At 67.0% G+C, this 55,242-nt stretch carries 55 protein-coding genes (1 of these 55 only partly in view); 24 read left to right on the top strand and 31 right to left on the bottom strand.

Translation table 11 applies throughout. The features are described 5' to 3' along the window. The 5 genes from AC3WLC_RS30765 to flaF form a co-directional block, all read left to right on the top strand. Positions 1-427, top strand: partial view of a flagellin N-terminal helical domain-containing protein gene (locus tag AC3WLC_RS30765; protein ID WP_493687704.1) — the 3' end only. It extends 899 nt beyond the left edge of the window; 427 of the gene's 1,326 nt are visible here — the last part of the coding sequence; its start codon lies beyond the left edge, outside the window; the stop codon is at positions 425-427. A gap of 274 nt (positions 428-701) precedes the next feature. After that, positions 702-2,036 (top strand): flagellin N-terminal helical domain-containing protein, encoded by a 1,335-nt coding sequence (locus AC3WLC_RS30760; RefSeq protein WP_493687703.1) that lies wholly within the window; start codon positions 702-704, stop codon positions 2,034-2,036. Between the two features lie 188 nt (positions 2,037-2,224). Continuing rightward, on the top strand, positions 2,225-3,574 hold the full coding sequence (locus tag AC3WLC_RS30755) for a flagellin N-terminal helical domain-containing protein (protein ID WP_493687702.1): 1,350 nt from the start codon (positions 2,225-2,227) through the stop codon (positions 3,572-3,574). A gap of 137 nt (positions 3,575-3,711) precedes the next feature. Next, positions 3,712-4,104, top strand: coding sequence for a flagellar biosynthesis repressor FlbT (gene flbT / locus AC3WLC_RS30750; RefSeq protein WP_152012853.1), 393 nt, complete (start codon positions 3,712-3,714; stop codon positions 4,102-4,104). Further along, complete coding sequence (flaF, locus tag AC3WLC_RS30745; protein ID WP_346361701.1) at positions 4,088-4,459, top strand: flagellar biosynthesis regulator FlaF; 372 nt, start codon at positions 4,088-4,090, stop codon at positions 4,457-4,459. Before flbT ends, flaF begins: the two co-directional genes overlap by 17 nt. Before the next feature lie 86 nt (positions 4,460-4,545). On the opposite strand, the gene AC3WLC_RS30740 is transcribed toward flaF, so the two are convergent. From AC3WLC_RS30740 to AC3WLC_RS30710, 7 genes are all read right to left on the bottom strand, one after another. Further along, positions 4,546-6,060, bottom strand: coding sequence for a flagellar biosynthesis protein FlgL (locus tag AC3WLC_RS30740; RefSeq protein ID WP_493687701.1), 1,515 nt, complete (start codon positions 6,058-6,060; stop codon positions 4,546-4,548). 11 nt (positions 6,061-6,071) lie between these two features. Beyond that, complete coding sequence (gene flgK, locus AC3WLC_RS30735) at positions 6,072-7,931, bottom strand: flagellar hook-associated protein FlgK (protein WP_493687700.1); 1,860 nt, start codon at positions 7,929-7,931, stop codon at positions 6,072-6,074. 78 nt (positions 7,932-8,009) lie between these two features. Beyond that, on the bottom strand, positions 8,010-9,422 hold the full coding sequence (locus tag AC3WLC_RS30730) for a flagellar hook protein FlgE (RefSeq protein WP_493687699.1): 1,413 nt from the start codon (positions 9,420-9,422) through the stop codon (positions 8,010-8,012). 347 nt (positions 9,423-9,769) lie between these two features. After that, on the bottom strand, positions 9,770-10,771 hold the full coding sequence (locus AC3WLC_RS30725) for a YcjF family protein (protein WP_493687698.1): 1,002 nt from the start codon (positions 10,769-10,771) through the stop codon (positions 9,770-9,772). A 13-nt stretch (positions 10,772-10,784) separates the two neighbouring features. Further along, positions 10,785-12,233, bottom strand: coding sequence for a YcjX family GTP-binding protein (locus AC3WLC_RS30720; RefSeq protein ID WP_493687697.1), 1,449 nt, complete (start codon positions 12,231-12,233; stop codon positions 10,785-10,787). A 13-nt stretch (positions 12,234-12,246) separates the two neighbouring features. Further along, positions 12,247-12,774, bottom strand: a complete 528-nt coding sequence (locus tag AC3WLC_RS30715; RefSeq protein ID WP_493687696.1) for a SixA phosphatase family protein — start codon at positions 12,772-12,774, stop codon at positions 12,247-12,249. A gap of 9 nt (positions 12,775-12,783) precedes the next feature. Next, positions 12,784-13,488: a TetR/AcrR family transcriptional regulator gene (locus AC3WLC_RS30710; protein WP_493687695.1), complete on the bottom strand. Its 705-nt coding sequence runs from the start codon at positions 13,486-13,488 to the stop codon at positions 12,784-12,786. 98 nt (positions 13,489-13,586) lie between these two features. Here AC3WLC_RS30710 and AC3WLC_RS30705 point away from each other — a divergent pair, with 98 nt between their 5' ends. Further along, a complete protein-coding gene (locus AC3WLC_RS30705; RefSeq protein ID WP_493687694.1) occupies positions 13,587-14,849 on the top strand; it encodes an ABA4-like family protein in 1,263 nt (420 codons plus the stop codon). Positions 14,850-14,855: 6 nt separating this feature from the next. On the opposite strand, the gene AC3WLC_RS30700 is transcribed toward AC3WLC_RS30705, so the two are convergent. The 3 genes from AC3WLC_RS30700 to AC3WLC_RS30690 are packed head-to-tail and all read right to left on the bottom strand — an operon-like array spanning position 14,856 to position 16,428. Further along, the gene (locus tag AC3WLC_RS30700) at positions 14,856-15,101 is read right to left on the bottom strand and encodes a helix-turn-helix domain-containing protein (RefSeq protein WP_493687693.1); all 246 of its coding nucleotides are present in this window, start codon (positions 15,099-15,101) and stop codon (positions 14,856-14,858) included. A 9-nt stretch (positions 15,102-15,110) separates the two neighbouring features. Further along, positions 15,111-15,767 carry a DUF2975 domain-containing protein gene (locus AC3WLC_RS30695; RefSeq protein ID WP_493687692.1) on the bottom strand — a complete coding sequence of 219 codons (657 nt, stop codon included), beginning with the start codon at positions 15,765-15,767 and terminating at the stop codon, positions 15,111-15,113. Between the two features lie 25 nt (positions 15,768-15,792). Next, positions 15,793-16,428 (bottom strand): DUF2975 domain-containing protein, encoded by a 636-nt coding sequence (locus tag AC3WLC_RS30690; protein ID WP_493687691.1) that lies wholly within the window; start codon positions 16,426-16,428, stop codon positions 15,793-15,795. A gap of 16 nt (positions 16,429-16,444) precedes the next feature. On the opposite strand from AC3WLC_RS30690, the gene AC3WLC_RS30685 reads away from it, so the two are divergent. Further along, positions 16,445-17,077, top strand: coding sequence for a hypothetical protein (locus AC3WLC_RS30685; RefSeq protein WP_493687690.1), 633 nt, complete (start codon positions 16,445-16,447; stop codon positions 17,075-17,077). On the opposite strand, the gene AC3WLC_RS30680 is transcribed toward AC3WLC_RS30685, so the two are convergent. Beyond that, positions 17,052-17,897: an AAA family ATPase gene (locus AC3WLC_RS30680; RefSeq protein WP_493687689.1), complete on the bottom strand. Its 846-nt coding sequence runs from the start codon at positions 17,895-17,897 to the stop codon at positions 17,052-17,054. The genes AC3WLC_RS30685 and AC3WLC_RS30680 overlap by 26 nt on opposite strands. Before the next feature lie 180 nt (positions 17,898-18,077). On the opposite strand from AC3WLC_RS30680, the gene AC3WLC_RS30675 reads away from it, so the two are divergent. Next, positions 18,078-19,865, top strand: coding sequence for a cation:proton antiporter domain-containing protein (locus tag AC3WLC_RS30675; RefSeq protein ID WP_493687688.1), 1,788 nt, complete (start codon positions 18,078-18,080; stop codon positions 19,863-19,865). Positions 19,866-20,041: 176 nt separating this feature from the next. On the opposite strand, the gene AC3WLC_RS30670 is transcribed toward AC3WLC_RS30675, so the two are convergent. After that, positions 20,042-21,142 carry a glycosyltransferase family 4 protein gene (locus tag AC3WLC_RS30670; protein ID WP_493687687.1) on the bottom strand — a complete coding sequence of 367 codons (1,101 nt, stop codon included), beginning with the start codon at positions 21,140-21,142 and terminating at the stop codon, positions 20,042-20,044. Further along, positions 21,142-21,966, bottom strand: a complete 825-nt coding sequence (locus AC3WLC_RS30665) for a UDP-2,3-diacylglucosamine diphosphatase (protein ID WP_493687686.1) — start codon at positions 21,964-21,966, stop codon at positions 21,142-21,144. Before AC3WLC_RS30665 ends, AC3WLC_RS30670 begins: the two co-directional genes overlap by 1 nt. Positions 21,967-22,092: 126 nt before the next feature. Here AC3WLC_RS30665 and AC3WLC_RS30660 point away from each other — a divergent pair, with 126 nt between their 5' ends. The 6 genes from AC3WLC_RS30660 to AC3WLC_RS30635 all read left to right on the top strand — a co-directional run bounded on the left by AC3WLC_RS30660 (position 22,093) and on the right by AC3WLC_RS30635 (position 26,166). Further along, complete coding sequence (locus AC3WLC_RS30660; protein WP_493687685.1) at positions 22,093-22,872, top strand: SDR family oxidoreductase; 780 nt, start codon at positions 22,093-22,095, stop codon at positions 22,870-22,872. 44 nt (positions 22,873-22,916) lie between these two features. Further along, positions 22,917-23,390: a GNAT family N-acetyltransferase gene (locus tag AC3WLC_RS30655; RefSeq protein WP_493687684.1), complete on the top strand. Its 474-nt coding sequence runs from the start codon at positions 22,917-22,919 to the stop codon at positions 23,388-23,390. Positions 23,391-23,523: 133 nt separating this feature from the next. After that, complete coding sequence (locus AC3WLC_RS30650) at positions 23,524-24,453, top strand: DMT family transporter (protein ID WP_493687683.1); 930 nt, start codon at positions 23,524-23,526, stop codon at positions 24,451-24,453. A 103-nt stretch (positions 24,454-24,556) separates the two neighbouring features. Further along, the gene (locus tag AC3WLC_RS30645; protein WP_291673180.1) at positions 24,557-25,177 is read left to right on the top strand and encodes a helix-turn-helix domain-containing protein; all 621 of its coding nucleotides are present in this window, start codon (positions 24,557-24,559) and stop codon (positions 25,175-25,177) included. An 81-nt stretch (positions 25,178-25,258) separates the two neighbouring features. After that, positions 25,259-25,687, top strand: coding sequence for an antitoxin Xre-like helix-turn-helix domain-containing protein (locus AC3WLC_RS30640; protein ID WP_493687682.1), 429 nt, complete (start codon positions 25,259-25,261; stop codon positions 25,685-25,687). Then, on the top strand, positions 25,684-26,166 hold the full coding sequence (locus AC3WLC_RS30635; protein WP_493687681.1) for an RES family NAD+ phosphorylase: 483 nt from the start codon (positions 25,684-25,686) through the stop codon (positions 26,164-26,166). The genes AC3WLC_RS30640 and AC3WLC_RS30635 overlap by 4 nt, the downstream gene beginning before the upstream one ends. Before the next feature lie 4 nt (positions 26,167-26,170). Here the strand turns inward: AC3WLC_RS30635 and AC3WLC_RS30630 are convergent, their stop codons facing one another. The 9 genes from AC3WLC_RS30630 to lysM all read right to left on the bottom strand — a co-directional run bounded on the left by AC3WLC_RS30630 (position 26,171) and on the right by lysM (position 35,183). Next, positions 26,171-27,106: a c-type cytochrome gene (locus tag AC3WLC_RS30630; RefSeq protein ID WP_493687680.1), complete on the bottom strand. Its 936-nt coding sequence runs from the start codon at positions 27,104-27,106 to the stop codon at positions 26,171-26,173. Positions 27,107-27,264: 158 nt separating this feature from the next. Further along, complete coding sequence (locus tag AC3WLC_RS30625) at positions 27,265-27,696, bottom strand: c-type cytochrome (protein ID WP_493687679.1); 432 nt, start codon at positions 27,694-27,696, stop codon at positions 27,265-27,267. A 133-nt stretch (positions 27,697-27,829) separates the two neighbouring features. Next, a complete protein-coding gene (locus AC3WLC_RS30620) occupies positions 27,830-30,139 on the bottom strand; it encodes a xanthine dehydrogenase family protein molybdopterin-binding subunit (RefSeq protein WP_493687678.1) in 2,310 nt (769 codons plus the stop codon). 119 nt (positions 30,140-30,258) lie between these two features. Next, positions 30,259-31,212 (bottom strand): YiiG family protein, encoded by a 954-nt coding sequence (locus tag AC3WLC_RS30615; RefSeq protein WP_493687677.1) that lies wholly within the window; start codon positions 31,210-31,212, stop codon positions 30,259-30,261. A gap of 89 nt (positions 31,213-31,301) precedes the next feature. Beyond that, the gene (locus AC3WLC_RS30610) at positions 31,302-31,616 is read right to left on the bottom strand and encodes a rhodanese-like domain-containing protein (RefSeq protein ID WP_493687676.1); all 315 of its coding nucleotides are present in this window, start codon (positions 31,614-31,616) and stop codon (positions 31,302-31,304) included. A 16-nt stretch (positions 31,617-31,632) separates the two neighbouring features. Next, on the bottom strand, positions 31,633-32,952 hold the full coding sequence (locus AC3WLC_RS30605) for a TRAP transporter large permease (protein WP_493687675.1): 1,320 nt from the start codon (positions 32,950-32,952) through the stop codon (positions 31,633-31,635). Beyond that, complete coding sequence (locus AC3WLC_RS30600; RefSeq protein WP_493687674.1) at positions 32,949-33,455, bottom strand: TRAP transporter small permease; 507 nt, start codon at positions 33,453-33,455, stop codon at positions 32,949-32,951. The genes AC3WLC_RS30605 and AC3WLC_RS30600 overlap by 4 nt, the downstream gene beginning before the upstream one ends. A gap of 4 nt (positions 33,456-33,459) precedes the next feature. Further along, positions 33,460-34,512: a TRAP transporter substrate-binding protein gene (locus AC3WLC_RS30595; protein WP_493687673.1), complete on the bottom strand. Its 1,053-nt coding sequence runs from the start codon at positions 34,510-34,512 to the stop codon at positions 33,460-33,462. A 227-nt stretch (positions 34,513-34,739) separates the two neighbouring features. Continuing rightward, positions 34,740-35,183 carry a peptidoglycan-binding protein LysM gene (gene lysM, locus AC3WLC_RS30590; protein ID WP_346358379.1) on the bottom strand — a complete coding sequence of 148 codons (444 nt, stop codon included), beginning with the start codon at positions 35,181-35,183 and terminating at the stop codon, positions 34,740-34,742. A 290-nt stretch (positions 35,184-35,473) separates the two neighbouring features. Here lysM and AC3WLC_RS30585 point away from each other — a divergent pair, with 290 nt between their 5' ends. Continuing rightward, positions 35,474-35,908: a GlcG/HbpS family heme-binding protein gene (locus AC3WLC_RS30585; protein ID WP_493687672.1), complete on the top strand. Its 435-nt coding sequence runs from the start codon at positions 35,474-35,476 to the stop codon at positions 35,906-35,908. Between the two features lie 127 nt (positions 35,909-36,035). Beyond that, positions 36,036-37,106 (top strand): NAD(P)/FAD-dependent oxidoreductase, encoded by a 1,071-nt coding sequence (locus AC3WLC_RS30580; protein WP_493687671.1) that lies wholly within the window; start codon positions 36,036-36,038, stop codon positions 37,104-37,106. A gap of 124 nt (positions 37,107-37,230) precedes the next feature. Here AC3WLC_RS30580 and AC3WLC_RS30575 read toward each other — a convergent pair whose 3' ends face one another. From AC3WLC_RS30575 to AC3WLC_RS30565, 3 genes are all read right to left on the bottom strand, one after another. Continuing rightward, the gene (locus AC3WLC_RS30575) at positions 37,231-39,705 is read right to left on the bottom strand and encodes a YfhO family protein (RefSeq protein WP_493687670.1); all 2,475 of its coding nucleotides are present in this window, start codon (positions 39,703-39,705) and stop codon (positions 37,231-37,233) included. Positions 39,706-39,886: 181 nt separating this feature from the next. Next, positions 39,887-41,137, bottom strand: coding sequence for a urate hydroxylase PuuD (locus AC3WLC_RS30570; protein ID WP_493687669.1), 1,251 nt, complete (start codon positions 41,135-41,137; stop codon positions 39,887-39,889). Positions 41,138-41,171: 34 nt separating this feature from the next. Next, positions 41,172-42,557, bottom strand: a complete 1,386-nt coding sequence (locus tag AC3WLC_RS30565; RefSeq protein WP_493687668.1) for a nucleobase:cation symporter-2 family protein — start codon at positions 42,555-42,557, stop codon at positions 41,172-41,174. Between the two features lie 218 nt (positions 42,558-42,775). Here AC3WLC_RS30565 and uraH point away from each other — a divergent pair, with 218 nt between their 5' ends. Then, positions 42,776-43,129 carry a hydroxyisourate hydrolase gene (uraH, locus tag AC3WLC_RS30560; protein WP_493687667.1) on the top strand — a complete coding sequence of 118 codons (354 nt, stop codon included), beginning with the start codon at positions 42,776-42,778 and terminating at the stop codon, positions 43,127-43,129. A gap of 153 nt (positions 43,130-43,282) precedes the next feature. Beyond that, positions 43,283-44,704 (top strand): allantoinase PuuE, encoded by a 1,422-nt coding sequence (gene puuE / locus AC3WLC_RS30555; RefSeq protein WP_493687666.1) that lies wholly within the window; start codon positions 43,283-43,285, stop codon positions 44,702-44,704. On the opposite strand, the gene AC3WLC_RS30550 is transcribed toward puuE, so the two are convergent. Together AC3WLC_RS30550 and AC3WLC_RS30545 are read right to left on the bottom strand one after the other, a co-directional pair. Further along, positions 44,701-45,099, bottom strand: coding sequence for a VOC family protein (locus AC3WLC_RS30550; protein WP_493687665.1), 399 nt, complete (start codon positions 45,097-45,099; stop codon positions 44,701-44,703). The genes puuE and AC3WLC_RS30550 overlap by 4 nt on opposite strands. Positions 45,100-45,115: 16 nt before the next feature. Beyond that, complete coding sequence (locus AC3WLC_RS30545; RefSeq protein ID WP_493687664.1) at positions 45,116-45,877, bottom strand: SDR family NAD(P)-dependent oxidoreductase; 762 nt, start codon at positions 45,875-45,877, stop codon at positions 45,116-45,118. Between the two features lie 123 nt (positions 45,878-46,000). Between AC3WLC_RS30545 and AC3WLC_RS30540 the strand changes: the two genes are divergently transcribed. After that, positions 46,001-46,183: a hypothetical protein gene (locus AC3WLC_RS30540; RefSeq protein WP_493687663.1), complete on the top strand. Its 183-nt coding sequence runs from the start codon at positions 46,001-46,003 to the stop codon at positions 46,181-46,183. Between the two features lie 113 nt (positions 46,184-46,296). Here AC3WLC_RS30540 and AC3WLC_RS30535 read toward each other — a convergent pair whose 3' ends face one another. Both AC3WLC_RS30535 and AC3WLC_RS30530 read right to left on the bottom strand, forming a co-directional pair. Further along, positions 46,297-47,742 (bottom strand): SNF2-related protein, encoded by a 1,446-nt coding sequence (locus AC3WLC_RS30535; RefSeq protein ID WP_493687662.1) that lies wholly within the window; start codon positions 47,740-47,742, stop codon positions 46,297-46,299. Then, positions 47,739-48,689, bottom strand: a complete 951-nt coding sequence (locus tag AC3WLC_RS30530) for a LysR family transcriptional regulator (RefSeq protein ID WP_493687661.1) — start codon at positions 48,687-48,689, stop codon at positions 47,739-47,741. Before AC3WLC_RS30530 ends, AC3WLC_RS30535 begins: the two co-directional genes overlap by 4 nt. 158 nt (positions 48,690-48,847) lie before the next feature. Here AC3WLC_RS30530 and AC3WLC_RS30525 point away from each other — a divergent pair, with 158 nt between their 5' ends. The 4 genes from AC3WLC_RS30525 to AC3WLC_RS30510 all read left to right on the top strand — a co-directional run bounded on the left by AC3WLC_RS30525 (position 48,848) and on the right by AC3WLC_RS30510 (position 53,841). Further along, positions 48,848-50,374 carry an ABC transporter substrate-binding protein gene (locus tag AC3WLC_RS30525; protein WP_493687659.1) on the top strand — a complete coding sequence of 509 codons (1,527 nt, stop codon included), beginning with the start codon at positions 48,848-48,850 and terminating at the stop codon, positions 50,372-50,374. Between the two features lie 238 nt (positions 50,375-50,612). Continuing rightward, positions 50,613-51,530, top strand: a complete 918-nt coding sequence (locus tag AC3WLC_RS30520) for an ABC transporter permease (protein ID WP_493687658.1) — start codon at positions 50,613-50,615, stop codon at positions 51,528-51,530. 1 nt (position 51,531) lies between these two features. Further along, positions 51,532-52,428 (top strand): ABC transporter permease, encoded by an 897-nt coding sequence (locus tag AC3WLC_RS30515; protein WP_493687657.1) that lies wholly within the window; start codon positions 51,532-51,534, stop codon positions 52,426-52,428. A 21-nt stretch (positions 52,429-52,449) separates the two neighbouring features. Continuing rightward, positions 52,450-53,841, top strand: coding sequence for a M20 family metallopeptidase (locus AC3WLC_RS30510; RefSeq protein WP_493687656.1), 1,392 nt, complete (start codon positions 52,450-52,452; stop codon positions 53,839-53,841). Here AC3WLC_RS30510 and AC3WLC_RS30505 read toward each other — a convergent pair. Beyond that, positions 53,802-54,131: a hypothetical protein gene (locus tag AC3WLC_RS30505; RefSeq protein ID WP_493687655.1), complete on the bottom strand. Its 330-nt coding sequence runs from the start codon at positions 54,129-54,131 to the stop codon at positions 53,802-53,804. The genes AC3WLC_RS30510 and AC3WLC_RS30505 overlap by 40 nt on opposite strands. An 11-nt stretch (positions 54,132-54,142) precedes the next feature. Beyond that, the gene (locus AC3WLC_RS30500) at positions 54,143-54,406 is read right to left on the bottom strand and encodes a hypothetical protein (RefSeq protein WP_493687654.1); all 264 of its coding nucleotides are present in this window, start codon (positions 54,404-54,406) and stop codon (positions 54,143-54,145) included. 120 nt (positions 54,407-54,526) lie between these two features. On the opposite strand from AC3WLC_RS30500, the gene AC3WLC_RS30495 reads away from it, so the two are divergent. Then, positions 54,527-55,156 (top strand): hypothetical protein, encoded by a 630-nt coding sequence (locus AC3WLC_RS30495; protein ID WP_493687653.1) that lies wholly within the window; start codon positions 54,527-54,529, stop codon positions 55,154-55,156. Positions 55,157-55,242 lie beyond the last annotated feature (86 nt).

The following is a 55,242-nucleotide window of genomic DNA, read 5'->3' as shown; positions in this document are numbered from 1 at the left end:
CCGTCTGTCGGTCGTCTTCAACGAGAAGACCGGCAAGAACCAGACCAAGCTCGACGTCCAGGGCACCCAGCTGAACTCCGACAACCTCGGCATCGTCCAGGCTGGCAACACCCAGGTGGCGGGCAGCACCAACTTCCAGAACGACTCCGATCTGGAAGCCGCCACCAAGTCGCTGACCGGCGCCTTGACCTCGCTGAAGTCGCTCTCCTCGACCTTCGGCGCGAGCCTCTCGGTCGTCCAGACCCGCCAGGACTTCACCAAGGATATGGCGAACGTCCTGACCTCTGGCGCCGACAACCTCGTCAACGCCGACCTCAACCAGGAAGCCGCCTCCCTGCTCGCGCTGCAGACCCGTCAGCAGCTCTCGCAGCAGGCGCTCTCCCTCGCCAACCAGGCCGACCAGGGCGTCCTGCGTCTCCTCGGCTGATCTTCGGTCCGCAGAAGCGGATCACCCCGCAGAACGCGGGACGAAGCAAAAGAGCGGCGGAGCCAATGGCTCCGCCGCTTTTCGTTTGCGGAGAGTCCGGCTCAGGACCGCGCGCCGTTCTGCATCCATTAACCATGGCGGGACGTCGCCTGATTTTCCGAGCAATTCGCCGCCTCGGATTTACCGCTCGTTACGAGATCGGACGCATGGTCTCTCGGTCGCGGCCAGAATGGTCGTGATGCCAGAAGGCACCATACCAGGAAGGTATCAAATCATGGCCGTTTCGCTCTCTGCCGGCGTCCGCAACAATCTCTCGACGCTGCAGTCGACCGCCGCCCAGTCCGCGCAGATCCAGAACCGTCTTGCCACCGGCAAGAAGGTCAACAGCGCGATCGACAGCCCGGTCAACTTCTTCACCGCCGCTTCGCTGAATGATCGCTCGGGCCAGCTCACCGGCCTGCTCGACGGCATCTCGAACGGCATCCAGACCATCCAGGCTGCCTCCAAGGGCATCGACGGCATCACCAAGCTCGTCAGCTCGCTGCAGTCGACGGTGAAGCAGGCCCAGGCCGACGCGGCTCAGAACCGCCCGACCAAGGCCGGCACGGCGCGCGCCACCCAGACCGAAGTCGCCGCCACCAGCAAGAGCCTGAAGGACATCGCTCTCGACAAGAAGCTGGTCGGTGCGGACGCGGTTGCGGACGCTGCGACCGCGACAAGCTCGGGCGACCTCGGCATCATCGACACAAACACCTTCATCGGCATTTCGCTGACGGCGGGCTCCACCACTTATGAGGCGTCGTTCTCCTCGGCGAACGCCACGGTCCGTGATCTCGTCAACGAGATCAACAAGTCGGGCATCGCCACCGCCTTCGTCGACGAGAAGGGCCAGCTCAACGTCAAGGGCACCGGCTCCGAGGATCTCGAATTCGGTGTCGGCGTCGGCACGACCGGTGCTGCCACCGGCGTGGGCAGCGCCATCGTCGACGCTCAGGGCGGTAATGCCAACGCCGCTGTCGGCTTCGTTGCCGGCGACGCCGTCGCAGCGACCGCGATCAAGGGCCCGACCGTCACCTCGGCGGTGCGCTCGAACCTGATCGACCAGTACAACGATCTGCGCAACAAGATCGACGATCTCGCCAAGGATGCCGGCTTCAACGGCATCAACCTGCTCGGCGGTGACCGTCTGTCGGTCGTCTTCAACGAGAAGACCGGCAAGAACCAGACCAAGCTCGACGTTCAGGGCACCCAGCTGACCTCCGACAACCTCGGTCTCGTCAAGGCTGGTAACACCCAGCTCGCCGGCTCCGTCAACTTCCAGAACGACTCGGATCTGGAAGCCGCCACCAAGTCTCTGACCGGCGCGCTGACCTCGCTGAAGTCGCTCTCGTCGACCTTCGGCGCCAACCTCTCGGTCGTCCAGACCCGCCAGGACTTCACCAAGGATATGGCGAACGTCCTGACCACCGGCGCCGACAGCCTCGTCAACGCCGACCTCAACCAGGAAGCCGCCTCCCTGCTCGCGCTGCAGACCCGTCAGCAGCTCTCGCAGCAGGCGCTCTCCCTCGCCAACCAGGCCGACCAGGGCGTCCTGCGTCTCCTCGGCTGATCTTCGGTCCGCAGAAGCGGATCACCCCGCAGAACGCGGGACGAAGCAAAAGAGCGGCGGAGCCAATGGCTCCGCCGCTTTTCGTTTGCGCCTGTTAACGCCATTAACCGAATATTAGCCTTAACAAAGGATTGTCGGTCCCGAGCAAGCTGGCTGAGCGCCGAAGTGCGCTGTCTGAGGGACCTGAAATGGCCAACACCATCCTGTCGAACGGCGTCCGCAACAACCTGCTGACCCTTCAGCAGACCACGGCTCAGCAGGGCGTGATCCAGAACCGCCTGGCGACCGGCCGCAAGGTCAACTCCGCGATCGACAACCCGGTCAACTACTTCACATCCGTTTCGCTGAACGATCGTTCGAGCCAGCTCACCGGCCTGCTCGACGGCATCTCGAACGGCATCCAGACCATTCAGGCCGCCTCCAAGGGCATCGACGGCATCACCAAGCTGGTTCAGTCGCTGCAGTCCACGGTGAAACAGGCTCAGGCCGACGCGGCCCAGAACCGCCCGACCAAGGCCGGCGGCGCCCTCGCCACCCAGGCGGAAGCGGCCGTCACCAGCAAGAGCCTGAAGGACATCGCTCTCGACAAGAAGCTGACCGATGGCACCACCGGTACGGCCGGCGCGGCCGACCCCGCGACGGCAACGAGCTCCGGCGACCTCGGCATCGTCAGCACGAATACCTATATCGGCATCTCGATCACCGCCGGCTCGAACACCTACACGGCAGCGTTCTCCTCGGCGAATGCGACGATGCGCGACCTCGTCAACGAGATCAACAAGTCGGGCATCGCCACCGCCTTCGTCGACGAGAAGGGCCAGCTCAACGTCAAGGGCAGCGGCTCGGATGACCTGCAATTCGGCATCGGCTCTGGCACCACCAACGCTCCCGCCGGCGCGGGCAGCGCCATCGCCGACGCGGCTGCCGGTGGTGCAAACGCGGCTGTCGGCTTCGTTGCCGGCGACGCCGTCGCGGCGACCGCCATCAAGGGACAGAGCATCACCTCGGCGGTGCGTTCGAACCTGATCGATCAGTTCAACGACCTGCGAAACAAGATCGACGATCTCGCCAAGGACTCGAGCTACAACGGCATCAACCTGCTCTCGGGTGACCGTCTCTCGATCGTCTTCAACGAGAAGACCGGCCGCAACCAGACCAAGCTCGACATCCAGGGCTCGAACATCACGGCCGACAATCTCGGCATCCCGCGCGCCATCAACACGCAGCTCGCCGGCTTCATCAACTTCCAGAACGACGCCGACCTGGACAAGGCGACCGCCGCACTGACCAGCTCGCTGACCTCGCTGAAGTCGCTGGCCTCGACCCTCGGCTCGAACCTCTCGGTCGCCCAGGCCCGGCAGGACTTCACCAAGGAGCTCGCCAACGTGCTGACCACCGGCGCGGGCAATCTCGTCCTGGCCGATCCGAACGAGGAAGGCGCCAGCCTGCTCGCGCTCAACACGCGCCAGCAGCTCTCGCAGACCGCCCTCTCGCTCGCCAACCAGGCCGACCAGGGCGTGCTGCGCCTGTTCGGCTGAGCCACCTCCCCTCGTAGATCGTCGCGCGTCCGAACGGACGCGGTTACGATGATCGACCACATTGTTGCTGCATCGGATTCTTCCGGAAAGTGGAATCCACATTTCGGTCCGATGCCTAGCCAGAAGGCGGGACAGACATGGCCCTCAAGGTCGAGCTCAAGCCGAACGAGCGCATCATCATCGGCTCGGTCGTCATCCGCAACGACGAGCAGCGCACGCGCTTCTTCATCGAGGGCGAGGCGCCGATCCTGCGCGAGAAGGACATCCTCACCGCGGCCAGCGCCGACACGCCGGCCAAGAAGATCTACCTCGCCATCCAGCTGATGTATCTCGCCGGCGACCCGACGGCGGAGCACGAAGTCTACTTCCAGCTCGTGCGCGATTTCATGCAGGCGGCTCCGAGCGCTCTGCCGCATATGTCCGAAATCAATAACTGCATCTTAAGCGGTGAGCTCTACAAAGCTCTCAAGGCTGCCAAGAAGCTGATCTCTTACGAGGCGGAACTGCTCGAGCATGCAAAGCGGGTTTAATGCCTACGCCGCGGCGTCGAAGACGGCACAGAACGTCCAGTCACCGCGCGAACTCGAAGCTGGCCTGTTGCTCAAGGCGGGTGCCCGCCTCCAGGTGATCGTCGACGACTGGGCCAACCGCTCAGGCGAGATCGACGCCGCCCTCACCTATAATCGCAAGCTCTGGACCCTGCTGGTCTCGGCGGTGATCGCCGAGGACAATCCGCTGCCGGTCGAGATCAAGCGCAACATCCTCGGCCTGGCCAATTTCATCTTCAACCGGACCTTCCAGATCGCCGCGGCGCCGGAGCCGGCCGCGATCGGCATCCTCGTCAACATCAACCGCGACATCGCCGCCGGCCTGCGCGGGCGCTGATCGCGCCCCACACAGCACTTCGGACATAACGAAACGGCCCGGATCGCTCCGGGCCGTTTCCTTTTGTGGCCGCTAAAGCAGCGATCTCAGAGATAGTTCGTCAGGCGCAGCTGCGACAGCATCGAGGTGGTCTGGTAGCTCGCCTGCAAGGTGGTCTGCAGCGCCAGGATCTGCATCGCCACCTCCTCTTTGGTGATGTCCTCGACCCCCGACAGCGTCGTGCTCAGATAGTCCTTGGTCGCGGTATGCCGTTCCTTGGCCTGCGCCATCGCGGTCTGGGCGGAGCCGAGCTCGACGATGATCTCCGATGGGTTCTGCGTCCCGGTCGGGAAGCCGATGGTGCTGCGCACGCGCTCGGTCATCGCACCGTAGGCCAGCTTCGAATTCGGATCGCTCGCCGGGAAGGTCTCCGCCGCCATGATCGCGAACTGCGCCAGGCCGGTGCGGAAGGCCTCCTCATTGGCACGGGCGCCGGCCGCCACTTGCTGGCCCTGGTCGACCTGGACATTCGCCGTCGCCCTGGCCGAGCCGGGAGCATCGTCGCCCTGATACCAGATCACGGTGTTGGCTGAGGTGCCCGGCGCAGGCGCGGCCGTCGCGGTATCGAAAGGCGGGCCGGGCACGCGCAGCGGCGGATTGCTTGGGCTGCCGGCGAAGAAATCCTTGGCCGCGACCTGGGCCGACGACGCCGACAGCGAGGTCTTCGCCTCGCGCGACAGCGCCGCGCCGATCGCGCTCCGCAGGTTCGCGGCCGTGGCATTGGCGTCCACACCGATGACGAAGCCGTCGGCCGGATCCCCCGTCGTGCCCGCCGCGCGCGCCGTCAGGGTGATTTCCTCCGTGGTCCCGTCGGGCAGCTTCAGCGCGAACTTCAGCGTATCCCCCGGCTGGGGCTGCGTCGCGACATTGACGGCGATGTCAGCCGGCGGCCCGGCGTTGTAGGCCGTGGTCATCGCAGCCGTGCTGCTGGAGGCGCCGGTCAGCTTGAAGCCATAGGGCAGCCCGGCCGCCTCCTCGGCAATCGTCGCGGTCGTGCCGGCGCCGCCGGTGACGAGCCGGCCCATGCCGCCGGCGCCGATATCGGCCTGCTTGCGCTCGGAGATCATCTGCTTCAAGCCGGCATGAGTGGCATCGCCGTCCATGATCAGCGAATAGTCCACCACCGGCTCGACATCGGAGGTGCGGCCCGAGAACAGATAGCGCCCGTTGACCTGCGAGTTCAGCAGGTCAAGCGTCTGCTTGAACTTCTCCTCGGCCAGGACCTGCGGCGAGGTGCGGCCGGTCGAGGTCTCGACATAGCTGTCCGGCCGCGCATCGGCCCGCGTCTCGCCCGCAAGCTTGGTGAAGTTCTCGACCGCCTTAGTCATCAGCTTGAGATTGACGTCGGAGCGCTGGATGTTGGTCAGATAGCCGTCCAGCGTCGAGAGCTTGTTGTTGAGATCGAGGCTGGTGCCGCGATCCATGCCGAGGCCGGCAAAGGTTTCCGACTTCTTCTGCGTCGCGAGCTGCCGCTGCAGATCGTCGAGCTGTCCGCGCATCGAGACGAACTGGTTGGGATTGGCGAGGCGATAGGCGCCGGTACCGGTCGGGGTGATGGTCATCGACTATCTCCTCACAGTCTCATCAGCACGTCGAGCAACTCCTTGACGGTGGAGATGACGCGTGCGTTGGCGGCGTAGGCGCTCTGGAGTTCGATCAGCGTCGACATTTCCTGGTCGACATTGACCTTGGTGTCTTCGGTGAAGCGGCTCTGGACCGAGGCGAAGGCGACCTGCTGGCCTTCGTCGAGGCGCTTGGCCTGCTCGCTCGCCTGGCCCTGGCCGGCGACGACGCGCTGGACCAGGCTGGAGACCGTGCCGGTCGAGGTTGCGGCCGAGCCGTCGAAGCCGGTCGCGTTGGTGAAGCTGCGCTGGCTCGAGGTCAGCCGGTCATAGAGGAACTTCGGCCGCGTCGCATCGCCCTGCGGCGTCGCCGGGCTGGTGTTGTAGATGACGAGCCGCGAACGGTCGGCGACCAGGTCCGGATTGACGGCGATGCGCGAGGCGAAGCCGACCGATTGCGCCCCGCCGTCATAGGAGCCGGTATAGGCGGTGTTGTTGCGCCCGGCATCGACGAAGAACGGCATCTCGGCCGTGCCGCCGGTCAGCGAGGTCTGGGTCGGACGCGCGGTCAGGCCGGCGACATCGCGCGTCGCGCTGCCGACGACGCGCAGCGTCGAACCGGTATTGGACACGGTGAAGCCGGCGCCGACGGCCGCCTGGATCTGCGTCGCGACCGAGGCCGGGCCGCCGGAGAAGTCGATGCCGATGACGCGGTTGTTGGCGTCGCCCTGGGCCGAGGCCGGCAGGGGCAGCGACGCCGCCGAATCGACGCGCACGAAGGTGAAGCGCTGCGTCTGTCCACTGGGTGGGATCTTGTAGTCGAGCGTTACCGAATTGCCGGCCGCCAGCCCGCTGAGATCGACGTCGAAGCCGTTGAAGCCGCCGGCCGTGACAGCGGTGCCGGCGACCTCGCGGTCGGAGAGCGCGCTGGAGAGCTGGGCGGCGATCTCGTCGAGCTGCGCCTGCGCCTGCACCAGCGTCTTGTCGCGCAACTCGACCAGCGCGCCGATCTCGCCGGAGCGGAAGGTGTTGTTGGCGATCGCGTCGAAGCTGTTGCCCGAGAGGTCCCGGGCGATGATCGTGCCGACGGTCCGCTTGGTCGGATCGCTGCTCCATTGCGACTGCGGGCCGATATTGGCGCGCGCATCGAACTCGAACTTGACCGTCGGGCGGCCGTCGAAGAGCTGCGTGCCGGAGGCGGTGCTGATGCTGAGCGAGCCGTTCGGCCGCTCGTCGGTGCGGATCTCGACATATTGCGACAGCTCGGAGACGATCCGGTCGCGCTGGTCGCGCAGATCCGCGGTGGCGGAGGTCTGCTGGGCGTTGACGATGCGCGCATTGACGTTGGTCAGCTGGTCGAGCAGCTCGTTTACGCGGCCGACCGCCGAGCCGATACCGGACTCGGCGTTGGCGCGCTGCTGCTGGACGCCGTCCGACAGGCCGCGCAGCCGGTTGGCGAGCTGGCTCGCCGCGTCGAGCACCGCCGTGCGGTTGGTGTAGGAGGACGGATCGTTCTGCAGCGCCTGCAGCGAGCTGGTGAAGGTGCTGTACATCGAGTCCAGCGCCGTCTTGCTGCCGGGGGCGCCGTAGAGCTGGTCGAGATTGGCGAAGACCTGGGCGCGGGTCGAGGTATAGGCCGCGCCCGAGCTCTCCTGCAGCAGCTGGTGCTGGACGATGCGGTCGAGCAGCCGCTGGACGTTGGGATTGCTGACCCCGACGGTACCGCCGCTGATCGAATCGACGCTCGAGACATTGCGCCGGACATAGCCGGGCGTGCCGGCATTGGCGACGTTCTGCGAGACGACGCCGATGCCGATCTGGGCGCTGTTCAGCCCGGAAATGGCGGTGCCGAGCGAAGTGCTGAGACCCATCGTCAACTCCTGTCGTACTGGTCCGGTCGGTTTCGGCCCGGCCCTTCTGGGCCGTCAGGCCGGGCTGCGCTCAGCCGTTCAGCGGATGATGTTGAAGACGTCGCGCAGCATCTCCTGCGCGGTCGAGATCACCTTGGTGTTGGCCGAATAGGCCTGCTGGGTGACGATCATCTTCGAGAACTCGTCGGCGATGTCGGTGTTGGACTGCTCGACATTGCCACCGATCAGCGCCGAGGTGCCGAGGCCGACGATCGGCGCGCCCGACTCGATCGTCTCCTCGAAGGCGCCGCCGTCGAGGCGCTTCAGCGCGTTGCCGGCGTTGAAGCGCGCGACCGCGATCTGCGCCAGCGCCACGACCTGGCCGTTGCTGAAGGTGCCGATCACCTGGCCCTCGTTCGAGATCGAGACCCGGTCGAGCGTGCCGGCGGTGTAGCCGTTCTGGCGGATGCTGCGGGCGTCGATCTGGCCGCTGGTGTCGCCGTTTTGCGTCAGGCTGGTGCCATTGGTGACGATGCTGATGGGAGCGCTGGCAGGCGAAATGGCGGTGCCGCCGATCGTCATGGGCGGGATGGTGATGTTGCCGCTCGCGGGGTTCGTCATCTTGCCGGTGCTGTCGAACGTGATGTCGGTGTTGACGTTGCGATAGGCAACGGTCGCGCCGGTCGCTCCGGTGTTCTCCGCGATGAACAGGTTCCAGGTGTCGGCGACAGCCGGCGGACCCGCCGCCGCGTTCGAGACCTTGGCCCAGCGCAGTTCGACGCTCGTCGCCTTGCCGAGCGAATCGTAGACCGTGACCTGGCCGCCGGGGATCGAGCGGTTGAGGAAGGTGGTCAGGTCGCTGCCGACCACGGTACCGCTGCCGCCCGATGCGGTCGTGCCCGGGTTCGTGCCGAAGCCCGTGCCGGCATTGAGCAGTTCGGAGCCCAGCGTCGAGGTGTTGGCCGCATTGGTCTTCGGATAGGCCGGGATGTTGGCGCTGTATTCGATCTGGGTCGTCGCCTTGGCCGGGAACTGGTCCTTGGTGATGCGCAGCACGTCGGGCTGGCTGCCGATCACCTGGCCGGTGACGGGATCGATCTTCTGGCCCTTCAGATAGTAGCCGGCGCCGTTGACGAGGTAGCCGTCGGCGTCGAAGTCGAAATCGCCGCGGCGGGTGTAGAGATTGGCGTTGGCGAACTGCGTCGAGGCGCCGACGCCGCTCTGGCGCTGGTCGACCACGAAGAAACCGTCGCCGTTGATCGCCGCATTGGTGTCGATGCGGGTGGCGTTGAGGTCGCCCTGGATCGTATTGGTAGCCCGACTATAGGAGGCGACGGAGCCGGCGATCTGGCGGTTCAGCGCTGAATCCGGCACGAGGTCGGAGAAGCTGGTATCGACCCGCTTGAAGCCGGCGGTGCGCGAGTTCGCGATGTTGCCGGAGATATTCTCGAGGGCATAGGACTGGGCCTGCATGCCCGTCACGGCCGTCGTCAGAGCACTGAAAACACCCATCGCAACCTCACCTGGTCGTCAGACCTGGACAGCGCCCCCCATGGGCGGCATGTCGAACCGAGGCTGGTTTTGCACGGCGTGTGCCAGCGCCGTGCCTGAGATATTTCAAGGGCTTGGATGGTTTTCGAAAGGTTTCTCGACGATTCCGACCGGGCAGTTTCGTCCAGCACCGGCAAATTCTGCCGGGCGCCACCGTCTTTCCGGGGCAGCCCGCGGGGCTGAGCCCGGAACCCATGAACACCACGCCCTTCGAGAAAGGCTCACACAGCGGCGCTCATTCCGGCAGTGCTTGCGGATATGGATTCCGGGCTCGACGCTGCGCGCCGCTCCGGAATGACGAAGGAGGTTCACTCGCCCTTGCCGCCCCAGCCGGAAAGATCGCCCGCGACATCGGACAGGCCGGGCGGCGTCTCCTCGACGAAGGGCAGCGGCCGGCAGACAGCGATGGCGGCGAGCCCGATCCGGGCGGTGAGCAAGCCGTTGAGTACGCCCTCGCCGAGCTTGGCCGACAGCCTTGCCGCCAGTCCCTGGCCGAGCACCTGCTGGATCACCGCATCGCCAGCCGCCATGCCGCCGGTGACGACGAGATGGCCGAGCACCTGCCGCGCCAGCCTGAACAGGCCGAGCGCTCCCGGACGCCCGGCATAGATCGTCGCGATCGCCCGCAGCAGCCTTGCGCAGGCGACGAGCACGAAGACGACGTCGACCAGCGCCCGCGGGCTCACCGCGGTGACCAGCGAGACCCGCCTTGCCGCCTGCGCCACCTGCGCTTGCGCGAGCGCATCGAGCGGCGCGAGCAGGCTGCGCTCGGCGACGGTGAGCAGGTCGCGCGCGGCAAGCAGTTGAGGCGTGTGGGCGGTGAGTTCCGCCCTGCCCTTCGCGGTCTCGGGCCGGCCGGCATAGAGCTTGTCGAGATCGCCAGCGATGCTGCGCGCCTTGGCCAGATCGCTCTCGGCGAGCGCTGCGACGGCGCGCTCGCGCAGGGCCTCGACCCGCCGCTCGCGCAGGATGTCGCGCAGCACCCGCAGCAGCATGACGAGAAGCGCCAGTGCGGCGACGCCGGCGCAGACCAGCGCCGCAATGCCGACGGCCGGATTGAGGGCGAGCAGCCAGCGGATCGTCTGCTCGGCCCAAACCGTGACGGAGAGCGCCAGCAGGCCGGACAGTGCCGCAACGAACAGGCTGCCCCAGCTGAAGCGGCGACGGCTCGGCTGTGGTGTCGCAACGGCGTCGGGTTCGATCGGCTCGACCTCAGGCACGACGGCGACATCGCCGCGGCCGCCGAAGACGGTGTCGTCGGAAGAGCCATCCTGTGGATCGAGGCGGATGGCGCGCGGCGCCTTGCTCATGCTCAGCCCTCCTTCACGCCAGCCTGTCGCCGATCAGGAACTCCAACGCCCGGTCGAGGCGGATCTGCGGCGGCGGTGCGAGACGCCCGCCTGCATCCGGCTTGACCAGAGGCGGCCGGAAGCGCGGCGCTCGGACATGCCAACGCGGCGCGTCGGGGTCGAAGATCGCCTCTGGCCGCTCCGGCAGGTCGCCCGGGAAGATCGCCGCCTCCGTCTGCCCGTCGAAGACCTCACCATCGACGACCTCGCCCACCTCGGGCACGCCAGCGATGGCGGGCAGCTCCTCGCGCCCCTCGCGGATACGGACTTCGCGCGTGGCGCGGATCGCGGCGAAGGCCATCGCCTCGACCTTGGCCCCCGCTCCTTGCGCCCGTGCCGCAGCCCTGGCGACGAGATGCGACATCACCCCGGCGAGCCGATCATGACTGGTGTGGTGGAGATGATCGGCCTTGGTCGCGGCGAACAGCACCTTCTCGATCCGCGGCGCGAACAGGCTCGACAGCAGGCTGTTGCGCCCGACGGCGAAGGCCGAGAGTGCCTGGCCGAGCGCGGTTTCGAGATCGGCGAGCGCCGCCGGCCCAGCATCGAGCGCCGCCAGCGCATCGACCAGCACGATCTGCCGATCCAGCCGGGCGAAATGCTCGCGGAAAAAGGGACCGACCACGACGCGCTTATAGGCTTCGAAACGCTCGGCCATCAGCCCGGCGAGCGTGCCCGCCTGCGGCTGCGCGCCCGGCGCCAGGTCGAGCGGTGCGAAGGTCAGGGCCGGCGAGCCCTCGAGATCGCCGGGCATCAGGAAGCGCCCCGGCGGCGTCACCGCCACTGCCTCCGGATCGGCGCGCAGGGCGGCGAGATAGGCCTTGAACACGTCGCTGGCCGCCTCGGCCACCAGCTCGTCCGCCGGTCCTGCCGGATCGCGCTGTTTGAGGTCGTCGAGCCAGGGCGAAGCGAGGGCGAGCCGATGTGCCTTGCGCGCATCGGCGACGGCCTGCGCCGACCAGGTCGCATAATCCTGCCCGATCAAGGCTAGGTCGAGCAGCCACTCGCCGGGATAATCGACGATGTCGAGCGTCAGCGTCGCGGGCCCCTTGAACCAGCCCTCGGCGCGCTCGTAGTCGATCTCGATCCGAAGCTCCGAGATGCGGCGGGTCGACTCCGGCCAGCGCCGGTCCGGACCGGAGAGCGCAGCGCGATGCGCCTCATAGGGAAAGCGCGGAATCTCGGGATCCGGCTGCGGCACGAGCCGGACCCGCGCGATCCGCCCCTCGGCCGAAGCCTTCAGCACCGGTAGCCTGGCGCCTTCGACCAGGTTCTGGATCAGCGCTGTGGTGAAGACGGTTTTTCCTGAGCGCGACAGGCCGGTGACGCCGATGCGCAGGCGCGGCCGCGCCAGCCCGAGCAGGCTGTCGCCGAAGGCGAGCGCGGCATTGCGCGCCTCGTCGAGATAGGATCCGGACGCCATCAGGCGATCCGCATCATTCGTCCGGCCCCTCGCCGAGCGAGGCCGGGGTGACGAAGCGGTCGAGCCGGCCGCCCGGCGCCGCGAGATCGCGCCAGTCCTCGATCGAAAAATCGATCACGGCGAGGCCGCAGGTCGGGTATTTCTGCGCCATCCTTGCCGCCGCATAGCGATCGCCATGGCCGGCGAGCTTGGCGGCAAGCTCCTCGAAGCCGGGATTGTGGCCGATCATCAGGAGCGTGCGAACGCCCGGGTCCGTCTCCTGCACCACCTTGAGCAGGCGTTCCCGGCTGGCCTCGTAGATGCGCGGCTCGAATTGCGTCGGCGGCTTCTCCGGCAGCATCGGCTTGACCAGCTCCCAGGTCTCGACCGTGCGCTTGGCCGGCGAGATCAGGACGAGGTCCGGCAGCAGCAGCTCCTCGGCGAGATAGCGGCCCATGACCGGGGCGGCTTCGCGCCCGCGCGTGGCGAGCGGCCGGTCGCGATCGGCGGTGTTGGCGGGCCAGGCCGATTTGGCGTGGCGCAGAAGCATGAGGCGGCGCATGGCCGCCATCTAACCATGGCTGGCGGGATTTGCGAGTGGCTTGGGCGCGGAAGCCCGCATGGCGGCGAGCAGCATCTCCATGAGACGGCCCGAATACAGCCCGATCAGCCGCTCGCGCCCGCCCGGCTGCATCTCCAGCGGCGCGAGCTGGCCATCGATCAGCATGGTCGAGAAGCCGTGGGTGATCGACCAGACGAACAGGATCTCGGCGAGATCGGCATCGCCACCATAGCTCGACGGCAGCCGCGTCAGCACATCCGCGTCGACTTCGCGCCCAAGGGCCAGCTTGGTCTCGCGAACCAGGATACCGAAGGCGCGGATACCGGCACGGCGCAGATCCTCGTCGCCATTCTTCAGGCCGAGCCGCCCGAAGACGACGCGGAAACGGCCAGGCCGGCTCAACGCAACCGCAAGATAGGCCTCGCAAATCGCGGCGAGCCGATCACCGCCGCTCGCCTTGGCCTTCGCGACGGCGGCCTCCATGCTCTCGGAGAGATCGTCGAAGCCGAGCGTGGCGATCGCGGTCAGGAGGCCGACGAGATTGCCGAAATGATGCGCCGGCGCCGCCGGAGAGACCCCGGCCCGGCGGGCGCATTCGCGTAGGGTGAAGCCGCCGACGCCCTTCTCCGCCAGCACGGCCTCGGCCGCGTCGATCATCGCCTGGCGCAAATCACCATGATGATAGCCGCCGCGCTTGCCGACCTTGGTATCCATCGCACGCCCTGCCCGCACCCCGCCATCAAACTTGACGCCGTTAAGATAACGCAATAGGACAGGCTCGCAACTGAACAGCGTCAAGATTGGAGTGCGTGATGCCTCTCAGCTTGGATGACGCCTTCGCCCGGGCCGGCCAGCTCGCCATGATCGGCTGGGCCGCCTTGATCCTGCTGCCGCGCTGGCGCGGCATCTCGGCAGCGCTTGCCGGCTGGATCATCCCGGCCCTGCTCTCGCTCGGCTATGCCGTGCTGATCGCCGTCCATTGGCGCGACGCCAAGGGCGGCTTCGCCTCGCTCGATTCGGTCGCCGCCCTGTTCGCCTCGAAGCCGCTCCTGCTCGCCGGCTGGGTGCACTACCTCGCCTTCGACCTTTTCCTCGGCAACTGGATCCTGCGACGCTCGCAAGCGGAAGGCATCCCGCATTGGCTGATGCTGCCGGTGCTGCCGATGGTCTTCCTGTTCGGTCCGTTCGGCTTCCTGACCTATCTCTTGCTGGAAGCCTGCTTCCGCCTGGCGCGCGAGGATCGCATCGCGCGTCTGCAGGCCCGGCTCCCCGCCTGGCTGCCCGATCTCGAGCTGGAGCCGCGCCTCACCGCGGCGGCCTTCGCCATGCTCGCTCTGGCAGTGCCGACCGTGTTCGCCTGGCTGATCGACACCAGGCAGTTCCACGGCGTCGACACCTGGATCAAGCCGCTGAAATTCGAGCTCTCGGTCGCCGTCTACCTGTTCACCCTGGCGCTGTTCCTGCCGCTCGCGAGCGAGCGTTTCCGCGCCTCCTGGCTCGGGCGCTACATGGTCTGGCCGGTGATCGTGCCGATCGTGCTGGAAGTGCTCTACATCGCCTGGCGCGCCTCGCGGGTGGAAGCCTCGCACTACAACAGCGACAACTGGGTCGGCATTGCGCTCTACAGCCTGATGGGCGTCGGTGCGGTGATGTTCACCGTGGCGCCCGGCTTCCTCGCCTACGGCCTCGCGCGTCGCGATGTTGCCCCGATGCCGCAGGTCGTGCGCTGGTCTCTGGTCACCGGCCTCGCCCTCACCTGCATCTTTGGTCTCGCCAGCGGCGCGATCCTCAGCTCCAGCGCCAGCGGGCACTATGTCGGCGTCGTGCCCGACGCGCACCGGACCCTCCCCTTCTTCGGTTGGTCGCTGACGATCGGCGATCTGCGCATCGCACATTTCCTCGGCCTGCACGCCTTGCAGATCATCCCGGCGATCGGCGTGGCTCTCTGGCTGGCGACACGACAGAGCAAGGCCGGGCTCGTCGCGCTCGGGACCGTCTCCGCCGTCTATGCCGCGATCACCGCGACGGCGCTCGTCGCGGCGCTGCAGGCGCGCCCGCTGCTCGGGCTCGGCTGACAAGCGCTACGCATCATCGCCCTCGGAGCCGGGGGCAAGATCATCGGGGCCGGGCTCGTAGCGCAGCAAATCCCCCGGCTGGCAATCGAGGACGGCGCAGATCCGCGTCAGCGTGTCGAAGCGCATGCCGCGGACCTTGCCGGATTTCAGCTGCGAGACCTGCTGCTCGGTCAGCCCGATGCGCTGGGCCAGTTCCTTCGAGCGCATCTTGCGACGCGCCAGCATGACATCGAGTTCGACGATGATCGGCATCGCGCTGCCTTATACGAACTGGGCGTTTTCGTCGGCGATTTCCGTGGCTGCCGTGAAGACGTGCCCCAGCGCCAGAAAGCCGAGCAGAAACAGCAGGGTTAACAGATCCTGCGGATTGAGGGCGATGCCGACCAGACGATGCCCGGCCGGAAGATGCGCGGAGACGATCATCGACAGCAACGGCCGCACGAGGATATCGGCCCCCTGCGCGCAAAGACCGAACAGGGCGATCCGGCGCAGCCAGAGCGCCGCCTCGCGTGTGAAGATGCTGCCTGCGAGATAGCCGGTGAACAGCCGCCAGACGCTGTAGCAGGTGATCGCCGTCAGCGACCAGATGACGAGGCTGAGCCCCAGCCCGGCGAGGCGCTGCCAGTTCCGCATGCCGGCAAGGTCCGCTTTCAGCCAGGCGCCATAGACGCCCACGGCACGCCCCTCCTCACCCCAGACCTGCAGGACGACGACCAGGATCCAGGCGGCATAGGCCAAGGCGGCCCAGCGCGTGAGATGGCAGAGCCAGCCGATCCGGCGGCGAAGGCGCGTCTGGGGCGTGTCGGCCGCGATCGCACTCATGGCAATGAGCTCCAAGGTTGATGAAATTGGAAACGTCACGCGCCTCGCTTTGCCGCGCCGCAGGACAGTGGTCGTCGCGGCGAACTCTCCAGGCAAGCCGATCGCGATGACCGGCTGGCGCCTATACAAACCCCTGATTCTCGTCCGCGAGCCGGACCGTCTCCCGCAGGACGAGGCCGAAGGCGATCAGCGTCGCTCCGGCTGCGAGCGCAGCGAATGTGCCAGGGTCGAGCATGACTGCGATGTGTCTTTGACCCTCGGGATTATCGAAAGTCAGCGCAATGCTCTGCGCCGTGCGCATGATCGGCGTCGTCGCGCCGAACCCGGCCAGAAGCCAGCCGACGCGCAGCAATCCGACTGCGTTCTCCTCGACCAGAACCCTGCCCTCGCCGAAGGCGCTGAACAGACGCCCCAGCCGCAGCATGGCCAGCACGAAGAGCCCGGCCGGGATCCAGCCCAGCGCGAATGCCGCCCAGTAGCCCCTGGTCGACAGGGCGAGAGGAGCATTCCCAAGTCCGATCGTGCTCTGGGCATGACGGGCAAGCGCGTCCGCATCGGTCCATAGCCAGACGAGGCCGAAGAGCATGAGCAGTCCCGCGGCATAGCTGAAGGCGCGGGCCCATCGGCTGACGCGGCGCAGGCGGCTGGTCGCCTCCTCCGAAAACGCGGTCACGACAGGAGAGGAGGACATCGGCATAATCATTCCCTCGGTTGACAAAATTAAACTAATAGATGAATTTCTGAATGTCAAAGCCATTCACCAGGACATCTCGATGCGCATTGCCACGCCCATCTCATTGCTGCTTTGCAGCCTGCTCGCTGGCTGCGGTCACGTCCCGCTGGCCTCGCTGCCGAAGCTGTCCAAGGTCGATATCCGGACGACCGACCTCGCCGAGCTGCGCGCCGGCATCAGCCTGCCGGCCGATATCCGCACGCTGCCCGGCGGTGTCAGCATGACGCTGGTCGCCTTGCCCAAGGATGGCGGCCGCCATGAACGCAAGGTGGTGCTGGAAGAGGTGCGCGATGCCGCCGAGCTGGCGAAGCTGCCGGCCATGGCCTCGCCGGGGCGGCGCTTCACCCTGTTCAGGCTGAGCCGGGCAGACGCCGCGCGCCTCGGCGCCTTCCGCGAGGAGATGTTCGCCGGGCCGCAGAACAGCGGCAATCGCGGCAGCCTGGCGCTGGGCGCCGACAAGGCCTGCCGGCAGGGCGAGCTCTCAGGCAAGCCGATCGCGATGAGCGGCTATCTCAAGACGTCGGAAACGCAGGATTACGTCCTGCTGATGCGCGACTTCGACCTCAAGGAAGCTGTCCGCCAGGTCGATCCTAAGGTCGATCTGGCCACCGCGATCCCGCCTTGCGACGCGGTGCCTGAAGCGAAGCTCAGCGGTTCTCCCGCCGCGCCATGAAGGCGAGCTTCTCGAACAGCGAGACATCCTGCTCGTTCTTGAGCAGCGCGCCATGCAGCGGCGGGATCAGCTTGCGGGGATCGCGCTCGCGCAGCACTTCCGGGCCGATATCGTCGGCGACGAGCAGCTTCAGCCAGTCGAGCAGTTCGGAGGTCGAGGGCTTCTTCTTGATGCCGGGCACCTCGCGCACCTCGAAGAACAGGCGCAGCGCCTCCTCCATCAAGCGCTTCTTGATGCCGGGGAAATGCACCTCGACGATTCTCTGCATCGTCTCGGCATCGGGGAAGCGGATGTAATGGAAGAAGCAGCGGCGCAGGAAGGCGTCCGGCAACTCCTTCTCGTTGTTCGAGGTGATGATCATCACCGGCCGCTGCGCCGCCTTGATCGTCTCGCCGGTCTCGTAGACATGGAACTCCATGCGGTCGAGCTCGAGCAGCAGGTCGTTCGGGAACTCGATATCGGCCTTGTCGATCTCGTCGATCAGCAGCACCGGGCGCACCGGCGAGACGAAGGCCTCCCAGAGCTTGCCGCGCTTGATGTAGTTGGCGATGTCGGAGACTCTGGACTCGCCGAGCTGGCTGTCGCGCAGGCGGCTGACGGCATCGTATTCGTAGAGCCCCTGCTGCGCCTTGGTCGTCGACTTGACGTGCCAGGTCAGCAGCGGCGCGCCGAGCGCAGCGGCGATCTCCTCGGCCAGAACGGTCTTGCCGGTGCCGGGCTCGCCCTTGACGAGGAGCGGCCGCTCCAGCCGGATCGCGGCATTGACCGCGACGGTCAGGTCCTCGGTGGCGACGTAGGAGGCAGTGCCGGTAAAGCGCATGCGAGGCCCTTCATATGGCTGCTCCGCGGCCATGCTGCCGCCGCGAATGGCATGTGCTTAGAGGTCGGCCGGCAGCGGGGCAAGTTTTCGTCAGCCCGGCGCGAGTTTTGGTTTGTGTCGCAAGGCTTTGCCAAGCAAAGCTTTGAGATCAGCAACTTCGCTTGATTCTTCGAGGGTGACGTGGCCGGGACGATCGATCCTTCCGCCTATCGTGACGCCGTGGTCGTGCTCGCCACGGCCGGCGTGATCGTGCCTTTCGCCAAGCGGTTCCGGGTCAATTCGGTCGTCGCCTTCATGGCCTGCGGTGCCGTGCTCGGCCCCTACGGCCTCGGCGGCCTCGTCGCCAAGGTTCCCTATCTCAGCGCCGTCACCGTCTCGAATGCCGATGCGCTCGCAGGCCCGGCCGAGCTCGGCGTCGCCTTCCTGCTCTTCGTCATCGGGTTGGAGCTGTCCTATGAGCGCCTGATGACCATGCGCCGGCTGGTCTTCGGGCTCGGTCTCGGCCAGGTCGCGTTCTCAGCCGCGGCGATCGGTGCGGTCGCCTTCGCCTATGGCCAGGCGCCGGCAGCTGCGCTGCTGATCGGCACCGCGCTCGCCCTCTCCTCGACCGCCATGGTGGTCGAGCTGCTCTCGGCCCATCGCCGCATCACCTCCTCGGCCGGGCGCGCCAGCTTCGCCATCCTGCTCTGCCAGGACCTCGCGGTGATCCCGCTGCTCTTCCTGGTCAGCGTGCTCGGCGCGCAGGAGCACGGCTCGCTGCTGCTCGGCCTGACGCAGGCGCTGCTGCAGGCAGTCGCGGCGATCGCGGCGATCACCGTCATCGGCCGTCTCGCCATGCGCCCGCTCTTCCGCCTGGTCGCCTCGACCGATTCCTCCGAGAGTTTCATGGCCGCGACCCTGCTTGTCGCGCTCGGCACCGGGCTGATCGCCGCGGCGGCGGGGCTTTCCATGGGCCTCGGCGCTTTCATCGCCGGCTTGCTGCTGGCGGAGACCGAATATCGCCGCGCCATCGAGGTGACGATCGAGCCGTTCAAGTCGCTGCTGATCGGCGTCTTCTTCCTCACCGTCGGCATGAGCGTGAACCCGGCGGCGCTGGCAGCGCAGCCGGTCGCGATCTTCAGCATCGCCATCGGCCTCTTCCTCGCCAAAGTCGCGATCACCTTCATGTTCGCCCGCTACTTCAAGCTCTCCGTGCCGACTGCATTGGAAACCGCGATTATGGTCGGCCCCGGCGGTGAGTTCGCCTTCGTGCTGCTGACGGCTTCGGTCGCCGCCAAGCTGGTCGACCAGACGGCCGCCTCGCTGGTGCTCGCCGGCGTCTCCCTGACCATGATCTTCCTGCCGCTCGCCGCCCGCATGGCCCGGACGCTCTCGGCCCGCCTCGCCCCGGCGGTGAAGCTTCCCGACGAAGCGAGCATCCTGCCGCCGGACGACCATGCTCCGCGCGCCATCGTCGTCGGCCTCGGCCGCGTCGGCCGCCTGGTCGGCGAGATGCTCTCGCAGCACAAGGTGCCTTATATCACCGTCGACGCCGACGCCGCCCTGGTCTCGACGCAGCGCCGGGCCGGCAGGCCAGCCTTCTATGGCAACGCCACGAGGCCCGATTTCCTGCGACTCTGCGGCCTCGAGGAGGCGACCGCGCTGATCGTCACCATCGACAATCCCCGCGCCGTCGACGAGATCGTCGCGGCAGCACGCGGCGTGCGGCAGGACCTCATCATCGTCGCCCGCGCCCGCGACGCCAAGCATGCGCGGCATCTCTACGAGCTCGGCGTCAACGACGCAGTGCCGGAAACGATCGAGGCCAGCCTGCAATTGTCGGAAGCGGCGCTGGTCGGCCTCGGCGTACCGATGGGCCTCGTCATCGCCTCGGTGCACCAGCGCCGCGACGATTTCCGCAGCGAGCTCAAGCCGCCGAGCGCCCCGCAGCCGGCGCTGCCGCGCCATGCCCGCTCGCGCCGGCTGTGACAGTTTCGCTTGGCGCCACCTCGTCTTTCCGGGGCGCTGCGCAGCAGCGAGCCCGGAACCCAGAGCCGATGCCCTTTCCGTAATAAGCTCGCCCCCAACCGAGCCTTCCGATCAGACGCATCGGTTCTGGGTTCCCGGCTCAGGCCTGCGGCCTGCCCCGGAAAGACGGTGTAGCGCTAAGCGAATTCCTTGCGCTCCGTCGGCTCCAAGCGGACGGACAGGGCAGTTGTCGGGGCCGGCGCCAGTTCGGGGCGCACCGCCTTGCCCGCAGCGGCAGCCTGCATCGCCCGGCGCATGTGGCCGTAGAACTGCTCGGCGCTGCTGTGCCAGCTATGGCGCTGAGCGAGCTCCAGCCCGGCCTCGCGCGGCAGGCGCAAGGCCGAAAGCGCGGCCTGGCGCAGGTCCTCGTGCAGCACCGCCGCCTCACTGCCGGCGAAGACGTCGCTCGGCCCCTGCACTGGGAAAGCCGCCACCGGCAATCCACTCGCAGCCGCCTCCAGCAGCACGATGCCGAAAGTGTCGGTCAGGCTCGGGAAGACGAAGACGTCGGAGGAAGCATAGATCGCCGCGAGATCCTCGCCCTCGCGCGCGCCGAGGAAATGCGCCTCGGGGAAGGCACGCTGCAGGTCGGCGCGAGCCGGCCCGTCGCCGACCACGACCTTGCTGCCGGGCAGGCGCAAGGACAGGAAGGCCTCGAGGTTCTTTTCGACCGCGACCCGGCCGACGCTGAGGAAGATCGGCCGCGGCAGGTCGAGCACGCTCTCGGGCCGCGGATGGAACAGCGAGAGGTCGACGCCGCGCCCCCAGCGCAGGATGCGCTCGAAACCATGCGCCCGCAGCTCCGCCTCGACCGTCGCGGTCGAGACCATGACGCCTGCCGCAGGCCCGTGGAAACGGCGCAAGAAGCGATAGCTCCAGCTTTCGGGGATCGGCCAGCGCGCCGCGACATATTGCGGAAAGCGCGTGTGGTAGCTCGTGGTGAAGGTGCGCTTCTGGGCGAGGCAGACCGCGCGCGTCAGCCAGCCGATCGGCCCTTCCGTTGCGATGTGGATATGGTCGGGGCCGAATTCGGCGATCCGCCGGGCGATATGACGGCGCGTCGCAAGCGCGATGCGGATATCGGGATAGGACGGCAGGCCGACCTGCCAGAACCCCTCCGGCGTCAGCATCTGCGGGGTGACGCCGAATTCCGGCGCCGCTTCGACCATCCGCTCCAGCGAGCGCACCACGCCGTTGATCTGCGGGCGCCAGGCGTCCGTCGCGATCAGGACACGCATCACGCGGCCTCGACGAGGCTCGGCACTGGAGTCGGCCGCGCCGCAGGAGTAGCCGGCTTCTCGCCGCTAAACCGGTGCTGCGGCCAACGTACGATCTCGAAGCGGCCATCGTCGTGCTCGACCACCGCCGTACAGCTTTCGACCCAGTCGCCGGTGTTGATGTAGGTCAGCCCGCCGATCTCGCGCTGGGCGGCGTGGTGGATGTGGCCGCAGATCACGCCGTCGGCCTTGTGCCGGCGCGCTTCGTCGGCGAGGCACTGCTCGAACTCGCCGATATAGTTCACCGCGTTCTTGACCTTGTGCTTGGCCCAGGCCGAAAGCGACCAGTGCGGCAGGCGAAGGACGCGGCGGACCCGGTTGATGCCGTGGTTGAGCACGAGCGCGATCGTGTAGGCCCAGTCGCCGAGCAGAGCGAGCCATTTGGCGTTGCGGACCACGAGGTCGAACAGGTCGCCATGGATCACCAGCATGCGCTTGCCGTCGGCGGTCTCGTGGACGATGTCGTCGACGAGCGTGATGCCGCCGAACTGCAGGCCGGTATAGTCGCGCAGGAAGTCGTCGTGATTGCCGGTGACGTAGATCAGCTTCGAGCCCTTGCGCACCTTGCGCAGCAGCTTCTGCACCACATCGTTATGGGCTTGCGGGAAGTACCAGCCGCTCTTCAGCCGCCAGCCGTCGATGATGTCGCCGACCAGATAGATCGTCGGAGCGTCATAGGCGCGCAGGAACTCCAGCACGAGATCCGCCTGGGCTCCACGCGTGCCCAGATGCAGGTCGGAGATGAAGATGCTGCGAACCTGCTTGGCGTCGCTGTCGTCGCTCATACCCGCCGACCCATCCGTTGTCAGATGTCTGCGGCGTGTGTCTGATTTGCACTACGCTTTGATGACGCGGCGGCAAAACCATGCTTTGCCTCCTCTCACAGGAACGGATCTTTCCGGGAGACGACAATGGATCTGGGTATCGCCGGCCGCACGGCCATCGTTTGCGCCTCGAGCAAGGGGCTGGGCCGTGGCTGCGCGCAGGCGCTCGCCGAAGCGGGTTGCACCGTCGTCATCAACGGCCGTGACGCCAAGACGCTGGAGGAGACCGCGGCTGCGATTCGCGCCAGCACCGGCGCGACCGTGATCGCCGTCGTCGCCGACGTCTCGACCAAAGCGGGCCAGGATGCGCTGCTCGCCGCCGCGCCGAACCCGGACATCCTCGTCAACAACAATGGCGGCCCGCCGCCAAAACCCTTCCGCCAAGTGACGCGCGAGGGCCTGCTCGAAGGCGTGGCGCAGAACATGGCGACGCCGCTCGAGCTGGTGCAGCGCGTCGTCGACGGCATGATCGAGCGGGGCTTCGGCCGCATCATCAACATCACCTCGGCGAGCGTGCTGACCCCCCTCACGGGGCTCGACGTCTCCTCCGCCGCACGCGCCGGCCTCACCGCCTTCCTCGCCGGCGTGGCGCGCGAGATCGCCCATGCCAACGTCACCATCAACAACATCCTGCCGGGCGTGTTCGACACCGACCGGATCAAGACCGCGACGAACAAGGTCGCCGAGATGCAGGGCATCAGCATCGAGGAAGCGACGAAGCGGCGGCTCGCGGCCGTCCCGGCCGGCCGCCTCGGCACGCCCGACGAGTTCGGCAAGCTCTGCGCCTTCATTTCCAGCGCCCATGCCGGCTACATCACCGGCCAGAACTTCCTGATCGACGGCGGCTCGTTCCGGGCCAATTTCTGACATAGCCGCAAACCGGCCGGGCCGCGCCAGACGCAGCCCGGTCGATGCCTCCAGCTCGGCCGACCATGACCATCGCCTATCGCCGCGCCATCCCCGACGACACGCCCGCTTGCCTCGTCCTGCGCGGCATGACGCGCGAGAACGCCTTCTCGGTCGAAAGGCTGGCGGCGCTCGGCATCACGCTCGAAAGCTGGCGCGCCGGCATCGCCGACACCAGCCTGCCCGGCCATGTCGCGACCGACGACGGCCGGATCGTCGGCTACTGCTTCGGCGAACGCGAGACCGGCGAGATCGCCGTGCTGGCGCTACTGCCCGACTATGAAGAAAAAGGAATTGGCAGGACGCTGCTGAACCTGGTCGCCGCTGATTTCGGGGAGTTCGGTTTCGCCAGGCTGTTCCTGAGCTGCTCAGCCGATCCCGCCTCACGATCCTATGGCTTCTACCGGCATCTCGGCTGGCGCTCGACCGGCAGCTTCGACGATCGCGGCGATGAGATCCTCGAATACCGCTTCGCCTGACCCGGCTCTTCATCGCCTCCCGCAGCGCGCCGGTCCGATTTGCAAGATCGGCGCTTGGAACGGCCCGGCGCCCGTGGTCTAAGGGCTGGACGTCTTGCACAAGACTTCCAGTCCTCGCGCCCGACCTGCTCCCTTGTCACCGCTCCTCGGCATCAGCCTCAAGCTGCTTTCGGCCCTGTCGTTCACGCTGATGTCGGCCGGCATCAAGACGCTGGCCTCGCGCTATCCGACCGGCGAGCTCGTCTTCTTCCGCTCCTTCTTCGCGCTGATCCCGCTGATCATCTGGCTGGCCTGGCGCCATGAATTCCCCGAGGCGCTGAAGACGAACAATCTGCGCGGCCATCTCAAGCGCGGCGTCATCGGCTCGACCGGGATGTTCCTCGGCTTCGCGGCGCTGCACCTGCTGCCGCTCTCGGACGCGGTCGCGATCGGCTATGCCGCGCCGCTGATCGTCGTCGTGCTGGCGGCGCTGATCCTGAAGGAGCGCGTGCGCATCTATCGCTGGACCGCCGTCGCCGTCGGCTTCCTCGGCGTGCTCCTGATGCTCTCGCCGCATATGGGTGCTGACGCCTTCGGCCATGGGCTCTCGGGCGGCCCGGCCATCGGCGCCCTGCTCGCGCTCGCCGGCGCCTTCTGCTCCGCCTTCGCCTCGGTCGAGGTCCGGCTGCTGACCCATACGGAGAAGACCGGCGCCATCGTGTTCTACTTCATGACGCTGACCTCGCTGCTCGGCCTGCTGACGCTGGCGCTCGGCTGGACGGTGCCCGACCTCAAGGACTTCATCCTGCTCGTCACCATCGGCGTGCTCGGCGGCCTCGGCCAGATGCTGCTGGTCCAGGCCTATCGCTATGGCGACGCCTCGCTAATTGCGCCCTTCGAGTATTCGACGATGATCTGGGCGACCGCGCTCGGCTGGTTCGTCTTCGGCGAATGGCCGGTGATGGCCGTGCTGCTCGGCTCGCTGATCGTCATCGCCTCGGGCATCTACGTCATCCTGCGCGAGCAACAGCTCGGCCTGCTCAGGAAAGAGACGCGCGAGGCCGGCCCGTCCCGTTCGGTCTGACGCCCTCGACTTGCCGCTTGGAGCGATCCGAGGCATTGTCCGCTAGGACAAACAATCGTTCTCTATCCCAAACGAATTGGGGGAGACGGCAGGCAAGAGCGCAATGGGCATCGAAACCAGGGAACGTGGCGGGCGCGAGCTGGAATCCGGCGCGCAGGTGATCTCGGGCCAGCTCGGCAAGACGATCCAGCGGCTGCGCAAGGCCTATAACCTCTCGCTTTCGGAACTGGCCGAGCAGTCCGGCGTCGCCAAGTCGATCATCAGCCAGATCGAGCGCAACGAGACCAATCCGACGCTGGCGACGATCTGGCGGCTGTCGCAGGCGCTCGACGTCTCGATCGAGCGCGTGCTCTCGACCAATGAGGAAGAGGCCTTCATCGAGAAGATCGCCCGGCCCGACACACCGATCCTGGTCTCCGAGGACGGCAAGCTGCGTCTCGCCATCATCGGCTGGATCAAGACCGTCGAATGGCTGCAATGGTACGAGGTCAGCGCGGAACCGGGTGGCGAGCTCGATTCGGAAGGCCATCAGCGCGGCTCGATCGAATCGCTCTCGGTGAGCTCAGGCGAGTTCGAGGTCGAGGTCGGCGGCATCACCCAGCGCGCCAAGGCCGGCGAGACCTTGCGCTATCGCTGCGACCGCCAGCACGTCGTCCGCTGCATCGGCGACCAGCCCGGCACGGCCCTGATGGTCTGCATCCTCAAGGCGGCAGTGATGGACTGAAGGGCCGCTCCGTCGGAGCCCTGCTTGTAGAAAACTCCAACAGAGACTATATTTTGCCTCAGATGATACGAGGCACGATCAATGCCGACCTATGAGACGATGGCCCGCGTGCTTGGCCTGCCCGGCGATACCCCGGCGCGCACGCCATTCGAGTTGATCTCGACAATCGAGAACGGACTTCCGGTGGCCGCGCTGGAACGCGTCTCGCGGCTGCTGTCGCCCAACGACGCCCAATTCAAGTTCCGCTTCGTTCCCAAAGCCACCTATGAGCGGCGCAAGGCGGCGCATCGCCTCTCGGCCGACGAGGGCACGCGCCTGGCGCGCGTCGCCGGTGTCTGGGGTCTGGCCCTCGATGTCTGGAAGACCGAGGATGCCGCCCGTGACTTCATGTTCAGGCCCCACGCCATGCTCGACGATCGCCGACCGATCGATGTCGTCATCCAGAACGAGATCGGCGCCGAACTGGTGCGCGATGTTCTCGCCGGGCTGAAATATGGCAGCGCCGCGTGACGCCACAGCGGCTGGACCGGACGCTGACGGCCTATCGCATCGGCGACCCTGACGGCCTCTATCCGATCTTCGACGCGACTGGCTCAACCATCGCGCCCGGGCGCTGGAACACGCCCGGAAGCCCGGTGATCTACACCAGCGAGCACTATTCGACCGCACTGCTGGAAAAGCTCGTGCGCGGCAGCGGCCAGTTGCCGCCCAACCAGCATTTCGTCACGATCAGCATCCCGCGCGGCGTCAGCTACGAGATCTTCTCACCGCCTGCCCTACCCGGTTGGGATACGATGCCTGCGACCGTGAGCAAGCCCTATGGCGAGCTCTGGTGCCGGCAGCGCCGTAGCGCGCTTCTTCTCGTGCCTAGCGTCGTGGCGCGGCTCGACAGTAACGTCCTGATCAACCCGACTCATCCCGACTTCGTCCTGATCGAGACGAGCCTGCACGAACCTGTGTTCTGGGACCGCCGTCTGTTCGCGGGTTAACCCTCTATCCACCCGCCGCCTTCGGCGGCCGCGGCGGTCCCTGCACCGCCGGCAGCGACTTCAGGTATTCCGCCATCGCCAGCCGGTCGGCATCGGGCAGCTGCGCCATGTTGCGCACCACCGCCGCCATCGAGCCGCCGACATTGTCGAAGCTCGGCGTGAAGCCGGTCTTGAGCAGTTCGGCGATCTCGGCCTTCGACCACTTTCCAAGCCCATCCTCGGCCTGGGTGATGTTCGGCACCCAGCCCTTGCCTTCGGGATCGGGGCCGCCGGCGAAGCGCGTCGCCTGGACAATGGCGCCGAAGCGGTTGCGGCTGGAATGGCATTCGGCGCAGTGGCCCGGCCCGTTCACCAGATAGGCGCCGCGATTCCATTCATCGCTCTTGCTCGGATCGGCCTTGAACGGCGACCCATCGAAGAACAGCAGCTTCCAGCCGCCGACGAGGCGACGGATGTTGAAGGGGAAGGAGAGCTCATGGCCGGGCGCCCTGCCCTCCACCGATGGCAGCGTGCGGATATAGGCGAGGAGGTCGGCGACCGCCTTGGCCGGCATCAGCCGATAGGAGGTGTAGGGGAAGGCCGGATAATAGTGCTGGCCGGAGGGCGAGACGCCGGCGGTCATCGCCTGGATGAAGTCGGCCGTGCCCCAGTTGCCGATGCCGTCGCGGGTATGCGGCGAGATGTTCGGGACGTGGAACTTGCCGAAGGGCGACTCCAGCGCAAGGCCGCCGCCGAGCCTGGTCTTGTCGTCCTGCCCCGGCGTCGCATGGCAGGAGGCGCAGCCGCCGGCCGCGAACAGCAGCCTGCCGTTCTCGATGTCGGGCGCCGGCAGCGTGCCGACCTCGGGCCCCGGCGAGACCACGCGCGGATCGGTGAGGACGAAGAAGCCGGCGATGCCGAGCGCGATGAAGACCAGAAGCGTGATCAGCAGGCGGCGCATCGGTTCCTCATTCGGTTGTCCCCGGCAAACAACGCTCGTATCGCGACAGGGTTCGCCCCGGCTGCTGCAGACACGAATGAAGCGGGCCACCGCTAAGGAAGCCCGCTCCTTCGATCAGGTCAAATCTGCAAGGCGAATCGAGCAGCGACGGCAGGCCGTCACTTCTTGATGCGGAAGACCTCGTGGCAGGCGCCGCAGTTCTTGGTGGCGTCGCCGAAGGCGGTGCGGAAGCCGGCGAGATCGGTCACGGCCGCGCCCTTGGCGGCATCGGCCTCGAACTTGGCGAAGGCGGCCTTGAAGCCGGCCTGGTCTTCCCAGATCTTCGGCCCCGCCGTGGTCTCGCCGCCGGTCTTGGCGCTCTCCGGGTAGAAGCCCGGCATCTTCTTGGCGGCGTCGCCATAGGTCTTGAACACCGCCTGCGCCTTGGCGGCGTCGAACGGCGCCTCGCCCTTGGCCATCGCCGCGCCATCGCGCGTCGCGGCGCCAACTGCCTTCATCGTGTCGCGACGCTCGGAGATCGGATTGGCCTGGGCCAGGACGGCGGAGACGCCGACGGCAAGACCGATGGCGACGAAAGCAGAGCGCAGCATGCGTGGGAATCCTCCGGAAGACAGCGCCGGCCCCCGGCGCTGTTTTGAACTCTTCCAGATCACCTGACGCGCACGACAGCGCCAAGTCGCATTCTCGTGAAACTCCTTGCAAAAAGGCAAGCCCCTCCTTGCATCATGACGGATAACCCGCCGCCTTCAGCGTCGCGAACACCTTGGGCGGCGTCGCCGGCATGTCGATCGCCTTGATCCCGGCGGCCCGGTTCAGTGCATCGACCATGGCGTTCATCACCGCCGGACAGGCGCCGATTGCACCCGCCTCGCCTGCGCCCTTCACCCCGATCGCATTCGTCACGCAGGGCACGTTGCGCGTCTCGAAATGAAAGTTCGGGATGTCGACGGCGCGCGGCAGGGCATAGTCCATGAAGGTCGCGGTCAGCATCTGGCCGGACGAGTCGAAGCGAATCTCCTCCATCAGCGCCTGGCCGATACCCTGCGCCGCACCGCCATGGACCTGACCCTGCAGCATGATCGGGTTCAGCGTCACGCCGAAATCGTCGACCACGACATAGTTCTGGATCTCGGTGCCGCCGGTGGCGGGATCGACTTCCAGCTCAACCACATGGGTGCCGTTCGGATAGGTCGCCTCCGGCGGCGTCCAGCTCTGATGGACGCTGAGCTGCTCGGCCTTGGCACCGGGCAGGTTGGCGATCGCCTTGAGATCGAGCGTCTTGTCGGTGCCAACGATGCGCACGGCGCCGTCGACGATCTCCAGGTCGGCCGGAGCTGCTTCGAGCGCCTCCGAGGCGAGACTCTTGAGATTGTCGGCGAGGATGCCGGTCGCCGCGTTCAGCGCCGCGCCGCCTACCGGGATCGAACGCGAGCCACCAGTTCCCGAGCCGGTCGCGATCCGGTCGGTATCGCCCTGGACCACCTTGATGCGGTCGAGCGGGATGTCGAGATGCTGGGCGACCAGCTGCGAATAGGCGGTCTCATGGCCCTGCCCGTTCGACTGGGTGCCGATCAGCACGGTGACGGTGCCGTCCTTCTCCAGGATCACGGTCGAGCTCTCGGGCCCGCCGCCGCCGCAGGCCTCGATATAGCAGGCGAGCCCGATGCCACGGAGCTTGCCGGCCTTCTGCGAGGTTTTCAGGCGGCTCTTGAAGCCCTTCCAGTCCGCCACCTCCATGGCGCGGCGCATATGGCCCTCGAACTCGCCGGAATCGTAGACCGGGCCGGTCTGCGTCTTGTGCGGCATCTCGCTCGGCTTGACGAAATTGAGCGCCCGCACCGCATCCGGGCTCTTGCCGGTCTCGCGCGCGATCGCATCGACCAGCCGCTCGATCAGATAGGCCGCCTCCGGACGCCCGGCGCCACGATAGGCATCGACCGGCGTCGTATGGGTGAAGACGCCGCGGAAACGGACATGCACCGCCGGGATGTTGTAGCAGCCCGGCGTCATCGTCGTGCCGACCCAGGGGATGAAGGGTCCATATTGCGAGAGATAGGCGCCCATCTCGGCAGCGAGATCGACCTTGAGGCCGATGAACTTGCCGCGCTTGTCGAGCGCCATCGTGGCGGTGGTGAGGTTGGCGCGGCCATGCGTATCGGCGAGGAAGTGCTCGGTGCGGTCGGCGACCCAGCGCACCGGCCGCTTCAGCTTTTCGGCCGCGACCATGGTCAACGGGTATTCGCGGTACATGAAGATCTTGGTGCCGAAGCCGCCGCCGACATCGGGCGTGATCACCCGGATGCGGGACGGATCGACCTTGAGGATGTAGTCCGCGAGGATCTCGCGCGTGCCGTGGCTACCCTGGCTGCCATGCGTCAGGGTCCAGCGCCTGGTCGCCTTGTCGTATTCGGCGATGCAGGCGCGCGTCTCCATATAGTTGGAGGCGAGGCGGTTGTTGACGACGGTGACCGAAATGGTCCGGTCGGCCTTGGCGAAGGCTGCCTCGGTCTTCTTGGCGTTGCCCTGCTCCGCCTCGAAGGCGACGTTGCCGTCACGATCCGGCCAGACCTGCGGCGCTCCGCTTTCCAGAGCCTCGGCGATGCCGGTGATCGAGGGCAGCGTTTCGAAGTCGATCTCGATCGCCTCGGCGGCGTCGCGTGCCTGGTCGAGCGTCTCGGCGACGATGAAGGCGATGGCTTCGCCGACATGGCGCACCGTGTCCATCGGCAGCACCGGCACCGGGTTCGGCTTCACGCTCTTGCCGGAGATGTCGTTGATCAGGCCCTTGCAGGGGATGTCGCCGAGATGGGCGACATCCTCGCCGGTCAGGATCAGCTTAACGCCCTTGCGCTTCAGCGCCGCCTGCTTGTCGACGATCCTGAACTTCGCATGCGCGTGCGGCGAGCGCAGCACATAGGCGTGCAGCGCGCCCTCGATCGCGGTGTCGTCGGTATAGCGGCCGGTGCCGGTGGTCAGACGCTGATCCTCGACCCGCCGCACCGGCTGGCCCATCCCGAACTTCATCGGACGCATCGGCAAACTTCCTTCGGATCACTCGAATGAGAAAGACTGGCGCAGGACGGCCGCGCCGTCACCCCGGTCCCTATGGAGGGACCGGGATGCGCCGAGCGCAAGCAAGCGGACCTTGCAACTCAGCGGATCATGCGCGCGGCGCTATCCGACATCGACACCATCATATTGTAGCTGGAGACGATGCGATTGGCATCGCCCGCCGCGCCCTTGCGGACGTCGCCCTTCGACTTGCCGAGCTTCTCGCGGAAATCGCGCAGATTGCCGAGCCAGGAGCTGGCCGAGGAATCGATCATCGGCACGCCCGACGGATTGCTGTCCTTGAAGCGGTCCATTTCCTTGATCGCGCCGGAATAGCCCGCCAGTGCCGTATCGAAGGCGGCGAGGTCGACGATCGGGCTCTCATTGCTCGGCATCACGTCCATCACGGCGCGCGCGTTGATCATGATGTTGCGCAGCTGCCAGCGGGCCTGGCGACCCTCGCTCGCCTCGATCGCTGCGAGCTCGCGCGCGTCGATGCCCTTCTTGTAGCCGTTGAGCTGGTTGCTGAAGGCGGTGCGCTCACGCAGGAAGGCCTCCGCCGCCGGCACCATCTTGGCATGCAGCTCGCGGCCCTCGGCGGCGTTGTCGTCGCGGTAGTCCTTGCGCTCGTAATAGCGCTCGGCCCGGGTGATCAGCGGCGCCAGCTCCTGATAGGCGGCGATATAGCGCTTCACCGCGGCGTCGAGCTCAGGCTGCGCCGGCGGCTGGCCGGCGGCCGCCTCGGCCTTGGCGATCTCGTCCTTGACGTCATAGAGGCTGTAGAGCCCGTAGGAGATGTAGCGCTCCTTGCCGGTCGGGCCCTTCTTCATGTCGACCCAGCTCTTGTAGCGATCCCAGGATTCGATCGCCCGGATCGTCCGGTTGGAGAGCGAGGTATAGGCATTCGACTTGGCGATCGCCGCCTGCAGCTCGGGATCCTGCGCCGGCTTCTTCGTTGCGGTCTGCGGGGTGGCCTGCGCGAAGGCGGTCGGCGCTGCGGACACGGAGCAAAGCAGGGCTGCGAGGACAAGGCTCGGCAGGCGGGAGGCCTTCATAGGGGCACCTTTGGTCGACCGCGGCCGGGTTTGGGGCCGCGCCCCGTTATCGACGCTGGCGGCGCGGATCGCAACCGGAAGGCGGTGTCTTAGCGTTCCACGGGCTCGCCCCGCATCGCCCAGTCCTTGAAGCCGCCGAGATAGTGGCTGTCGATGTCGAGCCCGGCGGCCTGCGCGAATTCCAGTGCCCGCAGCGAGCGCACCCCGGCGGCGCAGGAGAGCACGATGCGCTTGCCGGGCTCGTTCGGCAGGTCGGCGGGATCGAATTGCGATAGCGGCCGCAAGACCGCGCCGGGGATATGCCCGGCGGCGTATTCATGCGGCTCGCGCACGTCGACGAGCAGGATCGAGCCGTCGGCGAGCCCCGCCTTGACGGCGTCGATGTCGAGGTCGTGTACGATCATGCCGGTCTTCCGCTGCTCAGTTCAGGAGCTTCACCAGATAGAGGGTGAGCGCCGGAAATGCCACGCAGATGCCGAGCCTGATGACGTCGGCGCCGACGAAAGGCAGCACGCCGCGATAGATCCGCGTCACCGGCACGTCGCGCGCCAGCGAGGCGACCACGAAGACGTTGAGCCCGATCGGCGGGCAGGTCATGCCGATGCCGACCACGATCAGCACGAGGATGCCGAACCAGATCGCGATGTCGTCGGTCGGCATGCCGAAATCGAGCGCCGTCACGATCGGGAAGAACACCGGCAGAGTGAGCAGGATCATGGCGAGCTCGTCCATCACGCCGCCGAGCACGATGTAGAACAGCAGCAGGCCGACAAGGACGGTATAGGGCGCCCAGCCCGAGGCCGCGATCATCTCGGCCGCCGCCGTCGGCACCTGCGTCAATGCGAGGAAGGCGTTGAACACCTCGGCGCCAAGCAGGATGGCGAAGATCATCGCCGAGGTCTCGGCCGTCTGCAGGATCGACTGCTTGATCTCGCTGAGGCCGAGCGTGCGCCGGAACAGGCCGATCGCCAGCATGATGAAGGCGCCGACGGAGGCTCCTTCGGTCGGCGTGAAGACGCCGCCATAGATGCCGCCGACCACGATCACCGCGACCGTCAGCGCCGGGATCACGCCGAGCAGCAGCGGCCAGCGCTCGCGCCAAGTGATGCGCTCATGGGCGGGCGCCAGCGTGCCGTCGAGCCGCGACATGATCCAGATGGTGATGCAGTAGAACGTCGCCGCCATCAGGCCGGGGATCAATGCCGCCTGGAACAGCTTGGCGATGTTCTGCTCGGTCGAGATCGCATAGACGACGAGGATGACCGAGGGCGGGATCAGGATGCCGAGCGTACCGCCGACCGCGGTGACGCCGCAGGCGAAGCCTGGGTCGTAGCGATAGCTGCGCAATTGCGGCAGCGCGGCCCGGGCGAAGGTCGCGGTCGTTGCGACCGAGGAGCCGCAGATCGCGCCGAAGCCGGTGCAGGCCCCGATCATCGCCATGCCGAGACCGCCGCGGCGATGGCCGACGAAGGCCGAAGCCGCCTTGAACAGGTCGCCCGCCAGCCCGGAGCGCTCGGCGAAGGCGCCCATCAGCACGAAGAGCGGGATCACCGAGAGCGTGTAGTTGGCGAAGATCTGGTACGGCGTCGTGCGGATATAGTTGAGGAAGGGCTCGAGCCCGTTGAGCTGGATATAGCCGGCGCTGCCGACGACCAGCATGGCGAGGCCGATCGGCAGGCGCAGCGCCATCAGCGCCAGCATGACGGTAAAGCCGGTGACCGCGAGGGAGGCGCCGCTCACCGGGGCTGCCTCATGAGGCGGCTGGCGCTGACGAAGGCCGCGAGCGAAACGAAGCCGGCCAGCACCGCGCAGAGCGCGATCGGCAGATAGCTTGGCAGCTGCAGCACCATGGTGTTCTCGCCGCTGGCGAGGGCCGAGCGCGCCCCGACCCCGAGCCGCCAGGCGATCAGCGCCATGGCGAGGCCGTAGACCCCATCCCAGAGCGCATCGATGCCGTCGCGCCAGCGCTGCGGCAGCTTCAGGGTGAAGGTGTCGACGAAGATGTTGCCGCGCCTCAACTGGCACAGCGGCAGGAAGCAGAAGGCGGCGATCGCCGTCGCCATCTGCACCAGCTCGAAATCGCCGGGCACGCCGGCCGCGCCGACGAGATCGCTGCGCAAGGTCACGCTGACCACGACCATGGTCGCGACCGCGATCAGCAGCGCCCCGCCGATGAGCGCGACCGCTTCCGCCACCGCGTCGATGCGCGATGGCGGCCTCTCCTCCCCTGCCCTGTCGGTCATCGCGTCAGGCGGCGTTCTGGTGCTTGGTCAGGGCGGCTCGGGCGGCGGCGAGCAGCTTTTCGCCGTCGAGGCCCTTCTCCTTGGCGGTCTTGAGCCAGCCCTCGATCACCGGCGCGGTCACCTTGTGCCAGCGCTCGGCCTCGGCCTGCTCAAGCGTGATGATGGTGTTGCCGCGCTTCTTGACCATCTCGGAGACGACGACGGCCTGCTCGTCCCAGACCTTGCCGGCCATGGCCGAGGCGGCCGCGCCGGAGTTCTTGTCGATGATCGCCTTGAGATCGGGCGCCAGCCCCTCGTACTTGGCCTTGTTCATGGCGAGCACAAAGGTCGCGACATACAAGGTCGGCGAGCCCGGGATCTCGGTGTGGTTCTTGACCAGCTCCTGCACCTTGATCGAAGGCACGACCTCCCAGGGTACGACGCAACCGTCGATGACGCGCTGGGCCAACGATTCCGGCACCTGCGGGATCGGCATGCCGATGGCGTTGACGCCGAGCGCGCGCAGCGCCTCGCCGGCGAGCCGGGTTGGGAAGCGCAGCTTGAGGCCCTTCAGATCCTCCATCGTCTTGACCGGCTTGTTGGCGTGGATCAGCCCGTGATCATGCGCCCAGAAGCAGATCGGATGGATGTCCTTGAACTCGTCCTTGAGGTGCTCGGCGGCATAGTCGGTCAGCGCCAGCGAGTTCACCAGCGCCCGCTTGTTCGGCACGAAGGGCAGCTCGAACGCCTCGATGCCGGTGAAGCGGCCGGGCGTGTTGCCGGGCAGCGTCCAGACGATGTCGACGACGCCGTCGCGGGCCTGGTCGTAGAGCTGCGGCGGAGTGCCGCCGAGCTGCATCGACGGGAAGATGTCGATCTTGATCCGGCCGTTCGATTCGGCGCCGACCTTGTCGGCCCAGGGCTTCAGGAACTTGGAATGGCCGTTCGCCACCGGCGGCAGGAAATGGTGCATGCGCAGCGTCACTTCCTGAGCATTGGCACGCGTCGTGCGCAGCACGGCGGGCGCGGCCACGGCCGAGCCGGCGAGCGTCAGAAACTTGCGGCGGTCGAAAGTCATGGAAATCCCCTCCCCGGGAGCAATGGTCGTCTCGTTCACCCTGCCGCGGGCCTGGCCGGCAAAAAGCCGGCTGACCCGTCTCGCGAAGACGCAAGATGGCTCAAACCGGCCTTGATGCAAACTGGCCGGAAGTCGAGCGTCCTCCCGGCCTTATAGTTTCATTCGTAACTAATTCGCAAGCCCGCCGGATCAAGTCCGACGGGTTTCTCTCGCGAGCGTGATCGTGATCAGGCCAGCGGCGGAATGCGCAGCACCCAACCCGGCTGGATCAGGTCGGGGTTCTTCACCGGCGGCGTATTGGCCTTGACGATCTCGGTGTACTTGGCGCCCTTGCCCTTGCCGTAGTGCTCCTCGGCGATCTTCCAGAGCGTATCGCCCTTGACCACCGTGTAGAACACCGCGGCGGGCGCCTCCTTGTTGACGATCAGTTCCGATTCGACCGAGCCGACGCCGGCCGTGTTGCCGATCGCCAGGATGATCTTCTCGGCCTCTTCGGTGGTCATCGCCTTGCCCGAGACCTTCACCTTGTCGCCCGAGACGTCGATCTTGACGTCGGACGGAAGGCCGTGGCCCGCCAGTTCCTTCTGCAACTGATCAGACGTTGCCGCATTGGCCGAGCTCGATCCGAAGATCTTGGCGCCGGCATCCTTGATGAAACTGAACAGACCCATAGCGTGTTCTCCTCATGCGCTGGCCGCCCCGCCAGGATCGGCCGGACGATCGGGCTTCGCGCGACTCGACAGCTTCAGCCTTGGAGCATGTTCTGGTCGCAAAAGTGGCGATCACCTTGCGGAACGTGCCCTTCAGCGCGCATCCCATGAAGCCCGCTCGGGGCGACAACTGCAAGACGAAACCTTCGCGGGGTGGAAAGGCGAGGTCTGCCCTTCCCTCGCGTCGCCGGCGCTGGCAGAACGGTCCCGAGCCGACAAGCTCCGTCATCGATACCCATGAAAGGCCAGCCATGACCGCCCTCTCCCTCGAACAGGCCAACGTGATCGTCGACGGCGCCCTGAAATATGCGCGCGAGAACGGGCTGAAGCCGCTCGCCATCGCCGTGCTCGACGCGCGTGGCGTGCAGAAATTCTTCCTCGCCCAGGACGGCACCAGCCTGAAGCGCGGCGAGATCGCGCTCGGCAAGGCCAATGGCGCGATCGCGCTCGGCGTCGGCCCGCGCACGCTCAACAAGATGGCGCTGGAGCGCCCGCATTTCATCAACGGCGTCGCCCTCTCGGTTGGCGGCCCGGTCGTGCCGGTCCCCGGCGGCGCGCTGATCCGCGATGCCGGCGGCAACCTCATCGGCGTCGTCGGCATCTCCGGCGACACCTCGGACAATGACGAGGCGGCCGCCCTTGCCGGCATCGCCGCGGCCGGCCTCACCGCCGAGACCGGCGGCTGACTTCCTGCGCCGCCGCATGCGGCCCGGCCTGCCCGGCCTTGCGCCATGTCGCATTGCAAGGCCGGCGGATTTCCGGCAACGGGTGACGACCGGCGGCCCTTGAAGCCGTCTTGAGGAACTCCGACCCATGAATATCGCCGCCGCCATCGAGGGCGAGACAGTCCAGACCGACGCGCTGATCATCGGCGCCGGCCCCTGCGGCCTGTTCGCCGTGTTCGAGCTCGGCCTGCTCGACATCAAGGCCCATCTCGTCGACATCCTGCCCAAGGTCGGCGGCCAATGCGCCGAGCTCTATCCGGAGAAGCCGATCTACGACATCCCCGGCTTCCCGCTCGTCACCGGCCAGGGGTTGGTCGACAACCTGCTCGAACAGATCAAGCCCTTCGGGGCGACCTTCCACCTCAACCAGATGATCGAGAAGGTCGAGGTGCTCGGCTCGGCCGAAGCGCCGCGCTTCCGCCTGCGGACCGATGCCGGCACGGTGTTCGAGGCCAAGACGGTGCTGATCGCCGCCGGTGGCGGCTCCTTCCTGCCGAAGAAGCCACCGATCCCAGGCATCGAGGCCTATGAAGGCCGCGGCGATGGCGGCGGCGTGCACTATGCCGTGCGCAAGATGGAAGCCTTCCGCGACCGCGAGATCCTGATCGTCGGCGGCGGCGATTCGGCGCTCGACTGGACGCTGAACCTGCAGCCGATCGCCAAGCGGGTGACGCTGATGCACCGGCGCGACGATTTCCGCGCCGCACCGCACTCGGTCGAGCAGATGCGCGCCCTCGTCGCCTCCGGCGCGATGGACCTGCGGCTCGGCCAGGTGATGGGGCTCAAGGGCGAAGGCAACGAGCTGCACGGCGCGATCTGCCGCGACAATGCCGGCGCCGAGTTCGAGGTCGCCTGCAATACGATGCTGCCCTTCTTCGGCCTGACCATGAAGCTCGGGCCGATCGCCGATTGGGGCCTGAACCTCCACGAGAACCTGATCCCGGTCGACACCGAGAAGTTCGAGACCAATGTGCCGGGGATCTTCGCCGTCGGCGACATCAACAGCTATCCGGGCAAGCTGAAGCTGATCCTGTCGGGCTTTCACGAGGCTGCGCTCGCCGCCCAGAAGGTGCACCGCTACGTCTATCCGGAGAAGCGGCTGACCTTCCAGTACACGACCTCGTCGAGCGCGCTGCAGAAGAAGCTCGGCGTGGTCTGAGATTTCGGCGTCATTCTCGGGCGAAGCGAAGCGCAGACCCGAGAATCTCGTGACGAGAGGCGCAGGCCGGAACCCCTCCGGCTTGAGATGCTCGGGTCAAGCCCGAGCATGACGGCGTAAGTCCCTACCTCAACACCGACATCGCCGACGAGGGCGGCAGCATGTCGTGCGCGGCCATGTCGTGCGCCGGGCGCGCGACCGGCTCCGGCGGCACCGGCTGGATCCGCGTCGCCGGCGAGCCGGACGGACCGCTATGCGTCGGCGCCTCCGCGACCACGCCCTCCTCCTCCGGCGGCGTCACGCGGTCGCGCAATTCGGCGATCGCTCCTTCGAGCGGGTGGAAGCTGAAGCGGATCTTGTGCGTGCCGGCCGGGACCTGCACCGCCCGGAACAGGACATTGGCCTTGAGGATCTCGACCTCCTGGCCGTCGAGCTCGGCCTTCCACCAGGGGTGCCAGATGTCGTTGAGCACGACGAAGCCCGCCTGCGCGCTCGTCACCTCGATCTCGACCACCGTGTTGCGGTAGCGCTTGAGCTTGACCTCGGCATTGCTCGCGACCGGCCCTTCCGGCACGCCGGGCTCCGGCTCCTGGTCGAGCAGGACGACGCGCTGCGGATCGGCGTCCGGCCATTTGCCGGCCGACTTCATCCCGTCGAAATCGGCAAGCTCCCAGCCACCGACGAACATCACGCGCGGCAGCGCCCGCGGGTTCTCGTAGATGTAGCCGTCCTTGGTGTAGGCGACGAGCTTGAGGTCGCCGTCACGCAGGGTGCGGTCGACCTGGCCGATCGGCACCCGCGTCGCGATGTAGCGCAGGCCGAGGAAATCGGCGAGGCGGCAGCGATAGGACGGGAACAGCGGCGTGAAGACGCGCTCGCCCGGCGCGGCGATCGAATCGCGCGTGCCGACGGCGTCCGAGAAATCGGCCAGGCGCAGCGGGTTGTAGCCGAGCGTATGGTCGAAGCCGTGGATCATGCCGGCATTGGGCCATTCGAAGCCCATGCCGAGCAGCTCGACCCGGTCGCGCCGCGGCGAATCCTGCGGCTGCGCCGTGAGCTTCTTCAGCACGGCGACGGTCTCGTTCTTGGTCTCCGGCCGCAACACGTCATAGACCTCGGGCGCCAGCGCCGTGGCCTCGTTCGGGCCGTTATTGGCGGCAAGGTCGGCGGCGACGACGCCGGTGACGATCAGGCTCGCGGCCAGCGGAGCCGCAGCGCCGCGCCAGCGCGTCAGCACGACGAGAAGCGCGAGCGCCGTCGCGAACCAGGCGGCTGCCGTCGCGCTGGGCAGAACCGCTTCGCTCAGATGCCCGGCCTGGCGCGCCACCAGCAGAGCGAGGCCGATCAGCGAGGTGATCGCCCCGACGCCGATGCCGATATCGCGCCAGATCGCCGCCGGCTTCTCGTCGCCGAGGATGCGGTGCAGCAGATAGCCCGACAATACGGCGCCCAGGCCGCCGATCAGGAAGGTCGCGTCCGCTGGTCGCCGGAACACCTTGACGCCCGGCAGATACTCATAGGCCAGGTGGAAGAATGGCGTGTAGCGGCCGAGTGCGAACAGCACCATCAGCACGAATAGGATGGTGTAGGGCCGGATCGCCCGATCCCAGAGCCAGCCGCGCGTCAGCCCCGGCACGATCAGCAGCAGGAAGGGCAGCGCGCCGAGATAGACCTGCCCCATGTTCTTGGAGAGGAAGAGCTCCTTGGCGTTCCATTCCGGGCTGTAGGGCCCCCAGAATTCGGTCGCCGGATCGCGCACGCCGAAGAGGTCGCCGACGAAGGCGGTCAAAAGCGAAGCAGGATGCAGCGAGCCCCGGCCCGCTTCGACGAGATCGATCGCCGGCCGCGTCGTCGCCTCGGCGAAGAGCCAGGTCCAGAGCAGCGGCACGGCGATGGTGACGATACCGGCAAAGCAGGCAGCCGCAATCGGCGCCAGGCTCGCGCGGAAACCCGACCAGCCCTCGGAGAGCCAATAGGCGACGACCATGCCGATCAGGATATAGGCGCCGAGCAGCGCGACCTGGTCAGGCTCAAGCACCATCATGCCGGCGGCGAAGCCCGCGAGCAGGCCATAGCGCAGCGAAGCGCGCTGCAGCATCCGCGCCGTCAGCCAGAACGACAGCCCGAAGAAGGCGAAGCTGGCGATCTGCCCGACATGCTGGACGCGCCAGGCAGCCGAGGCGCCGAAGGCGAAGACCAGCGCAGCCAGGAGCGCCCCGGCCGGATGCCAGTTGCGGTCGCGGAAGAACATCAGCATGGCGAGGCCGCCGACCAGCAGATGCGCCAGCACATAGGCATCGACCGCGCGGAAGCTCGGCGAGGGATTGAACAGCGCCAGCAGGATCGCCGGCGAGAAGATCAGCGATTGCGGATCGGCGACCTGGGGCGAGCCGGCGAAGACGTTATGGGTCCAGAACGGCGACTGCCCGGAGTGCAGAGCCTGCGCCAGGAACTGGATCTGCGCTTGGAAATGCGCCTTGGCGTCGAACGGAATCGTCACCGCCCCCGACAGCCAGGGCCAGCACAGCGCCACCCAGGCGCAACAAAACAGCGCGGCCGCCAGCCAGTAGCTGGAGCCCGATCTCCAAACCGCTTTCAACTGGACCCCCGAGGCCCCCCGGCACGCCCGGCCACGCATGATCGCGCGCCGATCACGCCGATGTGATCAGGGTCGACGATGAAGGTTCCGCGATGAACCGAAACTGAATGAAACTGAACGCTGTGGATCAGGCGCCCGGCTGTGGCCTGACAGCGTCAACTTGCCGCGCCAGCCGGCGGAATCAGCGCTTCTGCGCCACCCAGGCGGCGAGCATGCGCCGCTCGTCCGCGGTCATGCCGGAGAGATTGTTCGGCGGCATGGCGTGGGTCAGCACCGCCTGCACGCCGATGGCACGGCGCTGGCGGGCGATCAACTCGGGTTCGTGCAGATAGACGCCCTTGGGCGCGATGCCGATGCCCGGCCATGACGGTTCGGGCGCATGGCACATGGCGCAGCGCCCGGTGACGATGTTGGCGACCTCCGGCGACGGCGGCACGAGGCCGGCGAGCATCACCGGCTTCACCGGGTCGAGCGGCTTCAGGCCGAGCCGCTCGCGCCCGCCGGGCGAGGACGCCATCGCCACCCAGAAGGCGAGCCAGAGGGCGAGCGCCGCCACCGCCCAGGTCCACCAGGGCGACTTGGCATGGTCGGCATGGCGGACATTGTAGAAGTGGCGGATCAGCGCGCCGGCGACGATGATCAGCGCGACCAGCACCGGGATCACCGCCGAATTGGCGTAGGTCACCGGGTAGTGGTTCGCCAGCATCAGGAACAGCACCGGCAGGGTGATGTAGTTGTTGTGCAGCGAGCGCTGCTTGGCCTGCTTGCCGTATTTCGGATCGGGCACCTCGCCGGCGACCATCGCGGCGATGGTCTTGCGCTGGTTCGGCATGATCACGAAGAAGACGTTGGCCGACATGATCGTCGCCATCAGCGCGCCGGTGTGAATCAGCGCGCCGCGCCCTGAGAAGACCGAGGCGAAGGCCCAGCTGGCGGCAATCACATAGCCGAAGCCGAGCAGGCCGAGCACGACGTCGTTCTTGCCGAGCGGCGACCTGCAAAGCAGGTCGTAGAACAGCCAGCCGCCGGCAAGAGCCGCGATGCCGATCGCGCCTGCTGCGAAGGGCGAGAGCGCCATCACCGCCGGGTCGATCAGGTAGAGCTCGGACTGGGCATAATAGACCCAGACCAGCAGGAAGAAGCCGGAGATCCAGGTCCAGTAGGCCTGCCATTTGTGCCAGGTCAGCTCCTTCGGCAGCACCTCGGGCGCGACCAGGTATTTGCGCATCGCATAGAAGCCGCCGCCATGGACCTGCCAGGCGAGGAACTGCGTCGGCTGGCCGGTTTCGGTCCTGGGCGCATCGGGCGCGGCCCTGAGCGAGGCGTCGAGATGGATGAAGAAGAAGGACGAGCCGATCCAGGCGATCGCCGCGATCACATGCAGCCAGCGCAGGAGCTGGCTGCCCCACTCCATCAGATAGGCGTCGAGCATCACGTCAATCTCTTACTGTCCGGGGAACGGGCGATCATTCGGAGCCGTGGGACGACCGCGCAGCCTCTTCGCGCGCAATCTCGGCCGATTTCACACCGTTGAAATAAAGGTTCAAGGCCACGGCCACGACCGCCGTGAGCAGGATACCGGAGTGCAGGAACGGGTCCAGCGCGTGCGGCAGCTTGGCGAAGAAGGTCGGCGCCACCAGCGGGATCATGCCGAACCCCATCGACAGGGCGACGACATAGAGATTGTTGCGGCTGCTCTTGTAATCGACGTCCTGGAGAATCCGGACGCCCGTCGCGGCCACCATGCCGAACATGACGATGCCGGCGCCGCCCAGCACGAAGAGCGGCACCGCTTCCACCAGCGCCCCGAGCTTCGGCATGAAGCCCATCGCCAGCAGGATCAGCCCGCCCGCGACGGTGACATAGCGCGAGCGCACGCCGGTGACGCCGACGAGCCCGACATTCTGCGAGAACGAGGTGTAGGGAAAGGTGTTGAAGACGCCGCCGATAATGGTGCCGAGGCCATCGGTGCGCAGGCCGCGGTTCATGTCGGCCTGCGAGATCGTCCTGCCGGTCATGGTGCCGAGCGCCAGGAACATGCCCGCCGATTCGATCATCACCACGATCATCACCACCGACATCGTCACCGCCGCCAGCAGGTTGAAGGTCGGCATGCCGAAGGCGAAGGGCAGGACCACCGCGAACCATGTGGCCTGGCCGACTTTCTCGAAATGCATCATGCCCAGCCCCGCCGCGACGATGCAGCCGATCACGATGCCGGCCAGCACCGCGACATTGCAGAAGAAGCCCCGTGCGAACTTGGTGATCAGCAGGATGACGCCGAGCACGAAGGCGGCCATCGCCAGATTGATCGGGTCGCCATAGCCGGGCAGGTTGGGCGCGGCCGCACCGGCTGCCCAGTTGACGCCGACGCGCATCAGCGAAATCCCGATCATGAGGATGATCGAGCCGGTCACCACCGGCGGAAACAGCGGCAGCAGCGAGCCCATCACGGGAGCGACCAGCACGGAGAAGACACCGGCGGCGATCACCGCGCCGAAGATGCCGGTGACGCCGAGATCGGGATTGCCGGCCATTGCCACCATCGGTCCGACGGAGGCGAAGGTGACGCCCATCATCACCGGGAGGCGGATGCCGAAGGGGCCGATGCCAATCGACTGGATCAGCGTGGCGATGCCGCAGGCGAGCAGATCGGCATTAATCAGCAGCGCCACCTGCTCCGGCGGCAGCTTCAGCGCCCGCCCGACGATCAGCGGCACGGCCACGGCACCGGCATACATGACCAGCACATGCTGCAACCCGAGCGCGAACAACTTGGGCGCCGGCAGGACCTCGTCGACCGGATGAACTACTGACGAATCGCCCCTATGGCTCCGGACTACGGCATCCATCGGCATCCTCCCTTTTTTGTCTTTGATGCGCCTTCAGGCGCTTGGAGGGAGGGTTAGACGCAACTTTCGGTAGCGTCGAGGCCTCATTATCAACGAAAATGCAAAGGTGATTCAATCGCGGGAAAGCAGCTTTGCCGCCCGGTTCGCGCCCGAACGCCTTGCCCGGAAGGGTTGTCCCGCTACTGTGCCCGTGATCGGATCAGGAGTGACGACAGATCATGGGACGCCTCTCGACGCATGTGCTCGACACGGTCAACGGCAAGCCGGCCGCGGGCGTCGCGATCGCGCTCGACGCGCTGCTGCCCGACGGCAGCCGCAGCCGAATTGCCGACGTGGTGACCAATGCCGACGGCCGCACCGATCAGCCCCTGCTCAGCGGCACGCTGCCCGTCGGCAGCTATGAACTGACCTTCGCCATCGGCGACTATTTCCGCCATCTCGGCACGAAACTGGCCGAGCCTGCCTTCCTCGACCTCGTGCCGATCCGCTTCGCCATCGCCGAGCCGGAGGGGCACTACCATGTGCCCCTGCTCGCCTCGCCCTGGAGCTATTCGACCTATCGCGGCAGCTGAGACGTTTTCGAAAAAGAGCATCTCCCAGAAGAGCGCCTTCCGCCGCTTCGACGCGGGCGGGTTCCGCGCTAGACCGGGTTGCGGAAAACGAGTCTGGTTCCAACGGCTTGTCGGCCGCGCTTGAATCACCGTCGCATGGACTTGAATCACCTGATGAGCACTTCCTACCCGCGCGATCTCGTCGGCTATGGCCGCAATGCCCCCCATCCGCACTGGCCGGGGCAGGCCCGGATCGCGGTGCAGTTCGTGGTCAATTACGAGGAGGGCGGCGAGAACTGCATCCTGCATGGCGATGCCGCCTCGGAGGCCTTCCTCTCCGAGATCGTCGGCGCCGCGCCCTGGCCCGGCCAGCGCCACATGAACATGGAGTCGATCTACGAATACGGCTCGCGCGCCGGATATTGGCGGCTCTGGCGGATGTTCACTGAGCGCAAGCTGCCGGTCACGGTCTTCGCGGTGGCCTCGGCCTTGCAGCGCTATCCGGAGATCGTCTCGTCCATGCAGGAGGCCGGCTGGGAGATCGCGACCCATGGCCTGAAATGGATCGACTATCGCGACGCCCCGGCCGAGCTCGAGCGCGAGCACATCGCCGAGGCGATCCGCATCCAGACCGAGCTCGCCGGCGAGCGACCGCTCGGCTGCTATCAGGGCCGCACCTCGGTCAACACCATCCCGCTGACCATGGACGAGGGCGGTTTCCTCTACACCGCTGACGTCTATGCCGACGAATTGCCCTATTGGCTCGAGGGCCCGCATGGTCCGCAGCTCGCTGTGCCCTATACGCTCGACGCCAACGACATGCGCTTTGCGACGCCGCAGGGCTTCAACAGCGGCGAGCAGTTCTTCGCCTATCTCAAGGACTCGTTCGACACGCTCTATGCCGAGGGCGAGAGCGCGCCGAAGATGATGTCGATCGGCCTGCATTGCCGGCTGGTGGGCCGGCCCGGCCGCGCCGCGGCGCTCGCCCGCTTCCTCGACTACGTCCAGAGCCATGACCGCGTCTGGGTCGCGACCCGGCTCGACATCGCCCGCCATTGGGTGAGGACGCATCCGCCGGAAGGCGGCTATGCCCCCTCGCGGCTGCCGCAGGCGCTGTTCACCGAGGTCTATGGCCGGGTCTGGGAGCACTCGCCCTGGATCGCCGAGCAGACCCATGCCGCCGGCCTGACGGCAAAGCAAGACTCGGCCGAAGAACTGCACAAGGCGATGGTCGCGGTGCTGCACAAGGCACCGCGCGAGCGGCAGAAGGCGCTGCTCGACGCCCATCCGGACCTTGCCGGCAAGATCGCCGCGGCCGGCGAGCTGACGCCGGAATCGGCCAGCGAGCAGGGCTCGGCCGGGCTCGACCGGCTGACCTCGGACGAGCGCGCCCGCTTCACCGCGCTGAACGAGGCCTACAAGGCAAGGTTCGGCGTCCCCTTCATCCTGGCGGTCAAGGGGCTGAGCAAGGCCGACATCCTCGCCTCCTTCGAGCAGCGCCTGACCAGCACACCCGACCAGGAGTTCGCCACCGCCCTCGCCCAGGTCGAGAAGATCGCACTCATCCGGCTGAAGGAACTCCTGCCCGCCGGCTAGGGCTTGTTCGTCCGCTTGCGCGCATCGGGATCGACCATGCGCGCCAGCCACCACGTCGTCCCGGCCGGGTCCTTGACCCCGCCGCGGCGGTCGCCGTCGCCCTTCTCCTCCGCCGCCTGGATCAGCGTGCCGCCGACCGCCAGCGCCTTCTCGATCAGCGCATCGGGGTCGGCGACATAGACATGGACATGGCATTCCGGCCCGCTCTGCGCCTGCCCGAGCATCACGATCGAATCGTCGATCCTGAACTCGGCATGCATGATCCCACCATCCTCGCGCCGGGCGATGAAGCTGGGGTCGGCTCCGAACACCGCCTTGGCGAAAGCGAGCGCCTGCTCGGCATCCGCGACGAGGAGATAGGGTGAGACGGCGTTGTGCCCATCGGGCTTGTGCATGGCGTCCTCCTGTTACCTACAACCCGCTGACCAGATGCCCGCCATCGACCGCAACCACCGCCCCGGTCATGTAGCGCCCCGCATCCGAGCAGAGCAGCAGCAGCGGCCCGTCGAGATCGTCGAGCTCGCCGGCCCGGCGCATCGGGATGCGCTTCTTCAGCGCCTCGCCGGCATCGCCGGCGAAGAACTCGCGGTTGATGTCGGTGACGATATAACCCGGCGCCAGCGCATTGACCCTGATCGCGTGCCGGGCCCATTCCAGCGCCAGCGCCTTGGTCATCTGGATCAGCCCGGCCTTGGAGATCGCATAGGGCGCGACCTTGCCGGCGACGCGCTCGCCGAGGATCGAGGCGATGTTGACGATCGCCCCGCCGCCGTCCCGCTCCGCCATGATCGCCGCCGCCGCCTGCGCCGCGAAGAAGCAGCCCTTCAGGTTGACGTCGAGCTGCGCATCCCATTGCGCCTCGCTGACCGAGAGCGCAGCTTCCGTCTCGCCGACACCCGCATTGTTGACCAGCACGTCGAGCCCGCCGAGCAGCTTGGCAGCCTCGGCGACGCCTGCCTCGATCGCCTTGACCGAACTCACATCGAGCGCGAGCGGCAAGACCTTGCCTGGCAAGCCCTCGCACTCATGCGCCAGGGCCTGAAGCCGCTCGGTCCGTCGCGCTGCGGCGGCGACCAGCGCGCCCTTCCCGGCGAGCAGCCGGGCGAAATGCGCGCCGAGTCCTGAAGAGGCGCCCGTCACCAGAACCCGCTTGCCGTTGAGATCGTCGAACATCCGGTGCGCCTCCCTGCCGGCGGAGGGGACAATGCCGCACGGCAGCGGTCAACCTCGCCGCAGCGGAACCCCGCCGCCGCCCAGGCGTTTTCTGTCGAACATCATTTTGGACGGGGGATACCCATGTTTCGGATTCTGCTGGTTATCGCGGTGATCGCCATCGGCTACGACGCCATCGTCCATCAGGGGGCGTACACGCGCGACCTCTGGTACAAGGCCGTCGGTGCGACCGAGCGCGCCGTCGATCAGGCCAAGCGCGTCGGCGAGCGCGCGCCGGACGAGCCGCCGCGCTCGCAGATGAATTAGCCCCCTCTCCCGTCATTGCGAGGAGGCGCCAGCCGACGAAGCAATCCAGGGGCGGCAGCGCTCTATGAGACTGGATTGCTTCGCTTCGCTCGCAATGACGAAGTGGCTCCGTATCAAGCCGCCTCCCGCGCCAGCGCCGCCCGCTCGACCTCGCCGGCGATCGCGTCAAGCAGCGCCGTCTCGTCGCCCGCCAGCCCCTCCATCGCCGCCATGCGGGCAAGCACGGTCGCGGCGACCTTCTCTTCCACCGTATCCTCGGCATAGGCGTAGAAGATCGTGGCGTGCTGGCCGTCGCGATGGCAGCGGCCCTCGATCTGCTGCAGCTGGATCGCGCTGTGGCGGAGGTCATGGACGACCAGCGCCCGCTCGCGCTCGCCGCCCGGCATCTCGGCCCGATGCAGCGAGATCGACTCGGTCACGGTGAAGACAACCGCGTCGAGCTTGCCGGTCTGGAAGGCGATCCGCGTCGCCTCATTGGCTTCACCGGAGTGCTCGCCGGTGATCGAGCCGACGCGCCAGCCCTTGCCCGTGAGCTTCTCGGCCAGCATCGCTCCGGTTTCGAGGAAGGCGACGGAGATCGCCACCTGCTCGTCATTCTCCAGCAGGTCCTGGCAGAATTCGGCGGTGCCGGCGGTGCGCAAGAGGCTCGCCTTCTGGCGGAAGCGCAGATCGGCGGCCCAGCCGGCGGGCTTGCGGGTCGAGCCGCCGGCAAGGCCGAGCTCACGCCGGAATTCACGCCAGGTCGCGTCGTAGAGCTTGCGCTCGGCGGTATCGAGCGCGACCGGAGCGAGCTCGCGCTGCACCTCCGGCCAGCCGGCGATCTCCTCGGGCCGACGCCGCAGGCCGATGGCGTTGCGCCCGCGATAGAGCAGATCCGCCATCACTTTGCGGTCGCTCTCGTTCGGCTCCCAGCTCCAGTTCTTCCAGCGCCCCTTGGCCTTTCCGATCTTCAGCCGCTTCATCAGCGCCCGGAAGCCGTCGAGATCGCCGCCCGGCGCACCCGTCGCCTCGCTGAGCAGCCGCGCGAGATAGGACAGCTCGTGCGGCGCCTGCCCTGCCGTCGCGCTCATATAGATCGTGAACTGCGCCGCAGCCGCCATCTGCCGGCAGACCAGCCCCTGCTGCGAGTTCGGATTGCGGATGCGATGGGCTTCATCGATCACCACCAGCGGCCAGACCCGCTTCGGCGTGCCGTGCTTGGCGAGTTCGTTGTTCTTCGCTCGGGTCGAGCGCTTGTTCGAGGCCGGCGGCGGCGCGAGCAGCGACTTGGTCCGCTCGAAATTCATCAGGGTGAGCTTCTTCGCCGGCAGGCCGGCATGGGCGATGGTGCGCCGCCATTGCGGGATCGCGCCCTTCGGGCAGATCACCAGCACCTCCTGCTCCGGCATCGCCGAGATGGCGAGCCAGGCTGAGAGCGTCTTGCCAAGCCCGGTCAGGTCGCCGAGCAGGAAGCCCGGCTTGCCGGCCGCCCGCGCCCCCAGGATCGCGTCGCGCGCGACGAGCTGATGTGCATGCGGCACCATGATCTCGAGCGCATCGGCCTTCGTCGTTACGCTCATGCCTGCCGGGCCTCGGGAGCCGGAGCCCGCTCGGTCGCCATGGTCGCGAGCGTATCGGCCTGCTGTAGCTCTTCGATCAGCGCACCCATGAAATTGGTCACCACCTTGGGCAGTGCCCGGCCCGACATGCTCTGGATCTGCAGGCTGCGCGGCGGCAGGTCGCCGTCCCTCAGCGGCAGCGCCACAACCGAGCCATCGCGGATCGAGGCGCCGAAGGTGATCGAGCTTGCGAACATCACGGCCCCGCCGAGTTTGCAGAAATGGCGCAGGCTCGCGACATTGGTCGAGGTCAGCACGGCGTCGACGGTCAGCCCGCGCGCCGAGAAATAGATGTCGACGATCTTGCGCACCGTCGCTTCGCTGTCGAGCACCGCGACCGGGTGGGCGAAGATGTCCTCGACCCTGACCGCGTCCTTGTCTGCCAGCGGGTGGTGCGGCGCGACGAAGGCGTAGGTCCGCGCCGCACATTGCCAGTTGATGGTGACGCCGCGCTCCTGCTGCAGCACGAAGGTCAGCCCGAGATCGATCGTCCCGGTGCGGACATGCTCGGTGACGACCTGCGGCGACATCACCTTGACGTCGAAGGCGACATCCGGATGCTGCTGGCGAAAGGCATAGATCACCTCGGGGATGAAGCTGACCGCGAAGCCCTCGGTGACGCCGAGCCGGATCAGCCCCTTGCTGGCGCCGCGCAATTCGCGGATCTCGCTGACGACCTGCTCGCTCTCCAGTTCGAGCCGCTGGGCGTAGGCCGCGAGCGTCTGGCCGGCCTGGGTCAGGATCATGCCGTGCGAGCGCCGCTCGAACAGCGCGGCGTCCAGCTCCTTTTCGAGATTGGCGATCTGGCGGCTGACTGCGGAGCCGGCGACACGCAGGCGCTGCGCCGCGGCGCTGATCGAGCCGGTCCGCACCACCGCCAGGAAATATCGCAAGGCCGGAGTCTGCATGGGCGTGCAGTAGCCGCCCCTTGCCGTCTCGGCAACGATCCTTTCGATTCATTCTTATGGCGGCAAGCACGAAGCTGTGCAGAGTTTGTGTCGCCGGCGTGACGGTGGCCGAGGCTGCCCGCCGAAACAGACAAGCAACAATGCTGCGAGGGGAAAACATGCGCTTCTTCGACAAGGCCTCCACGGCCCTGGCCGCAACCGTTTTGGCTGCGACCGCCTTTGCGACACCCGCCTTGGCCCAGAAGGCCGCCAACACCGTCCGCTTCGCCTATGACCAGGCGCCGGAAAGCGTCGATCCGTTCTTCAACAATGTCCGCATCGGCGTGATCATCGGCGCCAATGTCTGGGACACGCTGATCTACCGCGACCCCGCGACCAACGAATACAAGGGCCAGCTCGCCAAGAGCTGGAAGCAGGTCGACGACAAGACCATCGACTTCGAGCTGCGCGAGGGCGTGAAGTTCCACAATGGCGAGGAGTTCGACGCCGACGACGTCGTCTACACGCTGAACTTCATCTCCAAGCCCGAGAACAAGGTCGTCACCCAGGGCAACGTCAACTGGATCGCCAAGGCCGAGAAGCTCGACAAGTACAAGGTCCGGCTGACCACCAAGGAGATCTACCCGGCGGCGATCGAGTATCTCGCCGGCCCGGTCGTGATCCATCCGAACGAGTATTACGAGAAGGTCGGCCCCAAGGGCCAGAACGAGAAGCCGGTCGGCTCGGGCCCCTACAAGGTCTCGAACTACGTCCCGGGCAAGTCGATCACCCTCGAGCTCAACAAGGATTACTTCAAGGATTCGCCGAAGCCGCAGCCGAAGATCGGCAAGTTCGAGATTCGCTTCATCCCCGATCGCCAGACCCAGATGGCCGAGATGCTCTCGGGCGGCGCCGACCTGATCATGCATGTGCCGAAGGACCAGGCCGACCAGCTCCAGACGGTGCCGACGCTGCAGGTCGTCTCCGGCGAGACGATGCGCATCGTCTTCATGCAGATGAACATCCAGGACGGCACGCCGGCCCCTGCCCTCAAGGACGAGCGCGTCCGCAAGGCGATCATCCACGCCATCGACCGCGAGGCGATGGTCAAGAACATCGTCGGCACCGGCTCGCGCGTCATCAACACGATCTGCTTCCCCTCGCAGTTCGGCTGCACCGACGAGGGCGCGGCGCGCTATCCCTATGACCCCGCCAAGGCCAAGGCGCTGCTGGCGGAAGCCGGCCATCCCAGCCTGACCATGGACATCGTCGCCTATCGCGAGCGCAACCAGACCGAGGCGCTGATCGGCTATCTCCAGGCCGTCGGCATCAAGACCAATCTGCGCTTCCTGCAATACGCCGCGATGCGCGAGCAGATCGCCACCAACAAGGCGATGCTGACGCACCAGACCTGGGGCTCGTTCTCGGTCAACGACGTCTCGGCCGCGACGCCGAACTATTTCGCCTTCCGCAGCGAGGACATCACCCGCGACCCGCAGGTCCGTGACCTCTTGGAGAAGGGCAACAACTCGGTCGATCCGGCGGTGCGCAAGGAGGCCTACAAGGCCGGCCTGAAGATCATCGCCGACAAGGCCTATGCCGTGCCGCTCTATTCGCTGCCGGTCTACTACGTCGCCAACAAGGACCTGAACTTCAAGGCCTATCCGGACGAGCTCGTCCGCTTCTGGGAGATGGGCTGGAAGTGACGCGCAAAAGCGCCACAGAGCTCCCCTCCCCTTTGTGGGGAGGGGTTAGGGGTGGGGGTCGCAAAGCCAAGGCGCGACGCTCGCATGTCGCATTGACGCTGGTGCCAATCTCCGGGTCGCTCACCCAGTCGTTCCACCCCCACCCCTCCCCACAAGGGGGAGGGGTTCGCGCAGCGGCTCCTTGCGCACGCGCCCAGCCGCTGGATGTCATCGCTGTGCACCACTCCGGACGCATCTCGTGTTAGGCTTCATCGTCAAAAGGCTAGGCTTGGCGCTGCTCGTCGCGCTTGCGGTCTCGGCCATCGCCTTCTTCCTGCTGCGCCTCTCCGGCGACATCGCGGTCGCGATCGCTGGCGAGGGCGCGCAGCAGGCCGATCTCGACGTCATCCGCAAGACCTACGGGCTCGATCGGCCGCTCGTCGTCCAGTATTTCGACTGGCTGCTGAAGACGCTTTCGGGCGATTTCGGCACCTCGATCTACTTCAAGACCGACGTCGCCGCGCTGGTCTTCGCCAAGCTGCCGGTGACGCTGATCCTCGGCCTTTCCTCGCTCGCCTTCGCCTTGGCGATCTCGATCCCGCTCGGCGTGCTCGCCGCGGTCTACGCCAATAGCTGGATCGACCGGCTGGCGCTCGCCATCGCCGTCGTCGGCCAGGCCCTGCCGAACTTCTTCTTCGCACTGATCCTGGTGATGCTGTTCTCGATCACGCTGCGCTGGCTGCCGGTCTCCGGCTCAGGCAGCTGGCTGCATTACGTCATGCCGACGATCGCGCTCGGCTACTATATCGCGCCGGCCTTCATGCGCCTGATCCGGGCCGGCATGATCGAGGTGCTCTCGGCCGACTATATCCGCACTGCCCGGGCCAAGGGCCTCTCCTCCCATGCCGTCATCGTCACCCATGCGCTGCGCAACGCTGCCGTCCCGGTCGTGGCGCTGACGGCGGTGCAGCTCGGCTTCCTGCTCGGCGGCTCGGTGGTGATCGAGACGATCTTCGCGCTCGATGGGCTCGGCTACCTCGCCTATCAGAGCATCACCTACAAGGATTTCCCGGTCATGCAGGTCATCGTCCTGCTGCTCTCGGTCGTCTACGTCCTGCTGACGCTGCTGGCCGACATCGCCAATGCCTGGCTCGATCCGCGCATCCGGGTATCCTGAAATGAGCGACGCGACCTCCCTCCCCCTCGCCTCCAGCGACGTCACCGGCGGGCGCCGCCTGCTGCGCCGGGCGCTGGCCCAGAAATCCTTCCTGCTCGGCTTCGGCCTGCTGGTGCTGTTCGTCGCGATCGCGCTGCTCGCACCGGTGCTGGCGCCGCACGATCCCTATCTGCAGAACCTGACGGCGCGGAACGTCCCGCCGGTCTGGTACGAGAAGGGAAGCTGGCTACACCCGCTCGGCACCGACCCGCTCGGGCGCGACTATCTCTCGCGCCTGCTCTACGGCGCCCGCATCTCGCTGATCATCGGCATCAGCGTCGTCGCCATCGCCGGCTTGATCGGCACGACCATGGGCCTCGTTGCCGGCTATTTCGGCGGTCGCGTCGACATGGCCGTGACCTTCATGGTCACCACCCGCCTCGCCATGCCGGTGATCCTGGTGGCGCTCGCCGTCGTCGCCATCATCGGCTCCTCGCTCTGGATCGTCATCCTGGTGCTCGGCCTGCTGAAATGGGACCGCTTCGCCGTGGTGATGCGCAGTGCGACGCAGCAGGTCCGCTCGCTCGACTACATCACGGCGGCGCAGGCCTCCGGCGCCAGCACGGCCCGCATCATCCTGCGCGAGGTCCTGCCCAACATCGCCCCGCATCTGATCGTGGTGGCGACGCTGGAAGCGGCAAGCGCCATCCTGCTCGAAGCCGCTCTCTCCTTCCTTGGCCTCGGCGTCCAGCCGCCGCTGCCGTCCTGGGGCCTGATGGTCTCCGAGGCCAAGGCCTACATGTTCTTCTCGTTCTGGTTGATCGCCCTGCCCGGCACGGCGCTGGCTCTGCTGATCTTCGCGATCAACCTCGCTGGCGACGGCCTGCGCGACGTGATCTCGCCCGAAAAGCGCAATTGATCCTGTAACGGAGTGACCACCATGACCCGCGCCAAGGCCATCGCCCATGCGCTCGACTATTTCGACTCCGGCAGCTTCAAGAGCGACCTGTCGCGGCTCATCGCCATGCCGACGGAAAGCCAGAATCCCGAGCGCGCGCCGGTGCTCACAGAGTATCTGGAGCAGGAGATGCAGCCGCTGCTGGAGAGCCTCGGCTTCACCTGCCGGACGCTGAACCATCCCAAGGCCAAGGGGCCTTTCCTCTTCGCCGAGCGGATCGAGGCCGAGGGCCTGCCGACCATCTTCGGCTACGGCCATGGCGACGTCATCCGCGGGCTCGACGCGCAATGGGCCGAAGGCCTCTCGCCCTGGACGCTGACCGAGCGCGGCGATCGCTGGTACGGCCGCGGCGTCGTCGACAACAAGGGCCAGCACCTGATCAACATCAGCGCGCTGAAGTCCGTGCTCGAGACGCGCGGCGGCAAGCTCGGCTTCAACGTGAAGTACCTGATCGAGATGGGCGAGGAATGCGGCTCGCCCGGCTTGCGCGAGCTCTGCACCGAGCAGAAGGAGCTATTCAAGTCGGACGTGCTGATCGCCTCCGACGGGCCGCGCCTCAATGCCGAGCGCCCGACCATCTTCCTGGGCGCCCGCGGCGGCGTCACCTTCGACCTCACCATCAACGCCCGCGAGGGCGGCCACCATTCCGGCAACTGGGGCGGCATCCTCTCCGATCCGGCGATCCAGCTCGCCCACGCCATCGCCTCGATCACCTCGCCGACCGGGCAGATCCGCATCCATGAATGGGTGCCGAAGGAATTGCCGGCGGCGGTGCGCAAGGCTCTCGCCGATTGCGAGATCGACGGCGGACCCGATGGCCCGACCATCGACCCCGAATGGGGCGAGCCCGGCCTGTCGCCGGCCGAGCAGGTCTTTGGCTGGTGCTCCTTCGACGTGCTGGCGATGAAGTCGGGCGTGCCGGAGACCCCGGTCAACGCGGTGCCGCCCAGCGCCTGGGCACGCTGCGCCCTGCGCTTCGTCGTCGGCATTGACCCCGACGACGTCATGCCGGCACTGCGCCGCCATTTCGACCGCCATGGCTTCGGCATGGTCGAGATGACCAAGGCGCGCGATGCGGTCTTCAACGCGACCCGGCTCGATCCCGACGATCCGTGGGTCGAATGGGCGCTGGCCTCGCTCCAGAAGAGCACCGGCAAGAAGCCGGCGCTGCTGCCCAATCTCGGCGGCGGCCTGCCCAACGACATCTTCGCGGACATCGTCGGCATGCGCACGATCTGGGTGCCGCATTCCTATCCCGGCTGCTCGCAGCATGCTCCGAACGAGCATGTTCCCGTCGCGATCCCGCGCGAGGCGCTCGGCCTGATGGCCGGACTCTACTGGGACCTCGGCGAGAGCGACCGCCCGGCGCTCTGAGGCGCGGTGGCCTGCGGGCCGCCTTCGCCATACTCCCGACCAAGGACGGCAGCGTCCGGGCGCTGCCGGTCCAGGCTCTCGCGATAGCGCAGGCAGCCGCGCAGGAATTTCGGCCAAGGCGGCACCGCGATATCCGGCTCGACCTGCTCAGGCAGCAAACCCCAGAGCTGCGGATGATGCCAGCACAGATCGTGCCCGGATGAATCGCGATGCGCGCGGATGCCAGCGCGCAGGCGCCTGACCTCCGCGATCAACTGCTCGGATGTCATGCCGGCGAGATCGTCATCCATGACTTACGCCCCTACTGACGATGCTCCTGCGGCTCGCGCGGATCGCGCGCCGGCGGCAGGTCGATCGGCGTCGCCGGCGGGCCTTCGGGCGGCGCGTTCGGCGGCAGCTCCGGCGGCGGATCGTTCGGGATGCCGTTCGGCTCGTTGTCGGGCGGATTCTCGATCGGCGGCGCCGGCGAAACCTCGCCCGGGTTCATCGGCGGCAATTCCGGCGGCGGCGTCGGGCTGGTCGGTGCTCCGCCCGGCGGTCCTCCGGCCTGGTGAATGGCTGTCATCGCGTCATCCTCTTAATCTCCGAGGAAACGCCTGCGCCCCACAAAGGTTCGGTCCGGCTTCAGACCGCCGCAAGGACTGGGGCAGGTAGCCATGCGAATGTCAGCAGATCGGGTTCGTCGATGCAACTCAGCGCTTCAAGGATCGGGTTCGCGGCGCTTGCCCTGATCGCCGCAGCCAGCCCGGCTCAGGCGCAGACAGCCGATATGCTGGCCTGCTCCGGCCCCTTCGCCCGTGATGCCGACGAAGCCTCACTGATCAAGGCTTTCGGGGCCGGAAACGTCCAGCGCGCCCGCATCGAGATCGGCGAAGGCGAGAAGGCCACCGGCGCCATCCTCTTTCCCAAGGACAGGAAGCGCCGGCTCGAACTGATCTGGCGCGATGGCAAGAAGCGCCGGCAGCCAGGCACGATCTATGTCCGCGGGGGCTCGGCCTGGGCGGTGGCGGGGCCGGCGGGCGAGCGCCTCGCCATCGGGACGGCCCTCGCCGCTGTCGAGGCCGCCAACGGCAAGCCGTTCAGCATCCTGGGCTTCGACTGGGACTATTCCGGCACCGCCGCCGACTGGCAGGGCGGCAAGCTCGCCAAAGCCTTCGGCGGCTGCAGGCTGACGATCCGCTTCGGCTATCCCAAGGGCGCCGACGCCAAGGCGCTCGATCGGCTCTCGGGAGACAAGGAATTCTCCTCGTCCAATCCGGACATGCGCCAAGTGAAGCCGACGGCCTACGAGATCCTGCTCTCCTGGTCGGACTGAGCCTTGAGGCTCACTCTTCGTCTTCCCTTGCCCTTCCGGTCTCGACGAGGATCTCGCGTTTTCCGGCGTGGTTGGCGGGGCCGACG

Source organism: Allobosea sp. GW821-FHT03A12 (genome assembly GCF_058986765.1).
This window is presented reverse-complemented; position numbering and strand designations above follow the sequence as displayed.

Excerpts from the sequence above, each read along its gene's own strand:
- AC3WLC_RS30760 (WP_493687703.1), top strand. The coding sequence starts at position 702 with ATGGCCGTTTCGCTCTCTGCCGGCGTCCGCAACAATCTCTCGACGCTG.
- AC3WLC_RS30755 (WP_493687702.1), top strand. The coding sequence starts at position 2,225 with ATGGCCAACACCATCCTGTCGAACGGCGTCCGCAACAACCTGCTGACC.
- flbT (WP_152012853.1), top strand. The coding sequence starts at position 3,712 with ATGGCCCTCAAGGTCGAGCTCAAGCCGAACGAGCGCATCATCATCGGC.
- flaF (WP_346361701.1), top strand. The coding sequence starts at position 4,088 with ATGCAAAGCGGGTTTAATGCCTACGCCGCGGCGTCGAAGACGGCACAG.
- AC3WLC_RS30740 (WP_493687701.1), bottom strand. The coding sequence starts at position 6,060 with ATGACCATCACCCCGACCGGTACCGGCGCCTATCGCCTCGCCAATCCC.
- flgK (WP_493687700.1), bottom strand. The coding sequence starts at position 7,931 with ATGGGTCTCAGCACTTCGCTCGGCACCGCCATTTCCGGGCTGAACAGC.
- AC3WLC_RS30730 (WP_493687699.1), bottom strand. The coding sequence starts at position 9,422 with ATGGGTGTTTTCAGTGCTCTGACGACGGCCGTGACGGGCATGCAGGCC.
- AC3WLC_RS30725 (WP_493687698.1), bottom strand. The coding sequence starts at position 10,771 with ATGAGCAAGGCGCCGCGCGCCATCCGCCTCGATCCACAGGATGGCTCT.
- AC3WLC_RS30720 (WP_493687697.1), bottom strand. The coding sequence starts at position 12,233 with ATGGCGTCCGGATCCTATCTCGACGAGGCGCGCAATGCCGCGCTCGCC.
- AC3WLC_RS30715 (WP_493687696.1), bottom strand. The coding sequence starts at position 12,774 with ATGCGCCGCCTCATGCTTCTGCGCCACGCCAAATCGGCCTGGCCCGCC.
- AC3WLC_RS30710 (WP_493687695.1), bottom strand. The coding sequence starts at position 13,488 with ATGGATACCAAGGTCGGCAAGCGCGGCGGCTATCATCATGGTGATTTG.
- AC3WLC_RS30705 (WP_493687694.1), top strand. The coding sequence starts at position 13,587 with ATGCCTCTCAGCTTGGATGACGCCTTCGCCCGGGCCGGCCAGCTCGCC.
- AC3WLC_RS30700 (WP_493687693.1), bottom strand. The coding sequence starts at position 15,101 with ATGCCGATCATCGTCGAACTCGATGTCATGCTGGCGCGTCGCAAGATG.
- AC3WLC_RS30690 (WP_493687691.1), bottom strand. The coding sequence starts at position 16,428 with ATGGCTTTGACATTCAGAAATTCATCTATTAGTTTAATTTTGTCAACC.
- AC3WLC_RS30685 (WP_493687690.1), top strand. The coding sequence starts at position 16,445 with ATGCGCATTGCCACGCCCATCTCATTGCTGCTTTGCAGCCTGCTCGCT.
- AC3WLC_RS30680 (WP_493687689.1), bottom strand. The coding sequence starts at position 17,897 with ATGCGCTTTACCGGCACTGCCTCCTACGTCGCCACCGAGGACCTGACC.
- AC3WLC_RS30670 (WP_493687687.1), bottom strand. The coding sequence starts at position 21,142 with ATGCGTGTCCTGATCGCGACGGACGCCTGGCGCCCGCAGATCAACGGC.
- AC3WLC_RS30665 (WP_493687686.1), bottom strand. The coding sequence starts at position 21,966 with ATGAGCGACGACAGCGACGCCAAGCAGGTTCGCAGCATCTTCATCTCC.
- AC3WLC_RS30660 (WP_493687685.1), top strand. The coding sequence starts at position 22,093 with ATGGATCTGGGTATCGCCGGCCGCACGGCCATCGTTTGCGCCTCGAGC.
- AC3WLC_RS30655 (WP_493687684.1), top strand. The coding sequence starts at position 22,917 with ATGCCTCCAGCTCGGCCGACCATGACCATCGCCTATCGCCGCGCCATC.
- AC3WLC_RS30645 (WP_291673180.1), top strand. The coding sequence starts at position 24,557 with ATGGGCATCGAAACCAGGGAACGTGGCGGGCGCGAGCTGGAATCCGGC.
- AC3WLC_RS30640 (WP_493687682.1), top strand. The coding sequence starts at position 25,259 with ATGCCGACCTATGAGACGATGGCCCGCGTGCTTGGCCTGCCCGGCGAT.
- AC3WLC_RS30630 (WP_493687680.1), bottom strand. The coding sequence starts at position 27,106 with ATGCGCCGCCTGCTGATCACGCTTCTGGTCTTCATCGCGCTCGGCATC.
- AC3WLC_RS30625 (WP_493687679.1), bottom strand. The coding sequence starts at position 27,696 with ATGCTGCGCTCTGCTTTCGTCGCCATCGGTCTTGCCGTCGGCGTCTCC.
- AC3WLC_RS30620 (WP_493687678.1), bottom strand. The coding sequence starts at position 30,139 with ATGCGTCCGATGAAGTTCGGGATGGGCCAGCCGGTGCGGCGGGTCGAG.
- AC3WLC_RS30615 (WP_493687677.1), bottom strand. The coding sequence starts at position 31,212 with ATGAAGGCCTCCCGCCTGCCGAGCCTTGTCCTCGCAGCCCTGCTTTGC.
- AC3WLC_RS30610 (WP_493687676.1), bottom strand. The coding sequence starts at position 31,616 with ATGATCGTACACGACCTCGACATCGACGCCGTCAAGGCGGGGCTCGCC.
- AC3WLC_RS30600 (WP_493687674.1), bottom strand. The coding sequence starts at position 33,455 with ATGACCGACAGGGCAGGGGAGGAGAGGCCGCCATCGCGCATCGACGCG.
- AC3WLC_RS30595 (WP_493687673.1), bottom strand. The coding sequence starts at position 34,512 with ATGACTTTCGACCGCCGCAAGTTTCTGACGCTCGCCGGCTCGGCCGTG.
- lysM (WP_346358379.1), bottom strand. The coding sequence starts at position 35,183 with ATGGGTCTGTTCAGTTTCATCAAGGATGCCGGCGCCAAGATCTTCGGA.
- AC3WLC_RS30585 (WP_493687672.1), top strand. The coding sequence starts at position 35,474 with ATGACCGCCCTCTCCCTCGAACAGGCCAACGTGATCGTCGACGGCGCC.
- AC3WLC_RS30580 (WP_493687671.1), top strand. The coding sequence starts at position 36,036 with ATGAATATCGCCGCCGCCATCGAGGGCGAGACAGTCCAGACCGACGCG.
- AC3WLC_RS30570 (WP_493687669.1), bottom strand. The coding sequence starts at position 41,137 with ATGCTCGACGCCTATCTGATGGAGTGGGGCAGCCAGCTCCTGCGCTGG.
- AC3WLC_RS30565 (WP_493687668.1), bottom strand. The coding sequence starts at position 42,557 with ATGGATGCCGTAGTCCGGAGCCATAGGGGCGATTCGTCAGTAGTTCAT.
- uraH (WP_493687667.1), top strand. The coding sequence starts at position 42,776 with ATGGGACGCCTCTCGACGCATGTGCTCGACACGGTCAACGGCAAGCCG.
- puuE (WP_493687666.1), top strand. The coding sequence starts at position 43,283 with ATGAGCACTTCCTACCCGCGCGATCTCGTCGGCTATGGCCGCAATGCC.
- AC3WLC_RS30550 (WP_493687665.1), bottom strand. The coding sequence starts at position 45,099 with ATGCACAAGCCCGATGGGCACAACGCCGTCTCACCCTATCTCCTCGTC.
- AC3WLC_RS30545 (WP_493687664.1), bottom strand. The coding sequence starts at position 45,877 with ATGTTCGACGATCTCAACGGCAAGCGGGTTCTGGTGACGGGCGCCTCT.
- AC3WLC_RS30540 (WP_493687663.1), top strand. The coding sequence starts at position 46,001 with ATGTTTCGGATTCTGCTGGTTATCGCGGTGATCGCCATCGGCTACGAC.
- AC3WLC_RS30535 (WP_493687662.1), bottom strand. The coding sequence starts at position 47,742 with ATGAGCGTAACGACGAAGGCCGATGCGCTCGAGATCATGGTGCCGCAT.
- AC3WLC_RS30530 (WP_493687661.1), bottom strand. The coding sequence starts at position 48,689 with ATGCAGACTCCGGCCTTGCGATATTTCCTGGCGGTGGTGCGGACCGGC.
- AC3WLC_RS30525 (WP_493687659.1), top strand. The coding sequence starts at position 48,848 with ATGCGCTTCTTCGACAAGGCCTCCACGGCCCTGGCCGCAACCGTTTTG.
- AC3WLC_RS30515 (WP_493687657.1), top strand. The coding sequence starts at position 51,532 with ATGAGCGACGCGACCTCCCTCCCCCTCGCCTCCAGCGACGTCACCGGC.
- AC3WLC_RS30510 (WP_493687656.1), top strand. The coding sequence starts at position 52,450 with ATGACCCGCGCCAAGGCCATCGCCCATGCGCTCGACTATTTCGACTCC.
- AC3WLC_RS30505 (WP_493687655.1), bottom strand. The coding sequence starts at position 54,131 with ATGGATGACGATCTCGCCGGCATGACATCCGAGCAGTTGATCGCGGAG.
- AC3WLC_RS30500 (WP_493687654.1), bottom strand. The coding sequence starts at position 54,406 with ATGACAGCCATTCACCAGGCCGGAGGACCGCCGGGCGGAGCACCGACC.
- AC3WLC_RS30495 (WP_493687653.1), top strand. The coding sequence starts at position 54,527 with ATGCAACTCAGCGCTTCAAGGATCGGGTTCGCGGCGCTTGCCCTGATC.